The sequence below is a fragment of the Acinetobacter sp. ANC_7654 genome (genome assembly GCF_056779855.1).
The window spans coordinates 115,343-172,748 of sequence record NZ_JBWYIR010000001.1 but is presented as its reverse complement, the minus strand read 5'-3'; the positions used below and the strand labels follow the sequence as shown (position 1 = coordinate 172,748).

Here is a 57,406-nt window from a genome sequence, read left to right as displayed (position 1 = left end):
CTATACAGAATGAGGCATACAGACCTACCTGAGGATCAACGCCAGCTATCGCCGAAAATGCGATTGACTCAGGAATCAAAGCTAAGCCTACGACTAAGCCTGCAAGTACGTCAGTTCGAATGTTAGAAAACCACTGATCTTTCTTTAAATAAATCACAATTTGCCTTTCACAAAGATGTAGCAGCGCTATGGTAAAACATCACACAAATAAAAGCTGAAAAAAGCTTGAAAATTAATTCAATCTGCACAATATTCATAAAGAGATCATCGATGTTTACGCTTGCTTGCAATTTAAAAAACAGTTCTTATTGAAAAAAAGCGTGAAGCAATTTAAAAATGATAGTAGTTAGATAACAAGGAAAAAGTATGAAGTTGTATTATTCGCCAGGTGCATGTTCACTCGCAGCGCATATTATTTTAAATGAAATTAATGTTGATTTTGATTTGGTTCGTGTTGATCTTAAAACTCATACCACTGAAAAAGGCGAAGATTACTTCGCAATTAATCCTAAAGGCTATGTGCCGGCGCTAGAAATTAATCCTGGCTTAATTTTAACGGAAAATGTCGCAATTTTACCATTTTTGGCACAGCATGATCCTGCTCAAGATTTAATCCCACCTTCTGGATTAGGTCGAGCAAAAGTATTAGAGTGGCTTGGTTATCTAAATTCCGAATTACACGATGCTTATGCAGTGTTTTTCGGTGCACCGCTCACGGACGATGCTAAACAAAAAGCGTATGCCGAAGTTGATCGTTTACTGACATTCATTGATAAAACAATTGGTGAATCTAATAATGATTATTTGGTAGATGATAATTTTGGACCTGCAGATGCGTACTTATTTGTACTCACCAATTGGTCTAATCATATTGAACATGACTTGAGTCCTTATAAAAATATTATTCATATACGCAATAAAGTTGCAGAGCGTCAGTCTGTACAGATTGCGATGCGAGATGAAGGATTGATTCCTTAACAGGTAAGGTTTCGTTCCGTTTGTTTCGAGAAAGAGCCGAAAGGCTCTTTTTTTACTCTAAAATTTTCAGAGTAATTTCACAAAGATTATTTAGAAATAGAGAGCATTAAAAAGACAAATTTTTCATCATAATTCGTTTCAGATTCAGTGGTAATCCATTAAATAAGATATCGTTATTCATGATATTTTTTGAACTAAACATTATTTAAGTTGCTGATTTAAATCTGATATTTATATTTTGTATTTAAATCGTTGGACTAAAAAATGAGTTTGAAATTATATTCTTACAACGAATCAGGTAACAGTTATAAAGTACGTCTGTTAGCAGCATTATTGAAAGTGGATCTTGAAATTGTAGAACTAGATTATTTCAGTGATGAACAGCATAGTGAGAAATTTTTAAAAATTAATCCAAAAGGCGAAGTGCCAGCATTAGTAGATGGCGATATTGTTTTAACTGATTCTGCCGCAATTTTGGTGTATTTAGCAGGTAAATATTCAGATAAAAACACATGGTGGTCTGAGGATTTAGTAGAACAAGCTAAAATTGTAGATTGGCTTGCTTTTGCTGCCAGTTGGGTTCAATACGGGGTTTTCACGGCACGCGCGATATTGTCTTTCAAAGGTCCATACAATGGTTTGGGATTAGAAAGTACTGAGCAAACACTTAAAGAGGCGAAAATACGTGGTCACAAATCTTTGGCTATTTTAGATGGTGTGCTCAAAGACCGTGAATGGTTAGCGAATAATAGACCAACTATTGCGGATATCGCAGTGTTTGTCTATGTCGCGTTAGCACCTATGGGTGATATTTCTCTAGAGCCTTATCCAAATGTACGCGCTTGGATTGAAAGAATAAAAAATTTACCTAACTTTATCAAAATTGATGGATTGGATGATCCTTTGTATCGTCGAGTGAGTTAAGAAAAAACCCACTTTAAAAAGTGGGTTTTTTTTATTTAAAAAAGTATCCAGTTTCTGGAGAGCTTGCATTTGCCATACGTTTGCGTGGCATACGACCAGCAAGATAAGCCTCGCGTCCAGCTTCAACGGCTTTTTTCATAGCAGAAGCCATTAGAATCGGATTCTGTGCAGCAGCAATTGCAGTGTTCATGAGTACGCCATCACAACCTAATTCCATCGCAATAGCAGCATCACTAGCTGTACCAACCCCAGCATCCACCAATACAGGGACTTTGGCATTTTCTTTGATGATAGAAATGGTATGTGGATTAAGAATACCTAAACCAGAACCAATTAAACTCCCCAAAGGCATAATAGCGACACAGCCCATACTCTCGAGTTCTTGCGCGACGATAGGATCATCAGAGGTATAAACCATGATTTCAAAACCATCATCGATCAATGTTCTTGCAGCTTTTAAGGTTTCAGTAATATTAGGATAAAGCGTTTTTTCATCACCTAATACTTCAAGCTTGACTAAATTGTGACCATCTAAAAGTTCACGTGCGAGCATACAAGTGCGAATGGCACTATTGGCATCAAAGCAACCAGCTGTATTGGGAAGAATGGTGTATTTTTCCGGTGGAATCACTGAGAGTAGGTTAGGTTGATCTGGATTTTGACCAATGTTTACGCGACGGATTGCAACAGTAACGATCTCAGCACCACTGGCTTGGATTGCTAAGTCAGTTTCCTGCATATCCTTATATTTTCCAGTGCCCACTAATAGTCGTGAACTAAATGAACGTGATCCTATGATCAACGGACTATCTTCCATATTTACTCCGAGTTAACCACCGCCAACAGCATGAATTATTTCTATACGGTCAGCATCTGAAATAGGGGTATCTGCTAGTTTACTTTTTGAAATGATCATTTCATTTTTTTCAACAGCAAATCGTTTACCTTCTAGCGATAATTCTTGAACCAGTTCTAATAAGTTTTGGCATTGCGTTTGAATCGACTCGCCATTTAAAAAAATATTCATCAGATGACCTTCAAATTAATGTTGAATTTTGAATGCTTGCCATGCTAAAAGTAGCCAGCCAATAATCATCAATGCTCCACCAAGAGGTGTAATTGCCCCTAACCCGCGCGGGAGCCCTAAAGCCATGAGATATAGAGATCCACAAAATAAAATGATACCGAACTGGATGAAGATAAAGCTGAATTGAGTTGAAAAGTTTGGAATTATTTTTGGTATGAGTGCGAGTATTAATAATCCAATTGCATGATAAAAGAAATAATCAGTTGCAGTCTGCCACCATGTCAGTTGGGCTTCGGTTGCACGAGCTTTAAGGCCATGAGCGCCGAAAGCACCTAGCATTACGGCAAGCGCTAAATTAATGGCTGATATTGAGATCCACATCAGGTTATTCCCAATCGAAAATTGCGTCATACGATAGCATACATGACGTACGATTTTTTTAAACTTGCATAGCGTAAATACAAAAAAAGAGCTTATAGCTCTTTTTTTGTAATCGTATTAATTTGATGACATGGCGATCTTGATCTTGTCCATGGCATTTTTTTCAAGCTGGCGAATACGTTCAGCGGAAACATTATATTCTGCTGCTAGTTCATGCAACGTAGACTTATCATCATCTAACCAGCGGCGCTGTAAAATATTGCGTGAACGATCATCCAGCTGATCCATTGCTTCATGTAAAGCAGAGGTGCTCTGTGATTCATAATCTTCTTCCTCTGCTAAACGAGCAGGGTCATAACGATTATCCTCTAAGTAAAGCGCAGGAGCGACATGAACTGAGCTTTCATCATCTTCATCGGATTGAGCTTCAAAGGCTGCGTCATAAGCTGTTAAACGGCCTTCCATTTCAAGAACTTGTTCAGCTGTTACATTTAAATCAGCCGCAATAGATTGCGCTTCCTCGAGCGTTAATTTCTTGCTCGATTTTTTTAAGCTTCTTAAGTTGAAGAACAGTTTACGTTGAGCTTTAGTTGTCGCAATTTTAACAATACGCCAGTTACGAATCACATATTCGTGGATTTCAGCTTTAATCCAATGTACTGCAAAAGAAACTAAGCGTACTCCCATATTGGGATCGAAGCGTTTTACGGCTTTCATCAAGCCTAAATTACCTTCTTGGATTAAATCGCCTTGAGGTAAGCCGTAACCTGCGTAACTGCGGGCAATATGCACAACAAAACGAAGGTGGGACATCACCAGCATTTTAGCTGCGTCTAGATCTTGGTCATAAAAATAACGTTCAGCTAACTCTTTTTCTTGTTCAGCTGTCAAAATAGGGATCTGGTTTACAGTACTAATGTAAGCACCTAAATTGACCCCGGGCGCAGACAATGACAGGGGCATCAATTGATTGCTGCTGTCAGTCATGAGTACTCCTTATAGGAAAATAGTTTAAAAAACCAATTACATTCATCTTAATCCTTATAGCATACAGAATTAAGCGAATTTGGGTAGTGAAATGTAAATTTAAATACAATATTTATCCATGATTAATTTAGATGAAAACACCTAAGATTCAATCACGTAATGAAATTCAGAATCCGAAACTTGTTTAAATGCGCATGTCAATTTATGTAGCTGACAATAACGTTGAATATCGATTTGACTGTTCGGATCTGAAGCTTTTAATAAAAATTGCTGAGGTGCACTATTTTGTTTCATCGATTTCTTTAGTAGCAGTAAAGGTAAAGGGCAGGGTTTACCCATCGCATCGATTAATACTTGAGACATAGTAAAACACGAGATTGAATAATGAAATTGGTCATTATTCTAGCAAAAGTGTGACTTAAGAATAAAATTAAATGATTTAGATGAACTGTTCAAATAAAGTGCAATTTTTGCACTAAATTTGTGTGATTAATATACAAGTTTTAGTTAGATAATTAGCTAAAATTTTTCTATTAATTGTGTTGTACCCATGTTAAGCTCAATGCGTACTTAAGGATTGCGTAGAGAAATTTGTTCTCTAAGCCTTATTTATAATGGATATAACCGGGATTTTGTTAATAGTTTTACAGAATGATTACAAGCTTTGAAATAAAAAATGTTTTAAAATTTGTTTGCTCTGCTGTTTGCAACACCGGGTGGTCCCTTTTCTTACCAACTGAGGATTAACTTATGACAGCTCGCGAACAAGGCGTTGTTAAGTGGTTTAACGATACTAAAGGTTTTGGCTTTATTCAACGCGCAGGCGGTGATGACGTATTCGTTCATTTCCGTGCTATTCAAGGTGAAGGCCACCGTTCACTTCGTGACGGTCAACGCGTAGAATTCAGCGTTGTACAAGGTCAAAAAGGTTTTCAAGCTGAAGAAGTTCAGCCTTTAGACTAATCCTACTTTTCACTGAAAATTAGGTTGCGCTCCAATTTTGATAAATTGGGGCGTTTTTTGTTTATACTATAGACCATTATCAAATATTGATTGTAGAGCCCCTTATATGTCATCAGGTTTCGAAACCCTTAATTTACATCCGCAACTTAAGCAAGCGATTGATGCTTTAGGGTTTAATGAAATGACCCCCATTCAACAGAAAGTATTGAAATATACGTTGGCAGGGCATGATGCAATTGGACGTGCACAAACAGGCACAGGAAAAACCGCAGCATTCTTAATTAGTGTTATTAATGATTTACTGAATAATCCGATACAAGCACAGCGTTATCGTGGTGAACCCCGTGCCTTAATTATGGCGCCAACGCGAGAGCTTGCGATTCAAATTGAAAACGATGCACGTGATCTGACTAAATTTACCGACTTAAATGTTGTGACTTTGGTGGGTGGTGTAGATTTTGATAAGCAAAAAAAACAACTGGATGAAAATTTCGTTGATATTCTTGTCGCGACACCAGGTCGTTTGATTGATTTCACTGAACAAAAAGAAATTTGGTTGGATCAAATTGAATTTTTAGTTATTGATGAGGCAGATCGTTTACTGGATATGGGGTTTATTCCTTCTGTAAAACGCATTGTTCGATTCTCTCCACGCAAAGAACAACGTCAAACGTTAATGTTCTCTGCTACGTTTAGTTATGATGTACTCAATCTTGCTCAACAATGGTTATTTGAACCTGTTACTGTCGAAATTGAGCCTGAGAAAAAAACCAATGCTGACGTAGAGCAACGTGTTTATGTGGTTGGGAAATCAGATAAATACAAATTGCTTCAAGAAATATTGCGTGATGAGCCAATTGAAAAAGTCATGATATTTGCAAACCGCCGTGATCAAGTCCGTAAGCTGTATGATCATCTTAAACATGATGGTTATAAGGTAGTAATGTTGTCTGGCGAAATTGCGCAAGATAAACGTTTAAAGATGTTGGATCAATTTAAAAATGGCAAACACAACATTATGATCGCAACAGATGTAGCTGGTCGAGGTATTCATGTGGATGGTGTGTCACACGTGATTAACTTTACTTTGCCTGAGCAGTCTGATGATTATGTACACCGTATAGGGCGTACAGGTCGAGCAGGAACAAGAGGTGTGAGTATCAGTTTCTTGTCAGAAGATGATGCTTTTTATTTACCTGAGATCGAAAAAGCGATTGGTCAAAAGATTCCATTGACACGTTTAGATGGTTATTGCTAATTGCTCAATAAAAAAAGTCCCATCAAAGGGACTTTTTTTTATAGGAAATTTTAGCGAGTTGAATTACAGCTGAAGGTGATTGTTGTTTGGTAGTCAGTGTCTTTTTCGATTGTATTTTTAGTACCAATAACAGAGCCAAGAACTGATGAAGCTGCAGTAATGAGTTTACCAGTCTGTTCATCCACAACACCTTTTAGTGCGCCGTTATATTCAGTTTTTTCGTCAATTAAGACAGGTGCAGAATTCTTACCACAAGTTTTGTTCGCGGCAGAAATTGCATTATTTTTTGCAAGAACTTGGGTTTTGCCTAATCCTGACACTTCATATTGATTGTTTGGTTTTTGAATAGCAAGTGTTTCAGTAGGTGTTGATGCACAAGCACTCAGGAGAATTGTTGCAGTAGCTACAGAAGCCAATGTCATTAATTTTTTCATTTTATTTTTCCTCTAGCGTTGCAATATTAAGTTTGGAGCTCAGTCATGTATGCTAGGGCTTAAATTCCAAAGAATTAAGCATGTTTTGTATCGATTTTGAAGTAAAATGCCTGATTTATGTTTGATTGTAATTATGCTGGATGCCTCGTGTATAAGTATAACTGTAGAGTAGTTTTCAATGTTTATGCTAAGCTTAAGTACATAGTGTTAGTTTAAAGATTAGTCTTCAAATGTCAGATCAATTTTCTCAAGTAGTGCATGACAATATTCATCAGCGTCAATCCGTTGGTCATTTGGTAGAACCTCATCCTAACGCAGAACAATTAGAATTAGCTTTTAAAGCCGCTTTAACCGCACCCGATCATCATCGTCTGAAACCGACGCAATTTATTGTTGTGAAAGGAGAGCAACGTGAAGCATTTGGTGTTTTACTCAGTGAAGCAGTAGCAGACCTTGGTGAAACTGATTCAATTCAAATTGAACGCGCACGTCAGCATCCTATGCGTGCACCTATGCTGATTATCGCTGTAACACGATTTCATGATCATGCGAAAGTTCCATATTTTGAACAAACTTTAAGTTCAGGTGCTGCAATACAAAATCTTTTGCTCAGTTTACAAGCTCAGGGTTTCAATACCATGTGGCGCAGTGGTGCTGTTGTGGAGTCGGATCTATTTAAAAGAAAGTTAGGGCTACAAACGCATGATTTAATTTCAGGTATCATTTATGTAGGGACTGCTTTTAAGGCGATTGCACCACGCGCTGAGATTGAAACAGATGCATTCGTCAGTTTTTGGCAGCCGTAATTGCAACATTGCAAATTTAACGATTAGAAAAAGAATGTTTAGGATTTAAAAGAATGTCGGAATTAAAGTTTTCAGATTTGGTCGAGCCAGTTGCAATTGATCATAAAACAGCATTGCGCGTTACGATTCTTGGTGGTGGTAGTTTTGGTACAGCCATGGCGAATACGGCAGTACGAAATGGTTGTGATACTATGATTTGGATCCGTGATGAGGAAATTGCGAAAGAAATAAATCGAACACATGTAAATTCAAGATATTTGCCAGATTATAACCTTGAGCCAGCATTAAAAGCAGAATCCAATCTTGAAAAAGCTGTTCGAGATCGAGACATTATTTTGGTTGCTATTCCGAGCCATTCATTCCGAGATGTACTCAAACAGATTAAGCCCTTTATCACCGCTCAGGCAGTTGTATCACTCACAAAAGGGATTGAAGCTAAAACCTTTAGTTTCATGAGTGATATTATTCGTGAAGAGCTTCCAGAAGTGCCTTATGGCGTCCTTTCGGGCCCAAATCTAGCGAAAGAAATTATGTCAGGAATGCCTGCTGGAACAGTGATTGCCAGCCATTCTGAATTGGTGAGATATGCAGTGCAACAAGCATTACACAGTGCACTATTTCGTGTATTTGGAAGCGATGATGTACATGGCGTGGAGCTTGGAGGTGCACTTAAAAATATCTATGCTGTCGCAATGGGGATGGCTGCAGCCTACAACGTTGGCGAAAATACCAAAAGCATGATTTTGACACGTGCGTTGGCGGAAATGAGTCGCTTCGCTGTACAGCTAGGTGCAAATCCACTGACATTCTTAGGTTTGTCTGGTGTTGGCGATTTATTCGCAACGTGTAATAGTCCCTTAAGTCGAAATTATCAAGTTGGATTTGCTTTAGGTTCAGGTAAAACCTTAGAGCAGGCAACGACGGAACTGGGTCAAACAGCTGAAGGGATTAATACCATTGTGCAAGTGAATGCAAGAGCCAAAGAGCTTGATGTCTATATGCCAATCACCACAGCACTCTACGAAGTGATTTATGAAGGTGCACCACCATTACATATTGCATTATCTTTGATGAAGAATGGTCATCGAAGTGATGTTGAATTCGTATTGCCGCATCATAAAGTTTAAGATTAATGAATGGTTTATCATCATTGTCATAATGTTTAGATATGATGGATGACACATGGTTTAGGGAAAACAAATGCAACTCACTTTAGTTCGTCATGGTGAAGCCGCTCCACCAATTAATGGTAATGACTCGAAACGACCACTGACTGAGCGGGGTCATATTCAAGCTGAACAAACTGCGCACTTTTTAAAAGACGTGGTTGCACCTGATATATTTGTAGTGAGTACTTTGCTCAGGGCGCAGGAAACTTTAAAACATATACAGCAATTCTTTCCAAATGTTGAAGTTTTAGTATGTGATAAAATTAAACCTGACGATGATGCTAAAGTTGCAGTTGAGTGGTTATCTCAACTACCTTTTGAGAATATTGTGGTTGTATGTCATATGAATGTTGTGGCATATATTGAAGAAATTATTACGTCTGAATTTTTTACTCCTTTTTCGCTTGCTGAAGCGCGGATTTATGATCAGACAGTCATTGCTGCGGGACTTTCCACAAAATTAAAACATTTTGTACCGTCAGCTTAATAACCATAAGTGTTTAATTAATAAAACGGCAGAATAAAATTAATGTTGTATTTATGGATGCCAGTGTCGAATGGGGTTTGGCTCTGGTCAAATGGTGAAAATTGGAATTCATCAACAACGCTAGAAGAGTTGATTCAAGATACTCAACCGTATCATGGACAAGAAGCTGTTGTATTCTTTTCAAGCCATGATGTACAAATTATTCAACAAAATATGCCCAAAGCTCAATTCAAGCAAATTGGAAGCGAAGGCGCTAAATATTTACTTGAAGAATATACCATTCACTCCATTGATCAGATGAAAGTGCTTACTCAATTTGAGGCACCAGACCAATTGTCAGTAATGGGGATCAGTCAATACCAAGTCCAAACAATGCAACATGCTCTGAACTTGATTCCGGTGAAAGTGGTTGCGCTATTACCCGATTTTTTGGTCTTACCAGTGCCAGAACAGGGGGAAACTATTTTAGCTAATATTCATGGGCATTTATTGGCGAGAACAGGATCAAATCAAGGTTTTGCGATTGATGATTTAGCATTGTTTTTGGATCTATTGCCAAAGCCTATACATATTTTGCATGATCGGTTAAATGATGATCAGATGATGAGTTTGATTCATGCAACGGAACAAAATGAGCGGGAAAGCTTTAATTATGTATTTAAAGCTGAAAAAAAATTAAAGAATCATCCATTCAATGTTTTGCCTAAAGCAAAAAACACAGAGGGTGGAATCTCAGGCTATTGGAAAGCATGTGCAGCACTGCTTGTGGGCTTGCTTGTAGTGCAATTCAGTTATGATTTAGTGCGTTGGGTAAAGTTAAAAAAAGTATCTGATCAAACGGCTTTGGTTGCGGTAGAGCAATATCAATCTTGGTTTGGACCCAACAGTCGTCTCAATGAGCAAAATTTGCGAAGCCAATTTGAAAGTAATTTGCGGATGAGTAAACCTGCAAATACTGAGGTCTTACAGTTAATCAGCCGTGTAGGTCCGATTTTAATGCAACATCAAATTATCGCAAATCGTGTTTCTTATGAAGCATCTGGTTTAAGTATGGATTTGGTGGCGGACTCATCCGAAAAATTACAAAATCTAATTCAGCAAATGAATCAGCAAGGCTTCAAAGCTGAACTTGGGAATGTGCAAACTCAGGATAAAATGGTCGTTGGTTTGGTGAAAGTACAATAATGAAAACTTTAGAAAAATTTCAAAATCAATTTGATCAATTATTTGAAAAGATTGATGACTATTTATCGTCATTGAGTGTGCGTGAGCGTGTACTTGTCATCGCTGCAACGATTATCGTTGTCGTCGCATCAATTGGATCTGCTTTGTGGAAAATGCACGAAGCAGCAGATAATCAGCAAAAAAGATTGAATGAACTGAAAGACACATTGGTGTGGATGCAATCCAATGTGGTGACAATGAAATCTTCAACAGATTTGAGCCTAACACCTTCGGATAAAATTCAGCGTGTGGCACAACAAGCAGGATTATCTGTGGTCACACAACCAAGCGATAATAAATTAATGATCAGTGCTGAGCATGAAAACTACGCGATCCTCGCAAATTTTCTTACCCAATTGGTTCAAATGGGTTTAAGTGTTGAAAAATTGGAACTTATTAAGTCTGGAGCTGCGATTAAATTAACAGCATCAGTACAGTAAGTGGTGAAAATAAACCTATGACAGGCATAGCGTTTTGGGCATACTCAGCCTATAATGTGGCAACTTAAAAAACCGCAGTTTTTGAGATATGTTATATTCGCTTGCTCGTCCATTTCTATTTTCATTGGCGCCTGAGCGTGCACATGATTTGACATTATCAATGCTTAAATCGACATACAAGTTTGGCATAATGCGTCAAAAAATAGACCCAAAGCCAGTGACTTGTATGGGTATTCAATTTCCAAACCCAGTTGGTTTGGCTGCTGGTTTAGATAAAAATGGTGCATATATTGATGCACTTGCAAGTTTAGGTTTTGGTTTTATCGAAATTGGAACCATTACCCCTCGACCTCAATCTGGAAATCCTCAACCGCGTTTATTCCGACTTCCAGAGGCTCAAGCGATTATTAATCGTATGGGTTTTAATAATGATGGTGTAGATCAGCTGATTGAGAATGTTAAAGCAGCAAATTATAAAGGTGTATTAGGCATCAATATCGGTAAGAACGCCGATACAGCAGTTGAAGATGCTGTAACTGATTATCTAATTTGTTTAGAAAAAGTTTATAATTATGCATCTTATATTACTGTTAATATTTCATCTCCGAATACCAAGAACTTACGTAGTTTACAAAGTGGACATGCATTAACAGAACTTCTTGAAACTTTAAAAAATCGTCAACTTGAACTTGCTGAACAATATCAACACTATGTTCCACTGGTATTAAAGGTTGCTCCAGATTTAACTGAGTCAGATATTGAATTTATTGCATCTCAATTAATTCAATTTAAAATTGATGGTCTGATTGTGACCAATACGACTTTGTCACGTGAGGGTGTAGAGAATTTAACGCATGGTGATGAAGCAGGTGGTTTATCTGGTGCGCCTGTATTTGAAAAAAGTACACAATGTCTATCTGCATTTTCAAAATTACTTCAAGATCAAATCCCATTGATTGGTGTTGGTGGTATTCTTAGTGGTGATCAAGCCGCGACCAAACAGCAATCGGGTGCGCAATTGGTTCAAATTTATAGTGGTCTAATTTATACAGGGCCAAAACTGATTAAAGATTGCGTACAAGCTATGACCTAATCTATGAATACCATCGATATCTTTATACTGATTATTCTGCTCATTGGAGGGCTTAACGGTTTGCGTCAAGGATTCGTTAAAGCCTTTGCGAACTTGGTAGGATGGATTTTTGCACTCATTATGGGTGCAAAATTTGCGGGTCAAATTGCGCCTTCAATGTCCGCACTCAGTCAAGATCCTGTGGTTCAAAAAATAGCGGCATTTGCTTTTATTGTTCTGATTATTGTTGTTTTGACTTGGATCGTCACTGCAATATTAAATCGGTTGCTGAAAAGCTTAAAGCTTGGTCCATTAAATCGATTGGCAGGTGGTGCATTTGGCACCTTGAAAGGTCTCTTAATCGTCCTCATTACTATGCAAGGGATTGGTTCATTTGTAGAGAGCTCTCCACATTGGAAACAATCTAAGTTTATTCAAACTTTATTGCCTTACGCGCCTTTAGCGACTGAGTACACCAAAGAGACAGCGTCAAAAGCTTTAAGTCATATGAAATCAGAAGGGTCGAATCAATCATCAGATTCTTCTCGTCAATCATCTTCTGAACAAGATGATTCGTCATCTCATTCAACGAATAATCCTTTTTATTAATCCTAGCTTGTCTGCGAGGTTGCTATGTGTGGAGTTGTTGGTATAGCTGGTAAATCACCTGTTAACCAAATGTTGTTTGATGCATTAACGATGTTACAACATCGTGGACAAGATGCTGCAGGGATTGTGACATGCCATAATGGTCGTCTCTTTTTGAGAAAAGACAATGGCATGGTGCGTGATGTATTTCATACACGTCATATGCGTGCATTGTTAGGTAATTACGGAATTGGTCATGTGCGATATCCAACAGCTGGCTCATCGAGTAGCGCTGAAGCACAACCATTTTACGTAAACTCTCCTTATGGTATTACTTTAGCGCACAATGGTAATTTAACCAATGCTGACGAGATTCATGATGATCTGTTTAAAACAGATTTACGTCACATGAATACTGATTCAGATTCAGAAGTGTTATTAAACGTTTTTGCACATGAATTACAAAAACGCGGCAAACTTACACCGACTGCGGATGATATTTTCCATGTAGTCACTCGTGTGCATGAGCGTTGTAAAGGTGGTTATGCTGTTGTTGCGATGATCACTGGTCATGGTTTAGTTGGTTTTCGTGATCCAAATGGTATTCGACCTTTAATTTTGGGATCGCGTGATACTGATGATGGTGTTGAATATATTCTTGCTTCCGAATCAGTTGCTTTAACAGCGCTTGGTTTTAAAGTTGAACGTGATGTGATGCCAGGTGAAGCAATTTTTATTGATGATGCGGGTAATCTATTCACGAAGCAATGTGCGGCTAACCCACACCATAGCCCATGTATTTTTGAGTATGTTTATTTTGCTCGTCCAGATGCCATCATTGATGGAATTTCGGTATACAAAGCACGTTTGAAAATGGGTGAGAAGTTGGCGCAGAAAATCCTGCGTGAATGGAGCGAGGAGCATGACATTGATGTTGTCATTCCTATTCCAGATACTTCGCGTACATCTGCTTTAGAACTTGCCAATACACTCGGTGTGAAGTTCCGTGAAGGTTTCATGAAAAACCGTTATATCGGTCGTACCTTCATTATGCCGGGTCAGCAGTTGCGTAAAAAGTCTGTACGTCAAAAGCTTAATCCAGTTGAATTAGAGTTTAAAGATAAGAACGTTTTGCTTGTAGATGACTCGATTGTGCGTGGTACAACGTGTAATGAGATTATTCAAATGGCACGTGATGCTGGTGCTAAAAAAGTTTTCTTTGCATCTGCTGCACCAATGGTGAAATACCCGAATGTCTACGGTATTGATATGCCAGTTAAAAACGAATTAATTGCTTCAAATCGTGATGTTGAAGAAATTCGTGAAATGATTGGTGCTGATCGTTTGATTTTCCAAGATTTGGAAGATTTAAAGCAAGCTGTTCGTACGAAAAAAGTACCTGAGTTAACTGACTTTGACTGCTCAGTATTTGACGGTATTTACGTTGCGGGTAACATTGATGAGTCGTATCTCGATGGTTTAGAGCGCAAGCGTAATGACTCTGCCAAGAAAACGAAAGATGGTTATATCGATCTAAATATTGATGCAGCCTCAGTTGATCTGAGTGGTATTAAAGAAAATTAATTTATAGTTTTCTATTTGAAAAAGCGGGTATTTCCCGCTTTTTTAATTTATGATCACAAGACAATGTAATGAGGAAATTTTACATTGAAAGATGTGAGTGGTTACTTAATTAAAAACAAAAATATGCTGTGGTCATTAAGCGTATGTTTAATTGTTATTGTGCTCGCAATTATCATTTTAAACACGACGCTCGGATTGTTGGTTCATTATATTGATCCTTCAGAGTCCATTTGGTGGCATTTTCTCAGTCCATATATGATGGTGCTATTGATTAGCATTATTGGTGGTTCTGTCGTTTATGAGTTTTATGTCTTCCGCTCTGGTGGTCATACGCTCGCAAAACAATTGAAAGCACGACAACTCACTTTTATTGAAAGTACTCCAGAAGAAAGTACAGCGCTTAGGCTTGCTGAAAAATTAGCACATCGATTCTCAATTGATACACCTACACTCTATGTCTTACCCGATGAAATAGGGGTTAATGCACTGACTGCGGGTTTTCATCCCAAAGATACTGTGATTATTCTGACTTGGGGGGCGCTACAAAATCTTGATGAGTTAGAGCTTTATGGATTGTTGGGTCATGAATTCCATAAAATTTTATCGGGTGAAACTCGAGAAAATACTCGTCTTAAAATTTTATACAGTGGGTTAATTACCTTTAGCCAATGGGGCAGTAAAATCGCGAAGCAGGGATTTCGACGTAATCGGGATCAATTGAGAGATAGTTTGGAAACAACTTTTGTGGCGATCGGTGGAGTCATATGGTTAATTGGTAGTTTAGGCGTCTTTATTACGCGTCTGATGAAATATATCACTTTGGGTAGTCGAACATTGTATAACGATGCAATGACAAGACAATTATTGAGTAGTAATGCAAATATTCAAACCTTATTAAGAATCTATGTTCATCACGCAGGATCACAGATTCATAGTGAATATTCTGAAGCTATTTCTCATATGTGCTTTGCTAACTCACTTAGTCCTCAAAGTTGGTTGAATATCCAACCTTGTATTCAAGATCGTATATATGAATTAAATCCGAATTTACTTGAAGATATTCAATTAGAAAATTTACAAAAATTACGAAATCAACCACTATTTAGTTTAATGCGTTCTTTAGAGGAGTCTATTGCTGAAGAATATAATCCATGGATGTCACCACAGCCACTTCCATTATTAAGATTATCACCGATCAGCTTTGCAATTAAGGATGCCATCAAACCCTTAAATAGTGAAGTTAGACAGCAGATGAAACGTCCAGAACTCATTCAAAGGGCTTTGCAAACTTCGACTGGTGCGCGTGAAGTGATGGTTGCGATCTTAATGATTCGGCAGTACCGTGAATTTATTCCTTCTGATGCGCCTGTGAGTCGTGCAATTGTCGACTCACTGTTAAATATAGATGGTCGAGTGCATATTCAAATTTTTCATGAGGCATGTAAGCAGTTGGGAAATATGCCTGCTACAAGTGCGCGTCAGTTTATTACTAAATTGGCTAAAATTATTCAAGAAGATGGTGAAATTGGACTTTTGGATGCTTTGCTGATTGAAAAGGTGAAGTCTCAACTGGATTTATTGCCAATACATCGTCCAACATCAATCGAGGATGCTAAGCCGCAAATTGTTAGGCTAATAGATGCGTTATTACATGTTCAGCAGTTAAATACTGCTAATCAGCTTGAAGTTAGAACCCAAATCTTAGAACGAATTTTAACTCGTGATGAAATTGAGTTTTATGAAGAAATTTCAGATGAACCTATCGACTTAGGTGAAATTCTTAATGATATTGCTGGATTGTTGCTGAGAGATCGGTTGAGTATTTTGGGTGTTGCTGAATTATGTTTATGGAATGATCGAATCATTACACAAGATGAGTTAGATGTACTTGAATTATTATATTGGCGACTTGGATTTGAAAGTGATGAAATTGTGGATCAAATGCATAAGAAAAATAGCGTCATTATTGTTTAGCTATCAATGCATTCTGAATTTAAAAGGTGCAAGGATATTAATGCGTCAGAAATGAAATTAAGTTATGATTGTTTGCGGATTAAAAGTTCAGTAAAAGATTAAAAAAGTGGGTAGAATACCCAGCCCTCATGCCAGTCCATCTGTAATGAATGTGAATATGTTAGAGCATCAAAGAAGCCTCTTAGCTGTGATGGGAATCGATATATGGATTCCACAAAATACGGCACAAACACGTCATTACAAACCTTCCTTATATCGCGATCAAGTTGAAGAAAATCATCCAACAGATGTATCTTTTCCTGAATTTGCGCAAGCTCAATTAGAACAGTTCATCACAAAACCAGCTTCACAAGCTGAACAGCTAAATAAAGATGATTCTTCGCTTCAGTTAAAAAGTAATCCAGACGGTGTGCAGCTTCCTCGAGAGTTTGTGGAAAATGACAAACAGTCTCAAGATGAAGTTGTTGAGCGTCAACCGCTTGTAATCGATGCTTTTGAAATTCAAGCGATGATCACTAAAACACATACTATTCTGCTAGATGCTACAGCGCTCACCACAGAACAAGAAAACTTATGGGTGAATATCCAGCGTAGTGTGAGTTCACAGTTTTACGATTTAAAATGGCCATTTAATTTCGCACAATTCCAAGATGGAAGAGGTGCTGAAGTATTTATACAGGGTTTTATCGATGCATTATCTGTTGATAAAAAAATATTGAGCTTAGGGTATTTGCCGCATATATCGACGACGCAGCATATGCAGATTGCAAGTTTACAAGACATGATTGAGCAGCCATTGTTAAAACGTCGCTTGTGGAACTTAATTAAAAATTAAATCGATACTGGATCTAAAGAGGGAGTTTTATGAAAAAAAAGGTTGTGGTATTTAGTCAGATAGATCCGAAAATATTAAATCAATTAGAATCGAAATATCAGGTCGTTCAACTTAATCCGAAACAGGGTGACATTAATGAGCAACTTTTAAGAGAAGTTGCGGATGCAGATGGAATGATAGGCGCTGGGCGTCGTTTAAATCAAGACAACTTGAAGACTGCAAAAAAACTTAAAATTATTTCGTCGGTCAGTGTGGGTTACGATAATTACGACGTTGAATATCTAAAACAACAGGGTATTTGGTTGACCAATACGCCTCATGTGTTGACAGAGACGACCGCTGATTTGGCTTTTACCTTATTGATGAGTGCGGCTCGTAAAGTGACACATTTAGATTCTTGGACAAAGCATGGACATTGGACGCGTACCGCTGGTGTTGCACAATTTGGTCAAGATGTTTATGGGAAAACGCTAGGTATCATTGGCTTGGGTCATATCGGTGCTGCGATAGCTCGACGTGGTTTTTATGGATTTAATATGAATATTCAATACCATAATCGAAAACCATGTATAGAGCGAGCTGAGCCTTTAAAGGCGAAATATTGTGATCTTGATACTTTACTTTCAACGTCTGATTTTATCGTCATTGCAGTCGATTTAAATGAGCAATCGAAAGCGCTGATCGGTCAAGCTCAATTTGAGAAAATGCAAAAACATGCTGTGTTTGTGAATATTGCCAGAGGATCAGTTGTGGATGAGTCAGCCTTGATTGAGGCGCTTGAAAATCACAAAATTTTTGCTGCTGGTTTAGATGTTTATCAGAAAGAGCCGCTCCAAGAATCACCATTGTTTCGATTGGAAAATGTAGTGACATTGCCGCACGTAGGTTCGGCGACAGCAGAAACCAGAATGAAAATGGCAAATCTTGCTTATGATAATCTGGTAAAAGCCTTAGATGGGGATGAGCCTCTATATATTGTGAATAAGTAAAGTCTTTTGAGCGTAATAATAAACGTAACAGTTCATCATTAATCTTCACATCATTCAGTGTTATAGTCGATGGAGTACACTTTTAGGAATACAGGTTTGAAGAAGATCATTTTGGCTTTATTGATAGCGAGTTCGAGTTTTTCAGCGGTGGCTGATGAACTCTACAGTGCCAATAAAATTCAATTTGAAGTGCCTGATATTAATAGTGGTGTTGGATTTATCGATCAACAAAAAGAAAAAATGATCGGTGAAAAAGTCTATCGTCAAGTACAGCAACAACTTCCAGTGTTAAACAATGTTTGGTTGGAAGATCAATTTATGGCTGTATTCCGAAAAATTATTGCGCAAACACAGTTGGGTCAACCAATTGCTTTGGTGATTGTAAATGATCCACAAATTAATGCCTTTGCTGTACCTGGTGGTTTATTTGCATTGAATAGTGGGTTAATTACGTCGGCAAAGAATATGGATGAAGTTGCGGGTGTGGTTGCTCATGAGGTGGCACACGTCTCGCAAAGACACTACAGCCGTTCTCAAGAGGCTTTTAAAGGGCAGGGATTGCTTGCACTCGCTGGTATCATTGTGGGTGCTGCAATTGCATCACAAGCTGATGGTAATGCAGGTGCTGCACTGATGATGGGAACGCAGGCTGCATTGGTGGATCGACAGTTAAGTTATAGTCGTAATCAAGAGCGTGAAGCAGACCGTATTGGAATGCAATTGATGTATCGTGCCGGATATAACCCGTACAGTATGTCTGAGTTTTTTGAAACCATGAATCGTGCGACTCCAAAAATTAGTTATCTTCCTGATTTTTGGTTAACACATCCTTTGACTACTCAGCGCATGAGTGAGGCACGTTTACGAGCAGATCAACTTCCTAAAGTTCCGTATAGCAACACACTCTCTGAGTTTGATCAGATCAAGTGGTATACCGCAGTTGTGACCAATCAAACCAATGAGGAACAGTTAAAGGGAGTGGTGAGAGCAAATGCATTGGCTGGAAGAATTGCACTGTCTGCTTTTTATTTAAAGCGTGGTGATTTTGATCTAGCACAAAAAGAAATTGAACTTGCTAAGAAAATCCAGCCAAATCATCAACTTATCGCGCTTATTCAAGCAGATATCTACTTGGCGACCAATCAATTTGATTCTGCGCAGGAAACGATATTGGTGCGTCAACGAATAACACCTGAAAATCGTGCTTTAAGTTATAAATTAGCTGAAATTTATATTCGACAGGGAAATTTTGTTGCTGCTGAAAGGTTGGCGAATAAATTTATCCAAACCAATAATCGTGATACGCAAGCATGGTTCATTCGACAACAAGCGGCAAATTTAGATATTAAAAATCCTTTACGTACTGTAAATGTATTGCGATATCGGGCTGAAGTTGAATATTGGAAGGGAGCGGAAGAGAATGCGATTCGCTCACTCATTCATGCTCAGCGTTTAGCCAAGGAAAATAACTCTATGAGTGCAGTCATCAATCAAAGACTGCGGATGATGCAGGATGAGCGTCAACAAAAATTATAAGAGGTTTAAATGATAAAAGGTCAATGCTTATGTGGAAAGGTGCAATATATTTATCATGGTGATCTTGAGAAAAGTATCTTGTGCTATTGCAAGCACTGTCAGTTGGCTCAAGGCGGTTTTACTGCATGGAATAGCCCGATCCCGCTTGAAAACTTCGAGTTAATTTCTGGTGAAGATATGCTTAAGTCTTATTTTCATACCGAGTTAAAGGCAAGAGTATTTTGTGGTGAATGTGGAAGTCCTTTATATTCACATCGACTTGATTTACCAGGAATTATACGTTTAAGGCTCGGTTCTGTGGTTGAAGGGAAAATACCGCCACCTTATGAAGAGTTTTTCCAGGAATACAAACCTAACTTTATTGAAACTATTCATTCTTAGTGATTAGATTCTTTTAGAATGATGAATGAATAAATATTTTAAATTATGTGATTGAATCTAATAATGAAATTGCCACTATTTTTTATGATGTTGTTTGGGGCAGGGGTGTTCACTCATGCGGAAACACTTCCTGTTAAATTTACACAAGAAATTGAAGTTGTATCACAAAAATATAATGCCGATATGAGGCATTTTCTAAAAATGCTAGCACCAAATACAACACATTTTAGCCTTGATCAGACTCAAAGATATTGTGTCATTGTTGGAACTTATGTCGATGGTTTTTATCAGGTGGTGGATAAATATCGAAAGGATTTACCATTTTCCTACTCTAGAATGAGTAAACAGGATGTTGTTGAGAAAGTGAAGCGATCTAAAGAAATGCAGATTTTACAAAGATATAATATTCAATGTGAGTTTAAATAATCAGAAAGTGAAAAACTAAAAGTATTGTTGTAATAAAATCGGGGATACGTGATTTAGATTGGACTATTTAATGACATTATTAAATAGACCAAATCAAACATAATACGAAAAGTTAAGAAAGTTGAGCTTTAATTTTACTCGAAACTTGTGCAGGATCGGCACGTCCGGCTATGATCGGACGTAGAGAATTCATCACCTTACCCATATCTTTCATGCTAGTAGCTTGTTGCGCAGCAATCGTTTGCGCAATAATTGAATCAAGTTCTTCCTCAGTCATAGCTGCTGGTAGAAATTGAGATAAAACCTCAACCTCGGCTTGTTCCTTACTAGCTAAGTCTTGTCGATTAGCGCTTTCAAAAGCTTTAATCGATTCTTTACGTTGCTTGATTTGTTTTTCAATGACCGCGAGAACTCGACTATCATCTAGTTCTACGCGTTCATCGACTTCGATTTGCTTAATTGCTGCTTGGAGACTACGAATCACCGTTAACTTATCCATTTCTTTAGCACGCATTGTTGCTTTCAAGACGTCAGTAATTTGGTTTTTTAAAGTAGTCATTTATATATCCGAGCAGTCAATCACAAATTAATCTTAGTAAAGGCGAGTAGTACGTACTGATTCACGCGCCAATTTTTTTTGGTAGCGTTTAACAGCAGCAGCTTTTTTGCGCTTACGTTCTTGAGTTGGTTTCTCGTAGAATTCACGTTTACGAACGTCAGCTAAAACACCCGCTTTTTCGCATGAGCGTTTGAAACGACGGATAGCTACGTCTACTGGTTCGCCTTCTTTCAATTTAACTTGTGGCATGAAGAATCCTCTAGTTTATGGATAAGACTAAGCGCCGAATTGCGCTGAGTCACAAGTGAAGGTCAGTATTTTACTCATTTACATCTCATATCACAAGTCTATAATAGCTTTAGCAATATTTTGAAATGGGTTAAAGGCAATTTAATGATCGTTTTAGGCTTAGAAACGTCGTGTGATGAAACTGGTCTCGCACTCTATGACAGCGAAGTCGGCTTAAGAGGACAGGTGTTATATAGTCAGATTAAATTGCATGCTGAATATGGTGGAGTGGTACCTGAATTGGCATCCCGCGATCATGTTCGTAAATTAATTCCTTTAATCAATCAATTGCTTGAAGAAAGTCAAATCAAAAAATCTGAGATTGATGCGGTGGCTTATACACGTGGTCCAGGCCTAATGGGTGCACTCATGACTGGAGCATTATTTGGTCGTACGCTTGCATTTGCGTTAAATAAACCAGCGATTGGTGTGCATCATATGGAAGGGCATATGTTGGCGCCTCTTTTATCAGCTACTCCACCGGAATTTCCGTTTGTCGCTTTGTTGGTCTCGGGTGGGCATACACAATTAATGGCGGCATATGATATTGGTCATTATGAAATCTTAGGTGAGTCGATCGATGATGCAGCGGGTGAAGCATTCGATAAGGTTGCTAAGATGATGGGGTTGCCTTATCCAGGCGGTCCAAATATCTCTAAACTTGCTGAGCAAGGTGATGCCACTGCTTTTGAATTTCCACGCCCTATGTTGCATCAAGGTTTGGAATTTTCATTTAGCGGCTTAAAAACAGCAGTTTCTGTCCAAATGAAAAAATTAGGTGAAGAAAACCGAGACGCTGATATTGCTGCGAGTTTTCAAGAGGCTATTGTTGATACATTGGTCAAAAAATCAGTTAAAGCATTAAAACAAACTGGTCTTAAGCGTTTGGTCATTGCTGGTGGTGTGAGTGCCAATAAGCGTCTTCGTGAACGTCTTGAAGCAGATTTAGCTAAAATAAAAGCTCAAGTATATTATGCTGAACCAGCTTTATGTACGGATAATGGCGCCATGATTGCTTTTGCTGGATATCAACGCTTAAAAGCAGGACAGCATGATGGCTTAGCCGTGACAACGACGCCACGTTGGCCGATGACGGAACTCAAAAAACCTACTGAAGCATAAATGTTTGGTCCCGAGAAAAAAGAGGCTTATAGCCTCTTTTTTATATTTACATTATTGAAAGAATTTGCATGTCTTCTGGTGAGAGTTGAAGATTCACTGCATTTGAAAATTGGGTAATTTGTTCAAGGTTTGTTGCACTGGCGATTGGTGCTGAAATATGCTTTTGCGCAAGTAACCAAGCCAAAGCTACCTCAGCAGGTGCCGCATTGTGGCGCGATGCCACTTCTCTGAGCTTATCTAAAAGGTTTAAGCCTCGCTCATCAAAATATTTTACAAGCGTATCTGCACGTTGACGCCCTTGAATATTGTCTAATGACGAATATTTCCCAGATAGAAATCCACTAGCCAGACTATAAAAACTTACGACACCAATTTGATGGCGTTCACAAATGGGTTGCAGTGTTTGTTCGAATACATCGCGATCGTAAAGATTATATTCAGGTTGAAGAACCTGATAATGTTGCACACCAATCTTTTGTGCAGCTTGAATAGAAGCGTCTAATTGATCAGCTGAAAAATTAGAAGTGCCATAGGCACGAATTTTTCCTTGATCTTTGAGCTTTGAAAATGCTGATAATGTTTCCTCATGAGGTGTGTTTTCATCAGGCCAGTGTGCAAAATAAAGATCAAGATAATCTGTTTTCAAACGGCTTAGAGAGTCTTCAACTGCTTGCATAATCCATCGTTCAGATAAACCTTGATGGCCGGGAATCCCCATATCTAAACCGACTTTAGTAAATAGCACGATGTCTTCACGTTTACTTGGATTTTGTTTTAACCAATTACCAATGATTGTTTCTGACTCGCCACCATGATTGCCTGGTGCCCAAATGGAATAGAAGTCTGCTGTATCAATGGTGTTAAATCCACGCTCATACAGTGCATCTAAAATTTTGAAACTTTGTTTTTCATCAACCGTCCAACCGAATACATTTCCTCCGAATACGATGGGTGCGATGAATAAATCAGTTTGTCCAAGTTTTCTTTTTTGCATGAAATATCCTAGGTAGAATAATACGACTTATTCTAGCTATATAGGATTCGTCTATTTCTCGCTATCCAAATAATGTATAAACATTATCCAATGATTTTGACAAAAAAAGAGGCAAAAAGCCTCTTTTTTAATTCTCTATGTATTCAAGCAGAATCAGAAACGATAACCTGCGCTGATGTTGAACCCATCAAATTTAGCCCCATCAACTTTAGTACCTTCATAACCGATATTGATCGCATATTGCGGAGCAGGATTAATATTAATACCAACACCATATGCAAACGCTGTTTCACTTAGATCCATGTTTTCGTATATGTTCAAGGCGCGATATGAACTTTCAACTTTTGAATGCGCGATCCCGACAACACCATAAACACTGAAATTCTCATTAAGACGATATGCAGGGCCTGCTAGCAAAGAAAAATGTTTTACATCTGTATCTTGGCGTTCACCTGGTTCAATCCAAGTTTCATCACCAGTTTGATACGACATTGTTGCCATAACGCTTAAAGGAGTCTCGAGTTCATAGCGATATTGAGCGTGAACACCGCGAATATCAAACGCATTTTCAATTTCAGACTGAGCATAACCCAATGAAACGGTGTGTTGTTGGGCAAAAGTTGTCGTTGTTAAAGTGGTCATCGAGAGGATTAAACCCAATTTTAAAAATTTAGTTATCATGGCGCATGCTCATTATTTGTGATTTGTTTATCTTTAAATGCAAAAAATGGTGATCATTTTTTGGTAAATGCTATTGTACTTTCTATTTTTCTATTGTAAATAAAAATTAAAGAAATAGTTTTGTTTGTATTATAAATGGTGTGAGAATGTATTTATTGACTCGCAATTGAGTTTTGAAATCGTTCTTTTAATGCAATATAGTGGGAATGCTGTTTAGCTTCATCCCATTTCACTTTAAAAATTCGTGCTGCTGCAGCCTTAATAGGGTCTTCTTGTTGGCGTGGTAGTTCTTCACGCCCGTGATCACCACTTAAACCTTTTTTGTCATTAGGTACAGGACCTTTATATTTTTTTCCACCTTTATGGTTTGCATAACGTCTCGCTCGGGTATAACCCATTTGTAAAAATTTACGAGCCATATCTGCACCGACAAAATCATCGACTGCTAAATATTCAAGAAAGAGTTGATAAATCTTATTAGAACTCTCTCTAGCTTTATCTTCATCTGCAAATTTCCAAAAGGGCAGAATTTCAGATTTGTAAGGTTCGACGAGTAATACACCCTGTTCACCACGACCAATTCGATAGAGTTCCGGTCTCTCTCTGAAATTAATTTTTTTAAAGTCCAAAGAGTAGTCAAAACTTTGAGAATAAACACGAGTGCTTCTATGTGGGATGGTATCAAGGTCTTTATGATTGTAAGCCATCACATTCTCTTTAGTACTTTTAAAAATATATTAGGTGATTTGAAATGAAAAACGATTATAGAATTGTGAGTGAAATTTTAAAAATCTGATTAGTTGTTTTAAAGAGATGCGCTAGCACGCTGAAAGATTGAAATTGAACTTTATTAGAATTCAACGCCACGAAGTCAACTATGGTCGATAGCTGGGCGAAATTAAGTTTTAAAATTAAAACCTAGCAGCCAAAAGTGATGAGACATGACGATGCTCTGTAAGAAACATTTTGTCATATTAATTTTATATCTATGGATTAATCTAAGCGATACGTATAAAAATAATTTTGGAAGTCTGATTGGATCTTATCATTATCATTTTTGGCTATCTATATGGTCGCAAATTTCATCCCAAAAAGTACATTGAACAAGTATTTTTTTTAGCCCTGATTTTATTTATATTTTTTTGCACTGTTTACGCAGCGCCAAACCTACTCGCATTAGAAAATCCTAAAGCTGTTTTGAACAAGTTAGTTTTTCTTGGAATCGGGGTATGCGTATTTACTTACTGGTTTAGTTCTCTATTTTATAAGAAGAAACAGCAGGAAAACAGTAAACGAGGCACAATCCAAATTAAGGACATCATTAAAATATTGACAGTTTATCTTTTGCTTAGTTTGGTATTTGTGGGAGGTATCTTCACTTATCGAATGGATTTAATAGATGAGCAAATAGCTTTAAGTATTCAAAACGTGCTTATCTACATTATTCTATTTTTGATCGGAGTTTTTATATCAGCCTCTAACATCAAAACATTGCAATGGCATGATTTAAAACTCCCAATCATAATGGTATTGGCAAATACAATATTTGCCTACTTTATGCTGATAATTTGGAAGGAAAGTGCTGTATTGCTTTCTGGATTCGGTTGGGCAAGTCTGTCTGCTGCGATGATTTCACAAAAACTAAATCCCTTATTGGCAGTTCAAGCTTTAATTGTGGATATGATTCGAGGATTGATTTCCATCATTTTTCTACAGCTTTTTGGAAGACATCAACCACAAGCAGCAATTAGCACCACAGGTGTACTGTCCTGTGATGCATTCTTACCGATGATTAAGCAACATTGTGGTAAGCAATATGTGCTAGATGCGTTTAAAGCGGGACTATTGTTGTCGCTGTTTTGTCCATTGAATATATTTATTGCGATTCATTTTACCCAAAGTGTGACAAGTTAAACGGTAAAACACCTCAAAGACAGTGATTTTGGCAATCACTAACATACCATCACCATTGATATATCCGGCATTGTGATTCAAAAAAAATGCAGCATCCTCATTCATGTTATCGTGTTCATGCTTACAACCGCGTGTTCCTCCAAGGCCATCGTTATAAATAAAAACATGGCCAGATTTTGAAAGTTGATAATTGAATTGCTGAGAGAATAGGGTGCAAAGGTCTTGCATTTCTGTATTGTTATCGAGGTTTAAGCGAGTAGGCCATGTATTTTTTTTGAAAGCATATCGTGTAATTGCACGATAACTTGAGGGATGTAAACACACAGCAAAAAAATACGATGGTGCTGGGTGGCGGAGCATTTGAGAAATAATGAAATAAATGTATTGGAATTTTAACAGATTTGATTTTCGATAGGCGCTAAGAAGACCTGCTTGACCACGAAAAACATTCATTGTCTTGTCATTCTTTTTGACTTCATAACGTTGCATACATAAAAATCCAACAGGTTTTTCTTCATCAAAATAGATCAAAACCCGTTTGCTTGCAGCAGCATCAGGGGCATAGGCTTGAGCAATGTCATTCAAATCACAACCCTCTGGTGTCATGAAGATCGCTTGATGAAGCATTTTTAGTATATTTTGAACTTCTGGGAATTGTGTATGTTGGTTACTATATTTTTTAATTTGAAGCATGGATGCAGCCTTTTTCTATAATTATTTGCGTCCCTCATACTATTTTTGAATTGTTAAGTTTGGGTTACATTAATTTTTTTGAAAACAAAAAATGGTTGTTATGTTATATTGTTTTGGCTCTGTTTTAAGCAATCGTTGATTGCATAATATTTGTACGATACAGTTGGTGTTAAGCGATTCTTAGCAAGGTGATGCGTAATGGATGTTACTAAAGACATAGATGTTATAAAGCAACTATTTAGCAATCTTTCTGAGCATGATAAACGAGCTTTCTTATTGTCTGTATCAGTGCAAGATAACATTAAAAAAGTTATTCAACCTAAAAAGATTTCTCAATGTTTGCATTGCGAATCTACACATTTTGTAAAAAATGGAAAAGAAAATAATAACCAACGCTATTTATGCAGGTCTTGTAAGAAATCCTTTGTAGAACATACAGGTACTATTCTATATAAGACTCATAAAAATATGGATGTTTGGGATAAATATATTGAGTGCTTTTTAGAGAAATACTCAATTCGCAAATGTGCTCGAATTTGTGAAATTAACATTGCAACAGCATTTGCTTGGCGACATAAAATACTTGATGCCTTACAAAAAATGATGGATGAAGTTGAATTATATGGAGTGGTACAGGCAGATGAAACATATACAACAGTATCTTATAAAGGCAATCATAAACACTTTAATTTGCCACGCCCATCACATCATCGTGGGACAAAAGCAACTAAACGTGGAATATCTAAAGAACAGGTTTGTGTTACCTGTAGTGTAAATCTAAGTGGACTGTCTATTGCTAAAATATCTAATTTAGGTCGTCCGACTCTATCTGATTTACAAAAGGTTTTAGATGGAAAAATTAAAACTGAATCAGTATTTGTTACTGATTCACTGCGCCCATATCAAAAGATATCAAATGATATGCATCTGAATCATATACGAATTGACACCAATAAACGCTCTAAAGGTATATTTAATATTCAAACCATTAATAATTATCATAGTCGCCTAAAAGATATGATTATTAATATATTTAAAGGGGTTGCAACAAAATATTTAAATAACTATCTTGTTTATCATAATTTCGTAAATTTCTCTAAAGATACGATTCAGAATAAGCATTCAATTTTAATTGAATTTATTAGAAATACTATCTGCTCAAGTAAATTCATTGACATCTCAAAAAGACCACCTATACCAATTTGATGTAGTTTGAATAAATGAAGCTGTTGGAATGTTATTATTAATATAAAAAATACTCTGAGGTTGAAGAATGAATAATTATGAACGCTTAATAACAGCACTATATTACTCAATAGGTGGGGTTATTCTTGGGCTTGGTTTAGCAATTTTTATATCATTTTATCTAAGCACCTCATTTAGTTCAGTTAAAATAGTTATTATCACCGTAATTTCCTGCTTTATTATCGGTTATTTATTTCCAAATATTATTGGAAATATATTTAGATGGATTTGGAAAATTTTCATAGACTAGGCTTTATGCATTATAAGCAATTGTTTTGTAAAAAATTTATAAATAAACCATGAACTTTGCAACTAAAAAATCATAGTTTTCTTTACTAAATCAACGTATTCTTAAAACAGAGCCATTGTTTTAAATTTAAATTATTTTTTTTAATTCTTATTTAGTCAATAAATTTTATTTAAATTAATAACCTAAAGTAATATTTGAGCTTTTTTTTATTTAAAATTTTTTGATATCGATATAGAGCAATGAGTTAAATTATTAATTTTATCTTTATAATTATTCATGAATAATTTATCAACTTTTATCGTAATAAAAGCTAATAACTTAGATTAAAGAGTGAAAGTCGAGAAACTAAGACGTTATTCCATCTTAGTTTCTTATTGCAGAAGCTGATGTAAATGCTTAATCACGCTTTAATTGAGTAGAGCCGATCCAATGTTTTGAAAATTGGAATGCAGAACGACCTGAGCGTTGACCTCTGGCTTGGCACCAACGTAGCGCTTCAGCACGTACTTCAGGTGTCATTTCAATACCAGATTTTTTTAAATAGTGCTCTACAATCTCTAAATAAAGATTTTGATCCATCGGGTAGAATGAAAGCCAAAGACCAAAACGATCAGACAATGAGATTTTTTCTTCGATCGCTTCTTGCGGATGTAATTCAGTATATTGAGGCACGTCTACTTTAGTGATCGGGGTGTTTTCATGCATAAATTCTGGGAGTAGGTGGCGGCGGTTACTGGTCGCATAAATAATAAAGTTGCCAGAACCTGACTCTAGTGAACCATCTAACACACTTTTTAAACTACGATAATTTTCGTCTTCAGCATTAAAGGCTAAGTCATCACAATACACGATAAATTTTTCGGGACGACCTTCAATAATTTTTTGTATTTCTGGTAGGTCTGACAGATTATCACGCTCAATTTCAATGATGCGTAAACCACGGTCAGCATATTTTGACAGTAAAGATCTTACGATAGATGATTTTCCGGTTCCACGAGATCCAGTCAATAAAATATCGTTTGCAGGTAAACCTTGTAAAAATTGTTCAGTGTTTTGCAGTATTTTTTCTTTTTGTTTTTCGATACCTTTTAAATCATCAAGATGAATTATTTTAGGTTTTTGAATGGGGATCAGCCGTTTATTTTGCCATTTGTATCCTAGTGCTGAGAAATCAATTTCCTGACTCGGTTCAGATAATGTGTGATTAAGTTGGTCAATAAGTTGAGAAATTTTTGTTAACAGTTGATCTGGTAGTTCTAGAGTCGCCATAGGTATTCGTGAAATACAATTCAATAAAATCAAGTTTAATCTACATGATGACGACAGCGATGTGAACTGATCTAAGGGATAAATCTATGATGACTGGTCGATACAAGAAATAAATTTTATTAAGTTGATTATTTTCTGCTTTTTTTGCATAGTTTAAAAACTGAACAAAACTAATTGAACTAATAAAAATCAAAGGACTAGCTCAATGATTTTAGGCACTCGTAGTCAAATTAATCCGCATCAAGCGTATCGAATTAAAAAAATGCAACATGAGCTTGAACGTGCGGAGAGCTATGAAGAGTGGAAAGACATTGCCTTAAAGCTGGATGAGGAGACGGGCGCTCAGGAATGGAAGTTTGATAATACTTCACCCTATTTTGATGCTGAAATTATATCGCATCGTTTAAATCTCTTACGCCGTTACAAGCTGAATCATCGTGTAATTGATCTGATCTATATTTTGCGAGAAGGCCTGAGTCATGATGTCGCCAATATTGGTCATCCTATGCTGTTCACACAAACATATATTGGCACTAAAAAACTTATTGAGGACTATATTGAAGAGGTTTCACAGAGTTTAATTTATATCGCTTCAAATGAATGTTCGGGTTTGACGTATCAAGAAAAATTTGATTTTTTTAAAAATTGTCAACTGACCTATGGTCAACCTGCAATGATGTTTTCGGGTGGGGCCTCATTAGGTTTGTTTCATACAGGCGTGTGTAAGGCGCTGATGGAACAAGATTTGATGCCGAAAGTTTTATCAGGTTCGAGTGCTGGTGCGTTGATGACGGCGATGTTAGGCGTTTCTGATCAAAAAGATATTGATCAGCTGCTGACAGGAGAGAGCTTTTATAGTGAAGCATTCCATTTCAGAAGTTTCAAAGAGTTGCTTAGAGGAAATGGTGGTATTGCTGATGTGCGATATCTTAAGAAATTTTTAGTGGAAAATTTAGGGGACTTAACGTTCCAAGAAGCGTATGAAAAGTCTGGACTTGATATTAATATCAGTGTCGCACCTTATGATGTCGCTCAGGAAGATGCTCGTATCATGAATAAATATACTGCGCCAGATTTACTGGTATGGAGTGCAGTATTGGCATCATGCGCGGTTCCTATCTTATTTCCTCCAGTTCGACTGACCAGTAAGCGTTATGATGGGGTGCATACACCATACTTGGCAAGTATTCGTTGGGTGGATGGCAGTGTGAGAAGTGATTTTCCACAAGAGAAAATGGCTCGTCTCTACAATATTAATTACACCATTGCCAGTCAGGTGAATCCACATATTGTGCCATTCATGCAAAGTGATGCGGAGCGTTTTAGAACAGATCTACTCAGCTGGCCGCAACGTTTAGTGCGTAAACATGGTAAAACGATTGCGATGGATGTCATGAATTTCACTCGTGACCGAATGGGCAGTGTGCCGACGATTAGACGACTATTGGATCACGGTTATGGTATTGTTGATCAGCGTTATTATGGTGATTTAAATATTGTAGGTAATTACAGCCTACGACATTATCATTATATGCTACAAAATCCGCGACCTCATTTGTTTAAAGTCCTTCAAAGAGAAGGCGAGCGGGCAACTTGGTCTAAACTGTCCAGTATTGAAACACATGCGCGCATAGGAAAAACCATTGAACATTGTTTGGATATGCTGACGCAACTGAAACAGCAAAATGAATCTCTCGAAAAACAATCTACAGTGGCAAACCATTCAGCCTCTGCTCAGGCAACCAGTTAATTCTGAACAAAGTCAGCAGTATGGTCGTCTAATTTATTGTATCGAAATAGACGACCAAACATATTGGGTTAAGCGACAACAGCAGAGTATCAGTTCACAGCATGAGCAGTGGTTCGACAATGAGATAAAACACTACCAATCACTCAGTACTCGCTCTTCAAAGATCTTAGTGCCGTTTGAGATCGTGTATAACGAAAACAGTAGATTCAATACACCTACATCAACACATGATTCTTCATCATTAATTCTGATTGAAAATGCGGCGCCGCTATTTGAAGTAGAAAATTCCGTCTATACTCAAATGCAGACCTTCTCACACAATGAGTTTTCAAATGTGGTCAATTTATTATTACATAGTCTAGATGCAATACTATCTATTCATGAGCAAGGATTGGTCCATGCAGATCTCAAAAGAGAACATTTTAGAATAATGAATGGTCAACCCAAATTAATTGATTTTGAACAGATGTTTCACTTGGAGTGCCATCCTCAAGTTTCTACACATGGAACACCAAGGTATATGGCGCCTGAGTTGTTTCATGGTGAGTCAAAATCACAAGCATCAGATATATATGCACTCGGTATTATTTGGTTAGAATGGTTAAATCAGTACTCAATCCGTAAAAAAAGCTATATAGATTGGGCAAAATGGCATTGTCAGCAATTAAAAGTTGAAATTATTAGGCCTTTTTCTGACTTAACACCAGTACTCCAGCAGATGTTGATGAAAAATAAATCACAAAGATTGAACAATATTTATCAATTAAAACAGTTATTAAGCGAATTTGTTTAAACAAAAACCAGTAAAATGGATAATTGTTTTATATTTAGTCAAACAATAAGGTTTTTCAAAAAAAGGGCTTGTCATGAGATAATGATCTCTATAATATACACAGCCATCGGGGACGTGGCGAAATTGGTAGACGCACTGGATTTAGGTTCCAGCGCCGCAAGGTGTGAGAGTTCGAGTCTCTCCGTCCCCACCAAGTAATTTACTAGGTGGAACGACCGAAGTAGGTGAAATAGAGGATTGGTGTAATGGTAGCATGACGGTCTCCAAAACCGTTCGTCAAGGTTCGAATCCTTGATCCTCTGCCAAGTTTTATGAAGCTCAGTAATATGATTGAGTATTCAAAGGGGACGTGGCGAAATTGGTAGACGCACTGGATTTAGGTTCCAGCGCCGCAAGGTGTGAGAGTTCGAGTCTCTCCGTCCCCACCATATTAAGGCAAGGTTTGATACCTTGCTTTTTTATTGCCTATATTTTTATATCAATACAGACTGAAATATATAAATATAAAAAAATCGCCTACAAAGAGGCGATATTAATATTTAGATGATCTATTTAGTATTCATTCCGTTGAATTAAGGTGAGATTAAGCTTTTAAGTGATCCTCGAATTCTTCACCTAATTGCATTGCCAGAGTATTTCCAGATAAGTCACATGTCACTAAACCATATTCTTTTTTAAAACTGAAAGTGAAGCCTTGGTTATCCTTTAAATTTCGAACGGAATAACCTAATTTTTCTAACCAAATTCTGAATGCAATTAAATTTTTTGCTTTGACCACTTTCTTCATGAGACAACTCCTTTGACTAATGAAATATTAATAAGGTTAATGATGTTGTTTTTAAAGGGCTTTAACCTAAATTAATGTAAATATATTTTAATTCTATAAAAATGTATATATTTCATGCAATTAAAAGAAAGAATTTGATCATGTTGTTAAAGCTTTAAGATAAAGAAGAGAATGTATTGTCTGAAGGGTTTAAAAACTGAGCGAATATCGCTCAGTAATGAACACCTGTAATTTGAACAGATAATGCTAAATTTAGAAATTATCTTTCATTTCCCGAATACGTTTAAATTCTTCAGCACTGTTGACGCGCAAGAAAGGATTGGTCTCAAGTTCAATTTCAATGGTGGAAGGTAAGGTTATTTGATTTTGATCTCGAAGTTTCTGAACTTGCTCAAATCGTTCTTGCAGTGCCTTATTCTCAGGTTCTACTTGCAAAGCGAATTGTGCATTTGAGAGCGTGTATTCATGGGTACAGTAGACTTGAGTTCTTGGAGGGAGCGCTGACAGTCGGTTAAGTGATTGATACATTTGTTCAGCCGTTCCTTCAAAAAGGCGTCCGCATCCCATTGCAAATAAGGTATCTCCACAGAATAAACTGTCAATTTCATCTGCAAATATTGCGATATGACCTAAGGTGTGGCCAGGAACAGCGATGACGTCAAGTTTTAAGTCATTAAAATAAAATTCATCATCATGATTGAGTGGACAACTGATAAATGGAATTTTAGATAATTCTTCACGTGGACCATAAACTTCAATATTTTTTTCCGCGATTAACTCTGGCACACCACCAATATGGTCTTTATGCCAGTGGGTAAGCCATATTTGCTTAAGTGTTAAACCATTCGAGTCACAATAGTTGACCACCAAATTGGCTTCTGTAGGGTCTACCACTGCAATTTCTTGGGTTTCAGTATCTTCAATAATCCATATATAGTTTTGTAGCGCATTGTTAACATCAATTACGCGAACTTGATAACGCATCCTAAACGATCCTAAAGCATGTGACTTATTTGATCTCATCCTAGATCAAGCTTATCAAATTGTAAAATTCACCCAAATTTTAAACAGCGATGTATTGTAAATATTGATTTCGAATTTGATGAGGTGCATTGTTGTTAGCTTAAGATTATCTGATCTGATGAACTAATTTCGAGTAAAAAGTAAATGATGATAAAAGTGAGATTGAGTGCTTGCATCAGCGCAGTGATGAGTTCGATTGTTCTTGTTGGTTGTATGCAAAACTCTCAAGTTGGTCAACTGCAAAAGTCTCAATTATACGAGCGTCCAAGCAGCTGTAAGGTCAATGAGACAATCGAACGTAAAGCGGTTCCTCAAACACCCAACCAAATGAGCCTTCCGAGTTTTGGGCAAGGGGTTATCGGTTGGGCAACAGGTCCAGAAGGTGCTCAAGCACGTTTAGAAAGTGTATCTAAGCAAGACATCCATCAGTTTAAAGCACAAGGTGTTAGTTTGGAAATGATACGCGAATGGCAAGCGTTTTATACGCATGAAGCAAAGCGTAATCCATGCAATCGGACTGCGCCGTTACGTGCGCAATTAATGGAAAAAATCGCTTCACTTTGGATGGATTGATATTAAAAAAGATCTCATTTGAGATCTTTTTTAAATTTACTATCGCATTTTGGCGAGTTTTTCACCTGTCATTTGCACCAATTGAACTAATACTAAAAGCACAATGACGGTGAGTATAACGACACTGGTATCAAAGCGTTGATAACCATAGGAGATCGCAAGATCACCAATGCCGCCTGCACCGACCGCACCAGCCATGGCTGTTGCACCAATTAAGCTGATTGCAGCTGTAGTTAAATTGAGAATGAGGGAGCTACGCGCCTCAGGCAGAATAAACTTGAAAATAATTTGCAGGGGTGTTGCGCCCATAGCTTGCGCTGACTCCACGATACCTTCGTTGACTTCAAGGAGTGAAGTTTCAACCAGACGACCAATATAAGGTCCTACATAAATGGTTAAAGGAACAATAGCTGCCCATGTCCCAATAGAAGTACCCACAATCATTTTTGTCAGTGGAATAACCGCGATCAGGAGGATAATAAACGGGAGGGAACGTAATGCATTCACAATAGGGTTTAATCCATAGTAAATCACACGATTGGCTAAAATCCCGTTTGGTCGTGTAACAAGTAGAGTTATCCCTTGAATTAAACCCCAAATCGTACCGAATAGCATTGCAAAAAAAACCATATGAAAGGTTTCTTGTAGGGCTGTCACAAATTGATCAATTGAAAGCGAGCTTTTCCAAAAAGGTTCAGTAATTTCTGTTAGCCATTGAACAATCATATCTCTCATGCACGTACTCCTGATTGCTCAACTTTAACGCCATGTTGTTGGAAAAAGCTGATGGTTTCTTGAATAATGTCTGGATCACCCAGTAATTGCACAAACATTTGCCCAATCACAGCGCCATTAATTTCGGTCATGTTGGCAAATAAAATATTGAGACTAATATCAAATCGTTTAATGGCAGCTTGCACAACCGTTTCTTGGGCCGAAGTACCTAAGAACTGCAAGCTATAAATACTGTGGTGATTTTGATTTTCTAAGTTATTTAAAATATTGATAGGTAATTGCTGCTGTAAAACAGTTTGAATAAATGTTTTGGTCGTCGGGTGTTGAGGTTGACTAAAGATATCGAGAGTACTGCCGTGTTCAATCACTTTGCCTTGCTCCATAACTGCAACAAAGTCGCAAATCGACTCAATAACATCCATTTCATGCGTAACCATAACAATGGTGATTCCTTGCTCTTGATTAATTTTTTTCAAAAGGGCAAGTACAGACTTTGTCGTTTGAGGATCAAGCGCTGATGTTGCTTCGTCACAGAGTAGAATTTTTGGATGATTGGCAAGTGCCCGAGCGATACCTACACGCTGTTTTTGACCACCAGAAAGCTCATCTGGAAAAGCATCGCGTTTATGTTTTAAATCGATAAACTCAAGTAGCTCATCTAAGCGTTTTAGACGCTCAGCTTTACTCCAGCCAAGGAGTTTCATTGGCATTTCAATATTGGCTGCAACGGTTTTGGTTTGTAGTAAATTGAAATGCTGAAAAATCATACCAATATTGGCGCGTTCTTGACGTAATTTTGAAGCGCTCAAAGCAGTGAAATCTTGACCGTGGATGATCATTTGACCTTGATTGGGTCTTTCTAGTAAATTGATCAAACGGATCAGTGTACTTTTACCTGCACCACTATAGCCTATAATTCCGAAGATACTTCCATCTGGAATCGTCAGATTAATATTGTCTAAGGCGTGAATAGTTTGGCCTTTAAGCTGATAATGTTTACTAATATTTTTAAATTCAATCATAACGTCAAGAACTATTAAAAATGAAAAACAGGCAAATTAAATTTGCCTGTTAAAAATACAGAAGTCTAGAATTATTGAGCTTCTGTGAGATATGTCGTTGGTTTATCAACATTAACTTTAGTGCCACCAAAGTTCTCTTTCACATATTGCTTAACCGCATCTGTATGATATAGCTGACCTACCTTTTGCAATACAGGATCATTCTGACGGCCTTCAGCTACAGCCAGTACATTCACATTCATTTTTGTACTTTGATCGATTGGCTCGTAGTAGATCGCATCTTTTAATACGTTCAAACCACCTTCCATTGCTAAGGTGTTGCCTAATACAATGGCATCCACTTCATCTTTCACACGTACCGCAGTTGCCATTTGAATCGGTTTGATGGTGATTTGTTTAGGATTCTCAGTTACATCAGAAGTAGTGCCTTTGACATTGTCAAATTGAGGTTTTAACTTTACTAAACCAGCAGATTGCAATAATAAAAGGGCACGTGATTCATTAGCACCATCGTTTGGAATTGCAATGGTCGAACCTGTTTTGAAATCATTTAAATTTTTAACTTTGCTTGAGTAAATCCCCATTGGCTCAAGATAAGTCGTAGATAATGGCGCAATTTTTTGAGTATTGGCATCATTGTATGCAACCATATACGCATATGATTGGAAGGCATTGATATCAATCTCTTTATTGGCTACCGCAGTGTTCATTGAAACATAATCAGTAAAGTTTTTAACATCTAACTTTAAACCTGCAGCTTCAGTTTCTGGTAATTTTGCAATGAACTTCCAGATATCTGCATCTGAACCTGTAGAAGCGATTGTAATGGTTTGAACTGAATCTTTATTCGTGTTGTTTGCAGCGGTTTCTGGAGCATCTTGTTTTGAGCATCCAGCGATACCCACTGATAGGCCCAAAACTAAACCAAGAATTTTCTTCATGATATTTCCTGAGTATGTTGAAACGATCTTCAACTTACATATGCAGTGAGGTGAATAGTGAAATGAACTGTCCTTGTTTCAAGAGCACTTCAAGCTATTCATCTGTTAGAGATAATTCGGTATTTAGCTATCAATTATTTAAGCATTGATAACAAAAAAGTTGGTTGATGATAACAATTTTTTTTTATTCAATATAGTGATGTTAATGAACTAGCTTAGCATAAAGCGTCATATACAATTTATGAGAATGTATAAATAAACTTTAAATATCATACTTATAATTTGAGTGTTTAAAATTAGAAAGACCCGTTATCAGCCGAACACCTTATAATGATTTAATATATCAATATGAAAAATATGGATTTAATTTAATTTAGAAATTTGCTTGGTAAGATCATTATTGTATTTCTGCCGATATTGGCTAGGGGGCATACCAAACCAACGCTTGAATGCTCGTCTGAAATTTGAGGCATCGTGATAATTAAGAAGCATACCAATTGTTTCAATCGTGAGTTGCGTATGCTCAAGAAAATAAGCACTTTGCTGTGCAAGCACCTGATCTTTGACCTCTTTAAAGGTTAAACCTTCTTTTTCTAAATGACGAGCTAAGGTTCGTTTGCTCATGAATAATGAAGCGGCAATCTCAGATTCATTTTTGGGATCTGATAAATGCTCAATCAGTATTTTTTTTACACGAAATTGGTAAGTATTTTGGGGTGTAAGAAGATCCTTAAGTACATTTTCACATTGTTTTTTTGCAATGAGATAGTTCTCCTGACTTGCTGAAGCATTAGGGATTTTACACACAGATAAAGGTATCTGAATGCCATCAAAAGATTGTGAAAATGCGAAATCACATTGAAAAATTTTTGTATAAGCAGCATGGTAAGCAGGTTTAGGATAGCTAAAAAGCAACTTCGCCTCAGTTAATGGCTTACCTAAAATAAATTCAGCACACTCTTTAAATACCACCATGCAAGACTCGATCATGCTTTGATATACAAGGGTGGAGCAATCGATATTAAATTGAATTTTACAATTCATCTGCTGATCACGCATTTCGAGAATGACTTCTGCAAATCCAATTCGAGTAGGTAGATAATGTTGAATCGCTTCAAGTGCAGCATAAAGGTTTGGGCAACTGTGCATCAAAAAGCCCATTGCGCCATGAGTCGTTGGTTTAAGGCGATGTCCAAGTTCTAAACCGAAATCGGGAACATCTGCCATGTTCAATGCATTGTCAAATATACGAATAAAATCAGATGCTGAAATCCGGGAATCTTCCTGTTGAATAAATTCAGCAGTCAGACATGTGCCATTCAATAAAGTTGGGAATACACGCAGCCCACCTCCCAATTGTTGCGCAATAATTCTGACATATGCGCAGGGAATCAATGCCCGAATTGCATTATCGTCCTGATTGCTATGTTCTATTCCTTTAGACATCATACTCAAGTCCAGATAGCGTGATATTGATCTTTCTTAAATCTAGCCTCATTAGAGCTGCTAATTTGAATTAAAAGAATGTCAAAAAATGACTTATTAATGTCAAAAAATGACCTGATTCTGTATTTTTTAAATTCTATGCTCAAACACAGATCATCAGCTTAATGGAATAAAGGCTGAATATAAATTTAAAGATGAGATCACATAGGACACATTGTCATGAATAATTTAGTCAAAAAAATGAATGCTGTTCGAGTAGATTTGGTGAATTTTAGCGCTCGCTATATTCCCTTAGAAAATCACATCAAAGCTGCCCATGTATACCATAAATTAAAAAGTAGCCTATTTAAGAATCCTGATTTTGATCAAATTGAAGAAATTCAACTTCCAGATCCAAATGTTTGCCCCTTACAAGAGCTTGATGTCAGTAGCCCTTTTTTATACAAGCAAGGTGTATGGAAGGATACTTTTAAGCGATTACGGAAAGATGCGCCGATACATTATCAATCAAACAGTTTATTTGGTCCTTTTTGGTCGATGACACAGTACGAAGATGTCATGTACGTTGATAAAAATCATCAGCTCTTCTCTTCAGAACCGATCATTATGTTGGGTGAGCAACCGCAAGGTTTAGAGCTTGAAATGTTTATTGCGATGGATCCACCGAAGCATGATATTCAGCGTAAAGCTGTGCAGGGGGTTTTTGTACCTAAAAACTTAAAAGACATGGAAAGCTTGATTCGGACACGTACCCAAGACGTACTTGATCACTTGCCTTTAAATGAAGCTTTCGACTTTGTAGATCGAGTTTCAATTGAGCTGACCTCAAGAATGTTGGCAACATTGCTAGATTTCCCTTACGAAGAACGCCGTAAATTGGTCTATTGGTCTGAAATTGCATCTTCATCCCCAGGTACGACAGGCGGCACGATGACCATTGAAAATACTTTTGATGGTTTAAAAGAGATGGTGAGAGATTTGTCTCAACTCTGGCATGATAAGGCTGCACGTATAAAAGCAGGTGAGGCTTCAAGTTTTGACTTGATGAGTATGCTTATTCGGAGTGATGAGACAAAGGATCTGATTCAGCGACCATTAGAGTTTCTGGGGAATTTGGCATTATTAATCGTAGGTGGGAATGATACGACTCGTAACTCGATGTCGGGCGGGGTTTATGCAATGCATTTGTTCCCTCAGGAATTAGACAAGCTGAAGAATAATCCTGATCTGTTGCCTAATATGGTTAGTGAGATTATTCGTTGGCAGACACCATTGGCGTATATGCGCCGTGTAGCGACTCAAGATCTAATTTATAAAGGTCAGTATATCCGTAAAGGTGATAAAGTTGTTATGTGGTATGCGTCTGCTAACCGTGATGAAACTGTGTTTGAAAATGCGGATGAATTTCGTATTGATCGTGAAAATGTGAAAAAACATCTATCATTTGGTTATGGAATTCATCGCTGTATGGGTAGTCGTTTGGCTGAGATGCAACTGACCATTCTGTGGGAGGAGATTCTCAAACGTTATGACAGAATTGAAGTGCTTGAAGAACCTGAAATTGTTCAGTCTAATTTTGTTCGTGGATATTCTAAGATGATGGTAAAGCTGCATCCAAAGTTAGAATCTAAATAGTCCATAATCCCTCATATTAGATGAGGGATGTTTTTATGTGTCGTGAAAAAGAGATAGGATTTGATCATAAATTATAACTCAAGCATCTACATACATTTGGATAAATGGGATGGTTTTAGTCTTTTGTCATTGGCAGAGGATCAGGCGAGGGGTTTGGTTGTTTTTCATCAATATAATATTATAATTCATTAATTTTTAATATAAAAATTAAATGAGGATGTGATTTATATTTATGAAATTATTGCTCCAGGTATTTGGCTTGATTATGAGGATCGAGAGTGGAGTTGGGAGGTTGAGAGTCTGCTTCGTTCTTTAGAAGGACAATTTTTTGAAGCAAATTTAGCATTAAATCTTTTTCATTCAATTGATCGTCAAGAATCGACATCTAAACAAGATTGGCTTCTAGATAATAAAAGAAGAAGTGAAATAAGGAAGCAAATTGAGGCTGAAATTCTTCAAGACGGTAATAATCATTGGAATTATATGGATGAGATCAATTTAAAAACTGAAGTTATTTTTAAAAGAGAAAAATGGAGTCAAGGGCATATACCTAGAGAATTTAATCATAATTTAGCATTTTTGTACGCACGAGCATTTTTATATGCTTTGGATACTTTCGATAAATTTCTTAAAGTTCTTTCTAACTATGAACTTGTTCCAATTGAAGTAAAAAATGCATATCAGAAAATGACGGAATGTTTCCCTAATTTACGTGGAGTTAGAAATACAGTTCAACATTTAGAAGATAGATCTAGAAGTTTAGGGGGAGGACGAAATCCAAAGCCTTTGGATTTAAAGCCTGTTGATAATGGCTTTATAAATGCTCCAAATGGTGCATTAATATTAAATTGTTTAAATGGTTCTAAGTACGGATCAACTATGGCAGATGGTCATTATGGTGAAGTAGATGTATCACCAGAATCTATGAATAATTTACAAATTATTTTGACAGAGGTTTTGAATGCTTTTAAATGGAAAGGCAGTCCTCAGCATAAGCCTAGTGCGTAGAACTAGTATTGTTAAAAAACCCCGAAAGAATCGGGGTTTTTGTTAATCTAAATTAAGATTAGGCATTTTCACGAGCAATGGCACGGTAACCAATATCTTTACGATATTGAACGCCGTCGAACGTTACTTTTTGGCAAAGCTCGAGAGCTTTTGCTTGTGCTTCACCAATCGTATTGCCCAGTGCAGTCACACAAAGTACACGACCACCCGCAGTCACGATATCGCCATTTTCATTGGCTTTCGTACCTGCATGGAATACTTTCGCATCTGCCATCACAGTATCTAAACCTGAAATGACATCGCCATTGCTTGAAGTTTCAGGGTAGCCTTTAGATGCAAGTACGATACCAACTGTTTTACGCTCATCCCATTCAGCTTCTGCAGGAAGTTTACCTTCAATACCTGCTTCAACTAAATCAACTAAAGATGATTTTAAACGCATCATAATGGGTTGAGTTTCAGGGTCACCAAAACGACAGTTAAACTCGATCACTTTAGGTTGACCTTGTTCATCAATCATCAAACCTGCGTATAAGAAACCTGTGTAAACGTGGCCATCTTTTTTCATGCCTTCAACAGTAGGGCGCATGATTTCTTTCATGGTTTTTTCAAACACATCAGCGGTTACCACAGGAGCGGGAGAGTAAGCACCCATACCACCAGTATTTGGACCTTGGTCGCCTTCAAAGATACGTTTGTGATCTTGTGAAGTCGCCATTGGTAAAATGTTGTCACCATCAATCATACAAATGAAAGATGCTTCTTCACCTGCCAAGAATTCTTCGATGACAACACGTGAACCTGCATCACCAAATTTGTTGCCTGCAAGCATGTCATCAATCGCATCAAATGCTTCTTGATTGGTCATGGCAACAATTACGCCTTTACCCGCAGCAAGACCATCTGCCTTGATTACGATCGGTGCACCATTTTTCTCAACAAATGCCTTAGCAGCATCGACTTCCGTGAACACGTCATAGAAAGCCGTTGGGATGTTATGGCGTTTTAAGAAGTGTTTAGCGAACGCTTTAGAGCCTTCTAACTGTGCTGCAAATTGGGTAGGGCCCCAAATCTTTACGCCAGCTTCACGGCATGCATCTACAACACCATTTACAAGTGGTGCTTCAGGGCCTACAACAATCAATTCAACTGCATTGTTTTTTGCAAAATCGATAATCGCAGGATTGTCTAAAATGTTCAGTGCAACATTTTCGCATTTTGGTTCAGTTGCTGTTCCAGCATTACCTGGAGCAACAAATACTTTTGCAACTTTTTCGTCTTGTGCGATTTTCCATGCTAAAGCATGTTCACGACCACCACTACCCAAAACTAAAATATTCATCGGTTCATACTCCATGAATCGAAAATGACATAAAGTCCTCAACCTAAAAATAGGAGAGGACTTTATGCAAGATTAAAAATCTATGTCTTTCAATGTAAATGACATTGTCATTACAAGTCTTACCATCAATTAGTGACGGAAGTGACGCATACCAGTGAAGACCATCGCAATACCCGCTTCATCAGCAGCAGCAATTGTTTCTTCATCACGCATAGAACCACCCGGTTGAATAATGCATTTGATACCTGCTTTAGCAGCATTATCAATGCCATCACGGAATGGGAAGAATGCGTCAGATGCCATTACTGCACCTTCAACAACTAAACCAGCATGTTCAGCTTTAATTGCAGCAATACGAGCAGAGTTCACACGGCTCATTTGACCAGCGCCTACACCAATTGTTTGACGGTTTTTAGCATAAACAATTGCGTTTGATTTAACGTATTTCGCAACTTTCCAAGCAAAGATCATGTCTTCGATTTCTTGTTCAGTTGGAGCACGTTTAGTCACAACTTTAAGATCATCTTTAGTAATCATACCTAAGTCTTGATCTTGAACGAGTAAACCGCCATTCACACGTTTGTAGTCCATTTGTGGAGCACGTTCGTCAATTGCTGGTAATTCGCCACATACGAGTACACGTACGTTTTTCTTAGCACCAGTAACTTCTAACACACCTTCAGCAACGCTTGGCGCAATAATCACTTCCACGAATTGACGGTCAACAATCGCTTGAGCAGTTTCAACGTCTAATTCACGGTTAAATGCAATAATACCGCCGAATGCAGATTCAGGGTCAGTTGCATAAGCAAGGTCATAAGCTGCTTTAATACCGTCTAAAGAGACTGCAACGCCACATGGGTTTGCGTGTTTTACAATCACACATGCAGGCTTAGCGAATGATTTAACACATTCAAGTGCTGCATCAGTATCTGCAATGTTGTTATAAGATAATTCTTTACCTTGCAACTGTTTAGCAGTAGAAACAGAGGCTTCAGTTGCAGCAGGGTCAACATAGAATGCAGCAGATTGATGTGGGTTTTCACCGTAACGTAAATCTTGAGCTTTATTTAATTGCGTATTGAATGTACGTGCAAATTGATCAGCTTGACCTTCTTCTTTACCAACGCGAGCGCCTAAGTAAGATGCGATCATACCGTCGTACTGAGCAGTATGTTCAAATGCTTTAACTGCTAAGTCAAAACGAGTTGCATATGAAAGTGAGCCTTCAGCTTTAAGCTCAGCAACTACAGTCGCATAGTCAGATGCATTTACAACGATACCTACAGACGCATGGTTTTTCGCAGCAGCACGAACCATCGTTGGACCACCGATGTCGATATTTTCAATCGCATCAGCAAGTGAGCAGTTAGGTTTTGCAACAGTTGCAGCAAATGGATAAAGGTTTACCACAACTAAATCGATCGCATCGATGTTGTGTTCAGCCATCACAGCTTCATCTAGACCACGACGAGCCAAGATACCACCGTGGATTTTCGGATGAAGTGTTTTTACACGTCCGTCCATCATCTCTGGGAAACCAGTGTGCTCTGAAACTTCGACTACAGCAATATTGTTGTCACGTAACAACTTATAAGTACCGCCAGTAGATAAAATTTCTACCCCTAGAGCAACAAGGTCTTGGGCAAATTCAACAATGCCTGTTTTATCAGAAACAGAGATTAATGCGCGTTTAATAGTCATGATTTAGTCACAGTTATCAAGAATTAAAACAAAAAAGCTAAATAGCAGGTAAAAAAAATGCCCGCGGAAGCCGCAAGCATTTTATCATTTATTCACTCATTAAACCGTGAGCTTTCAACTTTTTACGTAAAGTACCACGGTTAAGGCCTAGAATCTCAGCAGCGCGAGTCTGGTTGCCACGTGTATATTCTAACACTACAGATAAAAGAGGTTTCTCCATTTCTGCTAAAACCATGTCATAAACTTGAGATGGTTGCTCGCCTTGCAATTGTGCAAAATAATGGCGAACTGCGCGATCTACGTGAATACGAAGAGCGACATCAGATTGTGCAGTAAAAATAGGAGATTTGCTATTCATGCGAGTTAATCCGAGAATCAATAATCACTTAGGGTAAAAGTGATTTTGTGGTCAAAATAAAAAAACGAGCTCCGTTTTAGGTCCTAAAACGGTCGACTCTAAAACAAGAACAATTAGCTTGCCACAACTAGAGCAATTGAGTGAAAAATAAGCGTAACAATAGTTTAATATTTGTTACGGTTCCACATAAAACAAAAAACATCCCTGATGCGCTGAATAAAAAAATTAAGCACATGAACAGAACTGTATTTATTTTGAGAAATTGCGAGGAGTTTGCGGTACAAAGCTTTCGTGGCGCGTATCATACCATTGTCTATGAAAAAGTGAGCAAGAAAACTACATTTTTTTTAATTTTTTTATCGTTTTTTTTGATCTTATGGTCGTATAACTTCCAATTTATAATTGTCAAACTCAGATTGAGAAAAATTTATACTAAATTTGAAACCAAATGGACTGTCTTGAGGAATTCGTGTAATTCCATGCAAACTTTCTACTAAATATTCATTGGGTGCTTTAATAGAGGATGAAATCAATTTACCTTGTTGAAAAATGCTTATTTTCAACAGAGGCAGTTTTAGCCCTTTGCTATATTCGTTCACCAAGTGACCTGAAAAAACAGTAGAGATCACTGATGTTGACTCAATATTGAGGTCTTGTACTTTTATATGGGTATAGCGTTCATCAAGCGTGTCACAATTAAATAAGTTACATGCTGATATAAATGCCTGATTTAGCGGAGGTGAGCGTTGCAATACATTTGGGTTAAACCATAAAAATTGAAAAACCAGTAATAACGCTAAAATTGTATTTACGATCGCCCATGTTGCAATATAAAGCCTAGTTCTTGGTTTCGATTGGCTATTGGCATGGATTGATGATGAAAGATTTAAAGAAGGGTAGTTGGTAATCGGATCATGATTGAACGTATTTAAGTTATTTAAATACGTACGCAAGGTAATATTTGAATTCGCAACTTTACGATCGAAAATATCCAATAGGTGTTGTTCTTGTTTGGGGTCGATCACATCTTCAGATGGTGCTGTACTGTCTTGGACTTCTTTGATTAAAGGCTCAACCACTTTCGGTTGAGGATTGAATAGATGTAGAAGCGCATTAAACTCAGCAGAACATTTAGGACAACAAACCATACCCTCGGCAACAGTTAACTGGGTGACTGATACCTTGTAAATTGTGGAGCAATTTGGGCAGCGGGTTTGTTTATCACTCATATCTTAAATTAAGCTCTACTTATTTATGGCGTTTCCCAGAAAGACGGTACCAATTTTCATCACGCTTTTCTTTGTCTAATATATCAAAAAATTCAGCATAAACACGAGAAACATCATCAACTTGCTCTTCAATAATACCGGCAAGTGCGAATTCACCTTCAGGTTGAATGAGTGTTGAAAACTCCTCAGCAAGCGCCATCAGTGGGCCAGCAAGAATATTTGCGACAAATACATCTGCCTTTTGCTCACCAAGTGCTTGATTAAATTCTTCAGGTAAGCCGACATATAAATTTTCGAGCACGCCATTTAATTCAGCATTTTGTTGTGTAGCGAGTACAGCTTGAGGATCAATATCTGTCGCATATACTTTTTTTGCACCAAGCAATAGGGCAGCAACACCTAGAATGCCAGAACCACAGCCGTAATCGATGACGATTTTGTCTTTTACATCGGTTTTACCTAACCATTGTAGGCAGAGGAATGTTGAAGCATGATTACCTGTACCAAAAGCTAGGCCTGGATCTAATTTAATATTGACCGCATCCGCTTCAGGTGCTTCCATCCACTCAGGAACGATCCAATATTTTTCACCAATTTGAATTGGCTCATATGCATCCATCCAAGTGCGTTCCCACTCTTGATCTTCGATAAACTCATAACGTAAAGGTGCTTCAGGCATCTGGTCTTTAATGAATGTTTCTAGTGCGACGACATCGATTTCTTCATCATCTTCTTGAGCGTAAATACCCGTTACGATGACTTTGTTCCAAAGCGGAGTCTCACCTGGAAGTGGTTCTAATAACGCTTGATCTTCTGCATCATCTAGCGTCACACTGACTGCACCAAGAGATAATAATAGTGTTTCAGTAAAATCAACTTGTGCTTGATCGACAGTAATATGGATTTGTAACCACTTCACAGTAAAAAAACCTAAATATGCAATACGAGAGTTAGCATTGTACTGTATTCGCTTTAAGAATGCAGATAAAACCTGAAGCATAAATAAAGGCACGATTACAGTGCCTTTAAGATGAGTTGGTTAACTCAATTAATATCAGTTAATTTGTGAGTGGTTTCGAGTTAACTCAGCCGGATGGTCTAATGGTGCAAAACGATTCAGCAACATGCCGAAAATAGCTGCGAAGATATACATAAAGATTGAATAAACAGCTGCTGGCATCGCAATTTCGCTGCTATTCATTATCGTGATTGCAATCGCCATGGCCAAAGTACTGTTATGGATACCAATTTCAAAAGCACACGCTCTTGCTTGAAAACTCGGTACACCAAAGAAGCGTGGTAGAAAATAACCAACGCTAAGACTTGCGATACAAAATAACGCTGTTGCCAAACCAATTTGAGCAAGATAATTCATAATGTTTGCGCGTTCAGAAAGTACTGCACCGACAATAATTAACACTAAGAATACAATGGCAAAAATACGCACTGGTTTTTCTAGTTTAGTTGCAACATTTGGAAATTTGTAGCGCATAAACATACCGAGGGCAACTGGAATAAGAATAATGGCAAACACTTGTAAAATTTTACTAAATTGCAGACCAATCTGGGTTGAATCCTGAATGAAATGGGTGATTGCAAAATTCACGATAAGCGGCAAGGTCACTGCAGCAATAATGGCATTAATCGCAGTCAAGGTGATGTTGAGGGCAACATCACCTTTGTATAAATAGCTAAACAGATTGGCTGTCGCACCCCCTGGTGAGGCAGCAAGCAATACTAAGCCGACAGCCAAGTAAGGTGAAAGATTGAGTATTTTACATATAATAAATGCAACACCAACCAAAATGACGAGTTGGGAAAATAATGCGATAAGCACTGCTTTAGGGTGTTTACGAACGCGTAGAAAATCTTGAACAGTGAGTTCAAGTCCTAAACCCGCCATCACAATTGCAAGTGCTAAAGGTAAAAAAATCGTAAGGATCCCTGTGTCCATAAATTCATCCTGAATTTTGTTGTGTTATTTGTAAATAGATCGTTATTTTTAATTTGGTTTTATCGTTATCAATAAATAAAAGCAACCAATTTTTCAATTGGTTGCATAAATGGTTAAATTTAAAAAATTGGGTTAAGACGCTTTTGGCATCGGTGGCGCATATCCGAGTGCACATTTGCCTTTATATTCTTGACCTTCAATATTCACGGAAACACTCGCTGCATCAGACTTACAAGCTGAATTAAGCTGCTCTTCATTTCCTTTTAAATCTTTACTTTGGGTTGGGAAAAATTGAGTTTGGCAAGTACCATTCCAAATGATTCCTTTATACGGGAAACTGACAGCATCGCCTTCGCTTTTACCCTTACATACGCTTTGGAATTGTTTGGCATTATAGGCATTATCAACTTTGTCATTCGCAATACTCATACTACTTACGCTTAGACCCAAACAACATAACATTGACATCGTAAATAACTGGACTTTCATGTTCGTATACTCTTGTTAAAAAATATGACTTGAATATGTTGAAAAAATAGTCAAATCAATGGAAGGGCAATGCTGTAAATAAATTTTCTAAATTGTTAAAAAATCACTTAAATCTGCAAAATTTATAAATTTTTATATCAAAATGGTTTATATTATTGGACTTCAAAAAAATTAGAATTAAATCGTTCTCGATTGTCTCAAGGCAAACAAAATTTGCTATAATTTTCTGTCATTATTTTTATCTCCTCATATACCACTATGCATTATCCTAAAGTTTACGATGTCATTGTTATCGGTGGCGGACACGCTGGTACAGAAGCAGCGCTTGCTGCGGCACGGATGGGTCGACAGACTTTACTCTTAACTCATAATATTGAGACTTTAGGGCAGATGAGCTGTAACCCAGCGATTGGTGGTATTGGTAAATCACACCTTGTTCGCGAAATTGATGCCTTAGGTGGTGCGATGGCACTCGCAGCAGACAAGGGTGGTATTCAGTTCCGTATTCTGAACTCACGTAAAGGTGCTGCAGTTCGTGCAACGCGTGCGCAGGCTGACCGTGTACGTTATAAAGCGGCTATTCGCGAAACATTAGAAAACCAAGCCAATCTTGATATTTTCCAACAAGCAGCAGATGATCTCATTGTTGACGGCGATACCGTTAAAGGTGTGGTAACACAAATGGGGATTCGCTTTGATGCGAAAACTGTCGTGTTAACCGCTGGTACATTCTTGGGTGGCGTGATTCATGTTGGTCTTGAGAAATCAAGCGGCGGTCGTGCAGGTGATCCACCTTCAATTTCTTTAGCGCACCGTTTACGTGAGCTTCAATTGCCAGTAGGTCGTTTAAAAACAGGTACGCCACCACGTATTGATGCACGTTCTGTAGATTTCTCTGTGATGACACCACAGCCGGGTGATTTCCCATCACCAACGATGTCATTTATGGGTGATGCATCTATGCACCCAGAGCAAGTCAACTGCTATATCACGCATACCAACGAAAAAACTCATGATATTATTCGTGGCGGCCTAGACCGTTCACCGATGTATACTGGTGTGATTGAAGGTGTAGGACCACGTTACTGTCCGTCAATCGAAGATAAAATTCATAAATTTGCCGATAAAGATTCTCATCAAGTATTCCTTGAGCCTGAAGGTTTAGATACTCATGAGCTTTATCCAAATGGTATCTCTACATCGCTTCCATTTGATGTTCAGTTTGAGTTAGTACGCTCAATCCGTGGTATGGAAAATGCGCACATTCTTCGTCCGGGTTATGCGATTGAATACGACTACTTCAACCCTCAAGCGTTGAAATTCACTTTAGAGACTAAAGCGATTAATAACTTGTACTTTGCGGGTCAAATTAACGGTACGACAGGTTATGAAGAAGCTGGTGCACAAGGTTTACTTGCAGGCTTGAATGCTGCACGCCGTGCGTGGGATCAAGAGCAATGGACACCGAAGCGTGATGAAGCGTACATGGGTGTATTGGTTGATGACTTAATCACTTTAGGTACGAAAGAACCTTACCGTATGTTTACCTCACGTGCGGAATACCGTTTGATGCTTCGTGAAGATAACGCAGACCAACGTTTGACACCAATCGGGCGTGAAATGGGTCTTGTGGATGACGAGCGTTGGACAGCGTACTGCGAAAAAATGGAAGCGGTTGAGCGTGAAACAGGTCGTTTACAACACATTTGGGCTGCACCTAACAATCCAATGGGTAAAAAATTCGTTGAAATGACAGGTGCGGATCTTTCTAAAGAATGTTCTGCGATTGATTTGTTGAAACGTCCGAACATTACTTTTGCTCAAATTGCGGAACTCACTGGTTCTGATGTTTCTGCTCAAGTGGGTGACCAAATTGAGATTGCAGTTAAATATGAGGGTTATATTAACCGTCAGCATCAGGATGTAGCGCAAATGAAGCGCTTAGAAGAGACTAAGATTCCAGCTGATTTTAATTATGACGTGGTATCTGGTTTATCTCGTGAAATTACTTTGAAACTCAAAGAAGTTCGCCCTGAAACTCTCGCTCAAGCAAGTCGTATTCCGGGCGTCACACCTGCTGCTGTTCAATTGGTGATGATTACGATTCGTAAGAATGCACAAACTAAAAAATCTGCTTAAGCCTGTTGCAGTCCAAAAAACCCGCTTGATGCGGGTTTTTTTGATCCTCATATAACGATTTATTCATAAATAAGATAAATAATTTATTATTTACGTTTAACAAGAATAGAGATTAATAAAGAAATTATGATTATTTCTCAATCCAAGTTGATGTCGTTATATTGATTCTACGTTCACAACAAAGAGGAAAGGCCATGACGATGAAGCGTATTCGTTATAATGGTTATGAAATTGCATGCTGCACGATGTAAATCATAATCCAACGACATTGAAAAGTGTACGTGGGCTAAAGGGGAGTTTAGTTCACGTATTTAAACTCAACACAATAAGAAATCAGCGCAATACTGAAAATATGATAATAAAAAATCTTCAGAGCCAATTTGGCTCTTTTTTAATATTCAATTTCATGAACGGCGTTAAATACATCGAGCGGTTCAATACGAATGATTTTTTTGCCGAAGCTTCTGAGCCACCAAACCAATTGTGAAGTAAATGGCACATTAGCCACCACTTTAAAGAGATCATCGGATACTTGTGTGATGGATTGATCTTTACTGAGTTGGCTTTCGGAAAAGTAAAGTGCATCAGCTTTATTCATAAAGAGTTCGAGTTGAACGAGCTCAGTGGGTTTATTGAAATCAACTCTGAAGCCAAGCGCACCAGATTCAATGTAAGCATCAATATCAAAGTCAACAGGGTGTAAGGCGCGTTGTTCTAGAACTTTTGCAGATTTAAAACGATGTAAAGCAAAAGTTTGAACTTCTGATTTGTCATGTCGAGTACAAATCAAATAAATGATCGAGCCCTTTTGAACCAGTGCAAGCGGGTTTAAGGTATAACCACGTTCTTCACTTTCAGGTCCACGCGCACGATATATACATTCAATCTGTTTATCTTGTAATAGACCTTCGTAAATAGCTTGCTGCGCATGTTTCTCTACAACAGGAGGGATCAAGGGCTGGCTTGCTGGGACAATACGAACTCGGTTAATCCACTGACGTACATTGTTTTGTGTAGATAAGCTGCGTTTTGCAAGCTCGAACCAAGGGTTCATTTCCTCAATTAAACTTGGTGGAAGCAAATGCTTCAAATGTTCTTCAACCATCATAAAGGTGACAGCTTGAGAGCTGGTCATATGCGGCAAGCTTTGAATAGGGGCATCTGATCGCCAACGCCAACCTTGTGGTACAGTTTTATTACTCTCAATAGGAAATCTTTGAGAAATTTGATTTAAATCACGTTGAATGGTTCTTAAACTGATTTCAATACCTTCTCTTTGCAGGGTCTCTTGCAACTCTCGTGTACCCATCCATTTGCCAGTGGTTAAACGTGAAAGAATTTGCCACTGTCGATATAAGCTATTCGATGTTTCTTTTTCTTGAGAGGACATAATCAACTAATGAATAAAGAGAAAATATTTTTCAAACACACAATAAAAAATCTTTAAGAGATAAGCAAGCATGGAAAGTGAAGCTGTTGAGTATATTTCGATACATCTTTAGGCCATTTTTCGTTGTGAATGCTTCAAAAATGGGGCATTAATAGATGAATAGGTAAATTTTTGGCATTGAAATTGCTTAATTTTGTTTACAATTGATAACAATTAAGAGGTATGTATGCTAAAAGAGGAAAAAGATACCACTTCAATTCTCGCAAATTTTAAGGCTGATCATACCGTCGAAGCTTTCGAAAAATCTAAGCAGATCGAAGTTAAACAAAACAGCACTGCGTACTTGTTCGATCAACTTAAATCTGAATTTTATAATGAACTTTTAGATGATAAAACGATTGGCTTAGAGGCATCTAGCAAAATCGAAAATTGGTTATGTGAAAGAAGCTTGGATGAGCTGAAATCATTAAATCATCAAGCGAAGGAACATTTCCTCTATCAGGGCATTACATTTACAGTCTATGGTGATGCTGAGGGTACAGATCGTATTATTCCTTATGACTTAATTCCACGTGTAATTGCCAAACAACAATGGCACAAAATAGAGCAAGGCTGTGCACAAAGAGTGCAAGCATTGAACTTTTTTTTAGATGATATTTACCATAATCAGGCGATTTTAAAAGATGGTTTAGTGCCTGAGCTGCAAGTGCTCACTCATGAGGCATACCAACCATTGATGTATAAACATTCATTGAAAGGTAAAGTTTATAGTCAAATTAGCGGAATCGATATTATTCGTGATCAGCAAGGTGACTTCTTTGTATTAGAAGACAATTTAAGAACACCATCAGGCGTGTCTTATATGTTGGAAAGTCGAAAAATTAGTGAAAAAATGATGCCCGAACTTTGTAAGTCATCAAATTTACAAGGTGTAGAGCAATACCCACAACTTTTAAGACAAATACTCGAGGAAAATGCTGAAGTAGATAATCCATTTATCGTGGTGCTTACACCGGGTCGATATAACAGTGCATATTATGAGCATTGCTTCCTCGCACGTGAGATGGATGTTCCTCTAGTTACAGGTCAGGATTTATTTGTTGAAAATGCTAAGGTCTATGCCAAAACCGTTTGGGGTAAAAAACAAGTCGATGTAATTTACCGACGCCTAGATGATGGATTTCTTGATCCATTGTGTTTTATGCCAGACAGTACATTAGGTGTACCTGGCCTAATGTCTGCTTACTTACAACACAATGTCGTGATTGCGAATGCGCCTGGCACGGGGGTAGCAGATGACAAATCAATCTATCCTTATGTCGATAAAATGATTAATTACTATCTAAACCAGAAGCCAATTTTAAATAACGTACCGACTTACCAATGTCGTGAACGTGAAGAACTCGATTATGTACTTTGTAATTTAGAAAAGTTAGTGGTTAAAGAGGCGCAAGGTTCAGGCGGTTATGGCATGTTAATTGGTCCTAAAGCGACCGAACAAGAAATTGAACAATTTAGATTAAAGTTAATTGCACAGCCGCATGCTTACATTGCACAACCAACTTTAGCGCTTTCAGTCGCTCCCACTTTAACTGAATTCGGCATCGCTGAACGCCATATTGATTTAAGACCGTTTATTTTAAGTTCACCGTATCGTACAGAAATCGTGCCGGGAGGTTTAACCCGAGTTGCGATGCAAGAAGGGTCATTAGTTGTAAATTCATCACAGGGTGGTGGCATTAAAGATACGTGGGTTATAGATCCGCTACATTCATAAATATACAACCAGGAGCTTGTCATGATTATATTAAACAGCAATGCGCAAAATATTTATTGGGTTGGCCGTTATTTATCTCGTATTCAACATTTATGTGGTCAGTTTCCATTTCAAGATGATGTTCAAGCATTGCAGTATGCCCATGCTTTTTGCTTACCTGCTTTTAATGCGTGTTCGCTCAATGAGCTGATTCTGAGTAATGATCAGCCTGCTTCTTTTTTTCAACAATTTGAATGTGTGAAAAATAATATTCAAGATTTACGTGGTGTATTGTCAGTTCAGGCTTATTCAGAATTAAAACAGATGGTGGATACAGCGACACAAAATGCAGGTTTAATTTGTACTGTTGTTGATGAGTGTAGCGATATTCTAGAAGCTGAAAATGAAGACATTTTTCTGTTTTTTAGTCTAGGACAATATTTCGAAAATCTTGATCGTGAAATAAGATTGAATCAGGATGTTAATTCTACAATCAATTCTTTAAGTGTTGTGATTGAACTGTTGAAGTCTAAAGGATGGGACAGCTTAGATGAGGCTTGGCAACATCTTTTAGCGCATCCAAATGCTAATAGCTTTTACCAATTGAATGATCAGGTGCAATGTTTATTTGAGGTGGATGCATGAAATTGATGATTAATCATCAAACCCATTATCAATATACGGAAACGGCAAAAAATAGTATCCAATATATACGAATGTGTCCTCAATGTAATGCTCACCAAAAAGTAGATGCTTGGTCAGTGAGTATTCCTGGTCATACGGTCGAAGCAAAAGATGCCTTTAATAATATTTGGATCACTTCGACTCAACGCTATGCATATCAAAATTTAAGTATTATGGCGCAGGGCATTATTGAAATCGATACAGTTTCAGAACAAGCTATCGAGTCAGAAGTGCCAGTCGGTATTTTTCTACAAATTACCCCAGCGACTCAATGTGATGCTGAAATGAAAGCTTTTGCAGCTCAGCATGTGAGTAAAAAGACTCGTGATGAATTAAAACATTTAAGTTCTGCATTGCTTGAGCATATGCCATATATTTCAGATTCTACTCAAGTGAATACTACGGCAATAGATGCATTCCATCATCAACAAGGGGTATGTCAGGATCATACTCATGTATTTGTAGGTATGTGTAGAGAGTTAAATATTCCTGCGCGTTATGTTTCTGGATATCTTTACGTTCCAGAAATGAGTCATTTGGCGAGCCATGCTTGGGCTGAAGCTTATATAGATGGAGTTTGGTATACATTTGATGTTAGCAATCAGCTCTATACGCCAAGTTCACACATTTATATTGCATTAGGGCGTGATTATTGGGACGTTGCACCTATCAGAGGTGTGCGAGAAGCTGGTGGCGTGGAGAGTATGACGACCATCGTTCAGGTATTACCGTGTTAGAACAAAATTTAGAAGAGAGATTTCAATGACCTATTGTTGTGCTATGCGTTTACGTGATGGCTTAATTTGTATCAGTGACACGCGAACAAATGCAGGTGTAGATCATATCTCTGTATTTCGTAAACTCTATCTTTTCGGTGTTGAGGGTGAGCGTTTTATCAGTATACAAACTGCGGGTAATTTGGCGACGACACAAGCCGTTATAGGACATTTACAGAATCAGCTAGATTTAAAACACGAACCTAATTTGTATAGTGTGAATAGCATGTTCGAGATGGCTGAATTGGTTGGTCATACTTTAAAGCGTGTCATTATGGATGTGACTACTGATCAACTAGAGCAAAGTAATTATCACTGTACGATTTTACTTTCTGGTCAAATTCAAGGGGAGGATATTCAGTTATATAATATTTATCCTCAGGGTAATTTTATCAATGCGACGTCAGATACGCCCTTTTTTCAGATTGGGGAAAGTAAATACGGTAAACCAATTTTAGATCGTGCATTAAATTACAATACTGAATTAGATGAAGCATTAAGATGCGGTTTAATTTCATTTGATTCAACCCTTAGATCTAATGTTTCTGTGGGCTTACCACTAGATGCATGTATTTATAAAAAAGATAGTTTTGCAATTCCATTGTCTAAACGTATTCATGATGATGATCCATATTTCTCATCAATTAGTAAACTTTGGTCAGATACTTTGCGTCAAGGATTGAACGGTTTGCCACGGCCAACAGAAGACTATTGGCAATAATTTTGCTTTATGATTGAGTTTAGATTAAATTGAGTTGCATTGAATATTAAATCATTACTATAAAAATTAGGGGAAGCAATGCAACAGTTCAGTTATGCGAGTGTGTCGACTGCAGATGCAAGTCGCTTATTGATTGATGTTCGTGAAATCTTGAATGAAGCCCGTCATTTCAATTTTGAGCATCAAATTTCTGGAGCACTTTATTATGCAGATGGGCACTATTTTCAATGTCTAGAGGGTGATGAAGCCACACTAGATATATTGTTGCAAAAGCTTCACAAGGATAAACGCCATCATCAAATTCGCCTATTCCAGCGAAAAAATATTGAAAAAAAACAATTTCAAGAATGGTCTATGAAGTTTGTGGGACGACAAAGTCCAGTGAAGCAGGCTTTAATAGATATGGGATTTAGTCAATTTACGCCTACACAGTTTACACAAGATCAAGCTGATTATTTAATTCGATTTTTGACACGCGCTCAGGATACGGATTTTAATGAACTACAACGTAATGCTGTTTAGCATTACGTTGATTTAATTCGCTCATTACATTTTGAGACGCTTCGGACGTTGGCTTAATCGACATAACAACTCATAACCAATCGTACCATTCGCTTCAGCAACATCATCCACTAAACGATGTTTACCCCATAATTCTACTAGATCACCAATTTTTGCGTTGAGATCAGTGACATCTATGGCAATCATATCCATGGCAACCCGACCGATCACTGGGGTCAATTGACCTTTAAATGAAACTGAATTCTCACGAATAAAAGCTCTTGGATACCCATCACCATATCCGATCGAGACAATTGCTAATTGCATAGGTCGCTGTGCAACAAAGGTTGAGCCATAACCTACAGCTTCACCTGATTGAATGGCGTTAAGTGCAATAATCTCAGCACTGAATGTCATGACAGGTTTTAAATCTAGAGCGTGGACGTCACGATCTGCAAATGGCGTTGCGCCGTACAGCATAATACCAGGACGAACATAGTCAAAATGCAATTCAGGGTATTTATAAATTGCTGCTGAATTACAACACGAAGCTAAAATTGGTGCACAATCTTGTTTTACTTCAAGAAATTGAGATATTTGTTGTTCATTTAAAGGGTGATCAACATCTGCATTAGCAAAATGCATTGCAAGTACACAGGTAAAACCTTCATTTTTTAATTGATGAATAATAGATTTGATTACATCAATTTTGAAGCCTAAGCGGTTCATTCCGCTATTTAATTTAACCCATACTTTTAGATTTCGGGCGATATAAGCATCTTTAACTTGCAACAACCACTGCAGTTGTTGATGATGATGAACGATTACTTCAATATGTTGCTCAATCGCAATTTGCATTTCATCTTCAGAAAAAACACCTTCAATTAAGGTGATAGGTTGTTTAAAACCTAATTCACGTATTTCAAGTGCTTCTTCTAAACATGCAACGCCAAAAGCATCAGACTGGCTCAATGCGGCTAAACAGTCTGAGACTCCATGACCATAAGCATTTGCCTTTACCATACTTACAACTGTAGAGTTTGGTGCAAGTTGTTTCACGCGATTTAAATTGTATTGCAATGCGTGTGTGTCAATACAAACCGTTGCTTGGCGCACTCTAATTTACTCCTAGAGGCATGTGGAAAGGTTAAATCTTTTAAACTGAAAAAAGA

61 protein-coding genes and 3 tRNA genes (1 of these 64 only partly in view) are annotated in these 57,406 nt (G+C 37.6%); 35 read left to right on the top strand and 29 right to left on the bottom strand.

All coding sequences use genetic code 11. From position 1 onward, the window contains the following. Positions 1-157: the beginning of a SulP family inorganic anion transporter gene (locus tag AC1M86_RS00880; protein WP_481607024.1), read on the bottom strand. Its footprint begins 1,289 nt before the window's first position; the window shows 157 of its 1,446 coding nt (coding positions 1-157); it begins with the start codon at positions 155-157; its stop codon lies beyond the left edge, outside the window. A gap of 209 nt (positions 158-366) precedes the next feature. On the opposite strand from AC1M86_RS00880, the gene AC1M86_RS00875 reads away from it, so the two are divergent. Beyond that, positions 367-978, top strand: a complete 612-nt coding sequence (locus AC1M86_RS00875) for a glutathione binding-like protein (RefSeq protein ID WP_092766135.1) — start codon at positions 367-369, stop codon at positions 976-978. Between the two features lie 264 nt (positions 979-1,242). After that, positions 1,243-1,902, top strand: coding sequence for a glutathione S-transferase family protein (locus AC1M86_RS00870; RefSeq protein WP_481591219.1), 660 nt, complete (start codon positions 1,243-1,245; stop codon positions 1,900-1,902). Between the two features lie 31 nt (positions 1,903-1,933). Here the strand turns inward: AC1M86_RS00870 and AC1M86_RS00865 are convergent, their stop codons facing one another. From AC1M86_RS00865 to AC1M86_RS00845, 5 genes are all read right to left on the bottom strand, one after another. Further along, positions 1,934-2,719 carry a thiazole synthase gene (locus AC1M86_RS00865; protein ID WP_092766137.1) on the bottom strand — a complete coding sequence of 262 codons (786 nt, stop codon included), beginning with the start codon at positions 2,717-2,719 and terminating at the stop codon, positions 1,934-1,936. 12 nt (positions 2,720-2,731) lie between these two features. After that, positions 2,732-2,929 (bottom strand): sulfur carrier protein ThiS, encoded by a 198-nt coding sequence (gene thiS, locus AC1M86_RS00860; protein ID WP_035265912.1) that lies wholly within the window; start codon positions 2,927-2,929, stop codon positions 2,732-2,734. A gap of 15 nt (positions 2,930-2,944) precedes the next feature. Next, complete coding sequence (locus AC1M86_RS00855) at positions 2,945-3,310, bottom strand: DUF423 domain-containing protein (RefSeq protein ID WP_035265913.1); 366 nt, start codon at positions 3,308-3,310, stop codon at positions 2,945-2,947. A 117-nt stretch (positions 3,311-3,427) separates the two neighbouring features. Then, a complete protein-coding gene (gene rpoH, locus AC1M86_RS00850) occupies positions 3,428-4,297 on the bottom strand; it encodes an RNA polymerase sigma factor RpoH (RefSeq protein ID WP_035265916.1) in 870 nt (289 codons plus the stop codon). A gap of 141 nt (positions 4,298-4,438) precedes the next feature. Then, on the bottom strand, positions 4,439-4,660 hold the full coding sequence (locus tag AC1M86_RS00845; RefSeq protein WP_035265917.1) for a sulfurtransferase TusA family protein: 222 nt from the start codon (positions 4,658-4,660) through the stop codon (positions 4,439-4,441). A gap of 387 nt (positions 4,661-5,047) precedes the next feature. Here AC1M86_RS00845 and AC1M86_RS00840 point away from each other — a divergent pair, with 387 nt between their 5' ends. Next, positions 5,048-5,260, top strand: coding sequence for a cold-shock protein (locus tag AC1M86_RS00840; RefSeq protein ID WP_004824348.1), 213 nt, complete (start codon positions 5,048-5,050; stop codon positions 5,258-5,260). Positions 5,261-5,366: 106 nt separating this feature from the next. Beyond that, positions 5,367-6,518, top strand: coding sequence for an ATP-dependent RNA helicase RhlB (gene rhlB / locus AC1M86_RS00835; protein WP_481588419.1), 1,152 nt, complete (start codon positions 5,367-5,369; stop codon positions 6,516-6,518). 50 nt (positions 6,519-6,568) lie between these two features. On the opposite strand, the gene AC1M86_RS00830 is transcribed toward rhlB, so the two are convergent. Then, positions 6,569-6,952 carry a hypothetical protein gene (locus tag AC1M86_RS00830; protein ID WP_481595500.1) on the bottom strand — a complete coding sequence of 128 codons (384 nt, stop codon included), beginning with the start codon at positions 6,950-6,952 and terminating at the stop codon, positions 6,569-6,571. 230 nt (positions 6,953-7,182) lie between these two features. Here AC1M86_RS00830 and AC1M86_RS00825 point away from each other — a divergent pair, with 230 nt between their 5' ends. The 14 genes from AC1M86_RS00825 to AC1M86_RS00760 all read left to right on the top strand — a co-directional run bounded on the left by AC1M86_RS00825 (position 7,183) and on the right by AC1M86_RS00760 (position 20,463). Then, a complete protein-coding gene (locus AC1M86_RS00825) occupies positions 7,183-7,758 on the top strand; it encodes a nitroreductase family protein (RefSeq protein ID WP_481607023.1) in 576 nt (191 codons plus the stop codon). Positions 7,759-7,811: 53 nt separating this feature from the next. Then, positions 7,812-8,885 (top strand): NAD(P)H-dependent glycerol-3-phosphate dehydrogenase, encoded by a 1,074-nt coding sequence (locus AC1M86_RS00820; protein ID WP_481588416.1) that lies wholly within the window; start codon positions 7,812-7,814, stop codon positions 8,883-8,885. A gap of 73 nt (positions 8,886-8,958) precedes the next feature. After that, entirely contained in the window at positions 8,959-9,414 is a 456-nt protein-coding gene (locus AC1M86_RS00815; protein ID WP_180027606.1) for a phosphoglycerate mutase family protein, read from the top strand. Positions 9,415-9,456: 42 nt separating this feature from the next. Further along, a complete protein-coding gene (gspL, locus tag AC1M86_RS00810) occupies positions 9,457-10,599 on the top strand; it encodes a type II secretion system protein GspL (protein ID WP_481607022.1) in 1,143 nt (380 codons plus the stop codon). Beyond that, positions 10,599-11,078, top strand: a complete 480-nt coding sequence (gene gspM, locus AC1M86_RS00805; RefSeq protein ID WP_035268769.1) for a type II secretion system protein GspM — start codon at positions 10,599-10,601, stop codon at positions 11,076-11,078. Before gspL ends, gspM begins: the two co-directional genes overlap by 1 nt. 88 nt (positions 11,079-11,166) lie before the next feature. After that, entirely contained in the window at positions 11,167-12,171 is a 1,005-nt protein-coding gene (locus AC1M86_RS00800) for a quinone-dependent dihydroorotate dehydrogenase (RefSeq protein ID WP_481607021.1), read from the top strand. Positions 12,172-12,174: 3 nt separating this feature from the next. Next, entirely contained in the window at positions 12,175-12,759 is a 585-nt protein-coding gene (locus AC1M86_RS00795) for a CvpA family protein (protein WP_481607020.1), read from the top strand. Positions 12,760-12,783: 24 nt separating this feature from the next. Continuing rightward, on the top strand, positions 12,784-14,322 hold the full coding sequence (purF, locus tag AC1M86_RS00790; protein ID WP_092766147.1) for an amidophosphoribosyltransferase: 1,539 nt from the start codon (positions 12,784-12,786) through the stop codon (positions 14,320-14,322). Positions 14,323-14,406: 84 nt separating this feature from the next. Beyond that, positions 14,407-16,296: a M48 family metalloprotease gene (locus AC1M86_RS00785; RefSeq protein WP_481607019.1), complete on the top strand. Its 1,890-nt coding sequence runs from the start codon at positions 14,407-14,409 to the stop codon at positions 16,294-16,296. 106 nt (positions 16,297-16,402) lie between these two features. After that, the gene (locus AC1M86_RS00780; protein ID WP_155756986.1) at positions 16,403-17,131 is read left to right on the top strand and encodes a hypothetical protein; all 729 of its coding nucleotides are present in this window, start codon (positions 16,403-16,405) and stop codon (positions 17,129-17,131) included. Between the two features lie 29 nt (positions 17,132-17,160). Next, entirely contained in the window at positions 17,161-18,120 is a 960-nt protein-coding gene (locus AC1M86_RS00775; protein WP_481595496.1) for a 2-hydroxyacid dehydrogenase, read from the top strand. A 96-nt stretch (positions 18,121-18,216) separates the two neighbouring features. Then, entirely contained in the window at positions 18,217-19,656 is a 1,440-nt protein-coding gene (locus AC1M86_RS00770; RefSeq protein ID WP_481607018.1) for a M48 family metalloprotease, read from the top strand. A gap of 9 nt (positions 19,657-19,665) precedes the next feature. After that, positions 19,666-20,037, top strand: a complete 372-nt coding sequence (locus tag AC1M86_RS00765) for a GFA family protein (RefSeq protein WP_481607017.1) — start codon at positions 19,666-19,668, stop codon at positions 20,035-20,037. Positions 20,038-20,100: 63 nt separating this feature from the next. Then, entirely contained in the window at positions 20,101-20,463 is a 363-nt protein-coding gene (locus tag AC1M86_RS00760) for a hypothetical protein (RefSeq protein ID WP_481591206.1), read from the top strand. A gap of 112 nt (positions 20,464-20,575) precedes the next feature. Here AC1M86_RS00760 and AC1M86_RS00755 read toward each other — a convergent pair whose 3' ends face one another. Continuing rightward, positions 20,576-21,022 carry a GatB/YqeY domain-containing protein gene (locus tag AC1M86_RS00755; protein WP_035268744.1) on the bottom strand — a complete coding sequence of 149 codons (447 nt, stop codon included), beginning with the start codon at positions 21,020-21,022 and terminating at the stop codon, positions 20,576-20,578. A gap of 33 nt (positions 21,023-21,055) precedes the next feature. Beyond that, complete coding sequence (gene rpsU / locus AC1M86_RS00750) at positions 21,056-21,271, bottom strand: 30S ribosomal protein S21 (protein WP_001136722.1); 216 nt, start codon at positions 21,269-21,271, stop codon at positions 21,056-21,058. A 144-nt stretch (positions 21,272-21,415) separates the two neighbouring features. Between rpsU and tsaD the strand changes: the two genes are divergently transcribed. Beyond that, on the top strand, positions 21,416-22,432 hold the full coding sequence (gene tsaD, locus AC1M86_RS00745; protein WP_481607016.1) for a tRNA (adenosine(37)-N6)-threonylcarbamoyltransferase complex transferase subunit TsaD: 1,017 nt from the start codon (positions 21,416-21,418) through the stop codon (positions 22,430-22,432). Between the two features lie 46 nt (positions 22,433-22,478). Here the strand turns inward: tsaD and AC1M86_RS00740 are convergent, their stop codons facing one another. From AC1M86_RS00740 to AC1M86_RS00730, 3 genes are all read right to left on the bottom strand, one after another. Next, positions 22,479-23,426, bottom strand: coding sequence for an aldo/keto reductase (locus tag AC1M86_RS00740; protein ID WP_481596882.1), 948 nt, complete (start codon positions 23,424-23,426; stop codon positions 22,479-22,481). Between the two features lie 153 nt (positions 23,427-23,579). Beyond that, entirely contained in the window at positions 23,580-24,107 is a 528-nt protein-coding gene (locus tag AC1M86_RS00735) for an Ail/Lom family outer membrane beta-barrel protein (RefSeq protein ID WP_092766154.1), read from the bottom strand. Positions 24,108-24,259: 152 nt separating this feature from the next. Next, entirely contained in the window at positions 24,260-24,814 is a 555-nt protein-coding gene (locus AC1M86_RS00730) for a DUF4385 domain-containing protein (protein WP_481607015.1), read from the bottom strand. Between the two features lie 328 nt (positions 24,815-25,142). Between AC1M86_RS00730 and AC1M86_RS00725 the strand changes: the two genes are divergently transcribed. Beyond that, positions 25,143-26,021 (top strand): LysO family transporter, encoded by an 879-nt coding sequence (locus AC1M86_RS00725; protein WP_481607014.1) that lies wholly within the window; start codon positions 25,143-25,145, stop codon positions 26,019-26,021. On the opposite strand, the gene AC1M86_RS00720 is transcribed toward AC1M86_RS00725, so the two are convergent. Further along, entirely contained in the window at positions 25,950-26,714 is a 765-nt protein-coding gene (locus AC1M86_RS00720) for a hypothetical protein (protein WP_481607013.1), read from the bottom strand. The two genes, AC1M86_RS00725 and AC1M86_RS00720, sit on opposite strands and share 72 nt — an antisense overlap. 198 nt (positions 26,715-26,912) lie before the next feature. On the opposite strand from AC1M86_RS00720, the gene AC1M86_RS00715 reads away from it, so the two are divergent. Then, on the top strand, positions 26,913-27,920 hold the full coding sequence (locus AC1M86_RS00715) for an IS1595 family transposase (RefSeq protein WP_481607012.1): 1,008 nt from the start codon (positions 26,913-26,915) through the stop codon (positions 27,918-27,920). 685 nt (positions 27,921-28,605) lie between these two features. On the opposite strand, the gene AC1M86_RS00710 is transcribed toward AC1M86_RS00715, so the two are convergent. Continuing rightward, positions 28,606-29,478, bottom strand: a complete 873-nt coding sequence (locus AC1M86_RS00710) for an ATP-binding protein (RefSeq protein WP_481591202.1) — start codon at positions 29,476-29,478, stop codon at positions 28,606-28,608. A gap of 205 nt (positions 29,479-29,683) precedes the next feature. Between AC1M86_RS00710 and AC1M86_RS00705 the strand changes: the two genes are divergently transcribed. The 5 genes from AC1M86_RS00705 to AC1M86_RS00685 all read left to right on the top strand — a co-directional run bounded on the left by AC1M86_RS00705 (position 29,684) and on the right by AC1M86_RS00685 (position 32,449). Then, positions 29,684-31,228 (top strand): DUF3336 domain-containing protein, encoded by a 1,545-nt coding sequence (locus AC1M86_RS00705; RefSeq protein WP_481589806.1) that lies wholly within the window; start codon positions 29,684-29,686, stop codon positions 31,226-31,228. Next, positions 31,164-32,021: a protein kinase domain-containing protein gene (locus AC1M86_RS00700; protein ID WP_481607011.1), complete on the top strand. Its 858-nt coding sequence runs from the start codon at positions 31,164-31,166 to the stop codon at positions 32,019-32,021. Before AC1M86_RS00705 ends, AC1M86_RS00700 begins: the two co-directional genes overlap by 65 nt. A gap of 108 nt (positions 32,022-32,129) precedes the next feature. Beyond that, positions 32,130-32,214 (top strand) — tRNA-Leu (locus tag AC1M86_RS00695). Between the two features lie 38 nt (positions 32,215-32,252). Next, positions 32,253-32,326, top strand: a tRNA-Trp gene (locus AC1M86_RS00690). A 38-nt stretch (positions 32,327-32,364) separates the two neighbouring features. Beyond that, positions 32,365-32,449, top strand: a tRNA-Leu gene (locus tag AC1M86_RS00685). Positions 32,450-32,604: 155 nt separating this feature from the next. Here the strand turns inward: AC1M86_RS00685 and AC1M86_RS00680 are convergent. Continuing rightward, positions 32,605-32,808 (bottom strand): hypothetical protein, encoded by a 204-nt coding sequence (locus tag AC1M86_RS00680; RefSeq protein ID WP_035267651.1) that lies wholly within the window; start codon positions 32,806-32,808, stop codon positions 32,605-32,607. A 252-nt stretch (positions 32,809-33,060) separates the two neighbouring features. After that, complete coding sequence (gene gloB, locus AC1M86_RS00675; RefSeq protein ID WP_481591199.1) at positions 33,061-33,792, bottom strand: hydroxyacylglutathione hydrolase; 732 nt, start codon at positions 33,790-33,792, stop codon at positions 33,061-33,063. 225 nt (positions 33,793-34,017) lie between these two features. Between gloB and AC1M86_RS00670 the strand changes: the two genes are divergently transcribed. Continuing rightward, complete coding sequence (locus tag AC1M86_RS00670; protein ID WP_481595486.1) at positions 34,018-34,404, top strand: DUF4951 domain-containing protein; 387 nt, start codon at positions 34,018-34,020, stop codon at positions 34,402-34,404. Positions 34,405-34,443: 39 nt separating this feature from the next. Here the strand turns inward: AC1M86_RS00670 and AC1M86_RS00665 are convergent, their stop codons facing one another. The 4 genes from AC1M86_RS00665 to AC1M86_RS00650 all read right to left on the bottom strand — a co-directional run bounded on the left by AC1M86_RS00665 (position 34,444) and on the right by AC1M86_RS00650 (position 38,548). Next, positions 34,444-35,139 (bottom strand): methionine ABC transporter permease, encoded by a 696-nt coding sequence (locus tag AC1M86_RS00665; protein ID WP_035267644.1) that lies wholly within the window; start codon positions 35,137-35,139, stop codon positions 34,444-34,446. Next, the gene (locus AC1M86_RS00660) at positions 35,136-36,161 is read right to left on the bottom strand and encodes a methionine ABC transporter ATP-binding protein (RefSeq protein ID WP_179998301.1); all 1,026 of its coding nucleotides are present in this window, start codon (positions 36,159-36,161) and stop codon (positions 35,136-35,138) included. The genes AC1M86_RS00665 and AC1M86_RS00660 overlap by 4 nt, the downstream gene beginning before the upstream one ends. A 71-nt stretch (positions 36,162-36,232) precedes the next feature. Beyond that, positions 36,233-37,102, bottom strand: a complete 870-nt coding sequence (locus AC1M86_RS00655; protein ID WP_035267639.1) for a MetQ/NlpA family ABC transporter substrate-binding protein — start codon at positions 37,100-37,102, stop codon at positions 36,233-36,235. Positions 37,103-37,465: 363 nt separating this feature from the next. After that, a complete protein-coding gene (locus AC1M86_RS00650; protein WP_051586576.1) occupies positions 37,466-38,548 on the bottom strand; it encodes an AraC family transcriptional regulator in 1,083 nt (360 codons plus the stop codon). 219 nt (positions 38,549-38,767) lie between these two features. Here AC1M86_RS00650 and AC1M86_RS00645 point away from each other — a divergent pair, with 219 nt between their 5' ends. Beyond that, positions 38,768-40,183: a cytochrome P450 gene (locus AC1M86_RS00645; protein WP_481607010.1), complete on the top strand. Its 1,416-nt coding sequence runs from the start codon at positions 38,768-38,770 to the stop codon at positions 40,181-40,183. A gap of 219 nt (positions 40,184-40,402) precedes the next feature. Continuing rightward, complete coding sequence (locus tag AC1M86_RS00640; protein ID WP_481607009.1) at positions 40,403-41,191, top strand: hypothetical protein; 789 nt, start codon at positions 40,403-40,405, stop codon at positions 41,189-41,191. A 58-nt stretch (positions 41,192-41,249) separates the two neighbouring features. Here AC1M86_RS00640 and purD read toward each other — a convergent pair whose 3' ends face one another. The 7 genes from purD to AC1M86_RS00605 form a co-directional block, all read right to left on the bottom strand. Further along, positions 41,250-42,533, bottom strand: a complete 1,284-nt coding sequence (purD, locus tag AC1M86_RS00635) for a phosphoribosylamine--glycine ligase (protein WP_481607008.1) — start codon at positions 42,531-42,533, stop codon at positions 41,250-41,252. 129 nt (positions 42,534-42,662) lie between these two features. Beyond that, positions 42,663-44,237, bottom strand: coding sequence for a bifunctional phosphoribosylaminoimidazolecarboxamide formyltransferase/IMP cyclohydrolase (gene purH, locus AC1M86_RS00630; RefSeq protein WP_481607007.1), 1,575 nt, complete (start codon positions 44,235-44,237; stop codon positions 42,663-42,665). Between the two features lie 88 nt (positions 44,238-44,325). Beyond that, positions 44,326-44,595 carry a DNA-binding transcriptional regulator Fis gene (gene fis, locus AC1M86_RS00625; protein WP_001086304.1) on the bottom strand — a complete coding sequence of 90 codons (270 nt, stop codon included), beginning with the start codon at positions 44,593-44,595 and terminating at the stop codon, positions 44,326-44,328. 374 nt (positions 44,596-44,969) lie between these two features. Then, a complete protein-coding gene (locus AC1M86_RS00620; protein WP_481607006.1) occupies positions 44,970-45,824 on the bottom strand; it encodes a DUF3426 domain-containing protein in 855 nt (284 codons plus the stop codon). A 19-nt stretch (positions 45,825-45,843) separates the two neighbouring features. Then, entirely contained in the window at positions 45,844-46,743 is a 900-nt protein-coding gene (gene prmA / locus AC1M86_RS00615) for a 50S ribosomal protein L11 methyltransferase (protein ID WP_035267660.1), read from the bottom strand. A 135-nt stretch (positions 46,744-46,878) separates the two neighbouring features. Beyond that, positions 46,879-47,778 carry a bile acid:sodium symporter family protein gene (locus tag AC1M86_RS00610; protein WP_481607005.1) on the bottom strand — a complete coding sequence of 300 codons (900 nt, stop codon included), beginning with the start codon at positions 47,776-47,778 and terminating at the stop codon, positions 46,879-46,881. A gap of 132 nt (positions 47,779-47,910) precedes the next feature. Further along, a complete protein-coding gene (locus tag AC1M86_RS00605) occupies positions 47,911-48,267 on the bottom strand; it encodes a hypothetical protein (RefSeq protein WP_035267631.1) in 357 nt (118 codons plus the stop codon). A 258-nt stretch (positions 48,268-48,525) separates the two neighbouring features. Between AC1M86_RS00605 and mnmG the strand changes: the two genes are divergently transcribed. Next, positions 48,526-50,406 (top strand): tRNA uridine-5-carboxymethylaminomethyl(34) synthesis enzyme MnmG, encoded by a 1,881-nt coding sequence (gene mnmG / locus AC1M86_RS00600; protein WP_481607004.1) that lies wholly within the window; start codon positions 48,526-48,528, stop codon positions 50,404-50,406. A 391-nt stretch (positions 50,407-50,797) separates the two neighbouring features. Here mnmG and AC1M86_RS00595 read toward each other — a convergent pair whose 3' ends face one another. After that, positions 50,798-51,796 carry a helix-turn-helix transcriptional regulator gene (locus tag AC1M86_RS00595; RefSeq protein WP_481607003.1) on the bottom strand — a complete coding sequence of 333 codons (999 nt, stop codon included), beginning with the start codon at positions 51,794-51,796 and terminating at the stop codon, positions 50,798-50,800. 226 nt (positions 51,797-52,022) lie between these two features. On the opposite strand from AC1M86_RS00595, the gene AC1M86_RS00590 reads away from it, so the two are divergent. The 5 genes from AC1M86_RS00590 (at position 52,023) to AC1M86_RS00570 (ending at position 56,255) form a co-directional block, all read left to right on the top strand. Beyond that, positions 52,023-53,573 (top strand): circularly permuted type 2 ATP-grasp protein, encoded by a 1,551-nt coding sequence (locus tag AC1M86_RS00590; protein WP_481607002.1) that lies wholly within the window; start codon positions 52,023-52,025, stop codon positions 53,571-53,573. 21 nt (positions 53,574-53,594) lie between these two features. Then, entirely contained in the window at positions 53,595-54,197 is a 603-nt protein-coding gene (locus AC1M86_RS00585; RefSeq protein ID WP_481588393.1) for a hypothetical protein, read from the top strand. Beyond that, entirely contained in the window at positions 54,194-54,973 is a 780-nt protein-coding gene (locus AC1M86_RS00580; RefSeq protein ID WP_180027633.1) for a transglutaminase family protein, read from the top strand. The genes AC1M86_RS00585 and AC1M86_RS00580 overlap by 4 nt, the downstream gene beginning before the upstream one ends. Positions 54,974-54,998: 25 nt before the next feature. After that, positions 54,999-55,733, top strand: a complete 735-nt coding sequence (locus AC1M86_RS00575; RefSeq protein ID WP_035267625.1) for a proteasome-type protease — start codon at positions 54,999-55,001, stop codon at positions 55,731-55,733. Positions 55,734-55,811: 78 nt separating this feature from the next. After that, entirely contained in the window at positions 55,812-56,255 is a 444-nt protein-coding gene (locus AC1M86_RS00570) for a BLUF domain-containing protein (RefSeq protein WP_180027635.1), read from the top strand. Positions 56,256-56,279: 24 nt separating this feature from the next. On the opposite strand, the gene alr is transcribed toward AC1M86_RS00570, so the two are convergent. After that, positions 56,280-57,350: an alanine racemase gene (gene alr / locus AC1M86_RS00565; RefSeq protein ID WP_481607001.1), complete on the bottom strand. Its 1,071-nt coding sequence runs from the start codon at positions 57,348-57,350 to the stop codon at positions 56,280-56,282. Between the last annotated feature and the right edge of the window lie 56 nt (positions 57,351-57,406).

What these genes read in the sequence shown, in the direction of transcription:
- AC1M86_RS00875 (WP_092766135.1), top strand. Translation starts at nt 367, where the DNA reads ATGAAGTTGTATTATTCGCCAGGTGCATGTTCACTCGCAGCGCATATT.
- AC1M86_RS00870 (WP_481591219.1), top strand. Translation starts at nt 1,243, where the DNA reads ATGAGTTTGAAATTATATTCTTACAACGAATCAGGTAACAGTTATAAA.
- AC1M86_RS00865 (WP_092766137.1), bottom strand. Translation starts at nt 2,719, where the DNA reads ATGGAAGATAGTCCGTTGATCATAGGATCACGTTCATTTAGTTCACGA.
- thiS (WP_035265912.1), bottom strand. Translation starts at nt 2,929, where the DNA reads ATGAATATTTTTTTAAATGGCGAGTCGATTCAAACGCAATGCCAAAAC.
- AC1M86_RS00855 (WP_035265913.1), bottom strand. Translation starts at nt 3,310, where the DNA reads ATGTGGATCTCAATATCAGCCATTAATTTAGCGCTTGCCGTAATGCTA.
- rpoH (WP_035265916.1), bottom strand. Translation starts at nt 4,297, where the DNA reads ATGACTGACAGCAGCAATCAATTGATGCCCCTGTCATTGTCTGCGCCC.
- AC1M86_RS00845 (WP_035265917.1), bottom strand. Translation starts at nt 4,660, where the DNA reads ATGTCTCAAGTATTAATCGATGCGATGGGTAAACCCTGCCCTTTACCT.
- AC1M86_RS00840 (WP_004824348.1), top strand. Translation starts at nt 5,048, where the DNA reads ATGACAGCTCGCGAACAAGGCGTTGTTAAGTGGTTTAACGATACTAAA.
- rhlB (WP_481588419.1), top strand. Translation starts at nt 5,367, where the DNA reads ATGTCATCAGGTTTCGAAACCCTTAATTTACATCCGCAACTTAAGCAA.
- AC1M86_RS00830 (WP_481595500.1), bottom strand. Translation starts at nt 6,952, where the DNA reads ATGAAAAAATTAATGACATTGGCTTCTGTAGCTACTGCAACAATTCTC.
- AC1M86_RS00825 (WP_481607023.1), top strand. Translation starts at nt 7,183, where the DNA reads ATGTCAGATCAATTTTCTCAAGTAGTGCATGACAATATTCATCAGCGT.
- AC1M86_RS00820 (WP_481588416.1), top strand. Translation starts at nt 7,812, where the DNA reads ATGTCGGAATTAAAGTTTTCAGATTTGGTCGAGCCAGTTGCAATTGAT.
- AC1M86_RS00815 (WP_180027606.1), top strand. Translation starts at nt 8,959, where the DNA reads ATGCAACTCACTTTAGTTCGTCATGGTGAAGCCGCTCCACCAATTAAT.
- gspL (WP_481607022.1), top strand. Translation starts at nt 9,457, where the DNA reads ATGTTGTATTTATGGATGCCAGTGTCGAATGGGGTTTGGCTCTGGTCA.
- gspM (WP_035268769.1), top strand. Translation starts at nt 10,599, where the DNA reads ATGAAAACTTTAGAAAAATTTCAAAATCAATTTGATCAATTATTTGAA.
- AC1M86_RS00800 (WP_481607021.1), top strand. Translation starts at nt 11,167, where the DNA reads ATGTTATATTCGCTTGCTCGTCCATTTCTATTTTCATTGGCGCCTGAG.
- AC1M86_RS00795 (WP_481607020.1), top strand. Translation starts at nt 12,175, where the DNA reads ATGAATACCATCGATATCTTTATACTGATTATTCTGCTCATTGGAGGG.
- purF (WP_092766147.1), top strand. Translation starts at nt 12,784, where the DNA reads ATGTGTGGAGTTGTTGGTATAGCTGGTAAATCACCTGTTAACCAAATG.
- AC1M86_RS00775 (WP_481595496.1), top strand. Translation starts at nt 17,161, where the DNA reads ATGAAAAAAAAGGTTGTGGTATTTAGTCAGATAGATCCGAAAATATTA.
- AC1M86_RS00765 (WP_481607017.1), top strand. Translation starts at nt 19,666, where the DNA reads ATGATAAAAGGTCAATGCTTATGTGGAAAGGTGCAATATATTTATCAT.
- AC1M86_RS00760 (WP_481591206.1), top strand. Translation starts at nt 20,101, where the DNA reads ATGAAATTGCCACTATTTTTTATGATGTTGTTTGGGGCAGGGGTGTTC.
- AC1M86_RS00755 (WP_035268744.1), bottom strand. Translation starts at nt 21,022, where the DNA reads ATGACTACTTTAAAAAACCAAATTACTGACGTCTTGAAAGCAACAATG.
- rpsU (WP_001136722.1), bottom strand. Translation starts at nt 21,271, where the DNA reads ATGCCACAAGTTAAATTGAAAGAAGGCGAACCAGTAGACGTAGCTATC.
- tsaD (WP_481607016.1), top strand. Translation starts at nt 21,416, where the DNA reads ATGATCGTTTTAGGCTTAGAAACGTCGTGTGATGAAACTGGTCTCGCA.
- AC1M86_RS00740 (WP_481596882.1), bottom strand. Translation starts at nt 23,426, where the DNA reads ATGCAAAAAAGAAAACTTGGACAAACTGATTTATTCATCGCACCCATC.
- AC1M86_RS00735 (WP_092766154.1), bottom strand. Translation starts at nt 24,107, where the DNA reads ATGATAACTAAATTTTTAAAATTGGGTTTAATCCTCTCGATGACCACT.
- AC1M86_RS00730 (WP_481607015.1), bottom strand. Translation starts at nt 24,814, where the DNA reads ATGGCTTACAATCATAAAGACCTTGATACCATCCCACATAGAAGCACT.
- AC1M86_RS00720 (WP_481607013.1), bottom strand. Translation starts at nt 26,714, where the DNA reads ATGCTTCAAATTAAAAAATATAGTAACCAACATACACAATTCCCAGAA.
- AC1M86_RS00715 (WP_481607012.1), top strand. Translation starts at nt 26,913, where the DNA reads ATGGATGTTACTAAAGACATAGATGTTATAAAGCAACTATTTAGCAAT.
- AC1M86_RS00710 (WP_481591202.1), bottom strand. Translation starts at nt 29,478, where the DNA reads ATGGCGACTCTAGAACTACCAGATCAACTGTTAACAAAAATTTCTCAA.
- AC1M86_RS00705 (WP_481589806.1), top strand. Translation starts at nt 29,684, where the DNA reads ATGATTTTAGGCACTCGTAGTCAAATTAATCCGCATCAAGCGTATCGA.
- AC1M86_RS00700 (WP_481607011.1), top strand. Translation starts at nt 31,164, where the DNA reads ATGAATCTCTCGAAAAACAATCTACAGTGGCAAACCATTCAGCCTCTG.
- AC1M86_RS00680 (WP_035267651.1), bottom strand. Translation starts at nt 32,808, where the DNA reads ATGAAGAAAGTGGTCAAAGCAAAAAATTTAATTGCATTCAGAATTTGG.
- gloB (WP_481591199.1), bottom strand. Translation starts at nt 33,792, where the DNA reads ATGCGTTATCAAGTTCGCGTAATTGATGTTAACAATGCGCTACAAAAC.
- AC1M86_RS00670 (WP_481595486.1), top strand. Translation starts at nt 34,018, where the DNA reads ATGAGTTCGATTGTTCTTGTTGGTTGTATGCAAAACTCTCAAGTTGGT.
- AC1M86_RS00665 (WP_035267644.1), bottom strand. Translation starts at nt 35,139, where the DNA reads ATGAGAGATATGATTGTTCAATGGCTAACAGAAATTACTGAACCTTTT.
- AC1M86_RS00660 (WP_179998301.1), bottom strand. Translation starts at nt 36,161, where the DNA reads ATGATTGAATTTAAAAATATTAGTAAACATTATCAGCTTAAAGGCCAA.
- AC1M86_RS00655 (WP_035267639.1), bottom strand. Translation starts at nt 37,102, where the DNA reads ATGAAGAAAATTCTTGGTTTAGTTTTGGGCCTATCAGTGGGTATCGCT.
- AC1M86_RS00650 (WP_051586576.1), bottom strand. Translation starts at nt 38,548, where the DNA reads ATGTCTAAAGGAATAGAACATAGCAATCAGGACGATAATGCAATTCGG.
- AC1M86_RS00645 (WP_481607010.1), top strand. Translation starts at nt 38,768, where the DNA reads ATGAATAATTTAGTCAAAAAAATGAATGCTGTTCGAGTAGATTTGGTG.
- purD (WP_481607008.1), bottom strand. Translation starts at nt 42,533, where the DNA reads ATGAATATTTTAGTTTTGGGTAGTGGTGGTCGTGAACATGCTTTAGCA.
- purH (WP_481607007.1), bottom strand. Translation starts at nt 44,237, where the DNA reads ATGACTATTAAACGCGCATTAATCTCTGTTTCTGATAAAACAGGCATT.
- fis (WP_001086304.1), bottom strand. Translation starts at nt 44,595, where the DNA reads ATGAATAGCAAATCTCCTATTTTTACTGCACAATCTGATGTCGCTCTT.
- AC1M86_RS00620 (WP_481607006.1), bottom strand. Translation starts at nt 45,824, where the DNA reads ATGAGTGATAAACAAACCCGCTGCCCAAATTGCTCCACAATTTACAAG.
- AC1M86_RS00610 (WP_481607005.1), bottom strand. Translation starts at nt 47,778, where the DNA reads ATGGACACAGGGATCCTTACGATTTTTTTACCTTTAGCACTTGCAATT.
- AC1M86_RS00605 (WP_035267631.1), bottom strand. Translation starts at nt 48,267, where the DNA reads ATGAAAGTCCAGTTATTTACGATGTCAATGTTATGTTGTTTGGGTCTA.
- mnmG (WP_481607004.1), top strand. Translation starts at nt 48,526, where the DNA reads ATGCATTATCCTAAAGTTTACGATGTCATTGTTATCGGTGGCGGACAC.
- AC1M86_RS00595 (WP_481607003.1), bottom strand. Translation starts at nt 51,796, where the DNA reads ATGTCCTCTCAAGAAAAAGAAACATCGAATAGCTTATATCGACAGTGG.
- AC1M86_RS00590 (WP_481607002.1), top strand. Translation starts at nt 52,023, where the DNA reads ATGCTAAAAGAGGAAAAAGATACCACTTCAATTCTCGCAAATTTTAAG.
- AC1M86_RS00585 (WP_481588393.1), top strand. Translation starts at nt 53,595, where the DNA reads ATGATTATATTAAACAGCAATGCGCAAAATATTTATTGGGTTGGCCGT.
- AC1M86_RS00580 (WP_180027633.1), top strand. Translation starts at nt 54,194, where the DNA reads ATGAAATTGATGATTAATCATCAAACCCATTATCAATATACGGAAACG.
- AC1M86_RS00575 (WP_035267625.1), top strand. Translation starts at nt 54,999, where the DNA reads ATGACCTATTGTTGTGCTATGCGTTTACGTGATGGCTTAATTTGTATC.
- AC1M86_RS00570 (WP_180027635.1), top strand. Translation starts at nt 55,812, where the DNA reads ATGCAACAGTTCAGTTATGCGAGTGTGTCGACTGCAGATGCAAGTCGC.